Source organism: Campylobacter concisus, assembly GCF_002913765.1.
Classification (GTDB): Bacteria; Campylobacterota; Campylobacteria; order Campylobacterales; family Campylobacteraceae; genus Campylobacter_A; species Campylobacter_A concisus_BB.
In genome coordinates this window covers 1-57143 of the sequence record NZ_PPCH01000014.1, presented here as the reverse complement: position 1 = coordinate 57143, position 57143 = coordinate 1, and the positions used below count along the sequence as shown (strand labels likewise).

Sequence of the window (57143 nt, the reverse complement as noted above, 5' to 3'; positions counted from 1 at the left end):
GACTACCTCATCCCAACTGAATACAACGAAGCAAGGTTTAGCTGATGCAAAGCACGCTTGTCTCACTTGGAGTTGAAACCTTTAAGATCGCCCTTTATATCAGCCTTCCGATGCTGCTAAGCGGACTAATAGCTGGTCTTATCATCTCCATCTTTCAAGCGACCACGCAGATAAACGAAACCACGCTAAGCTTCGTGCCAAAAATTTTGCTAGTCGTCGTTGTCATCATATTTTTGATGCCTTGGATGATCTCGATGATGGTTGAATTTACCACTCGTATGCTTGATTTTATACCGGAATTTATCCAGTGACGAGGCTTGTTGATTTTTCTAAATTTACCTCGGTTAGGATAGGCGGCGTGCATGAAATTTTCGAGGTTGATAGCCTTGAAGATCTAAGCTCACCTCACTTTTTAGGCGCTGTGATGATAGGCGGGGGCAACAACCTTCTTATCTCGCCAAATCCCCCAAAAATGGCGATACTTGGCAAGAGCTTCGACTATATAAATTTAGAACGCTTAGGCGATAAAATTTGCCTTGAAATAGGTGCTGCGACAAAATCAGCTAAAATTTATAACTTCTGCAAACAAAATAACATCGCGAACCTTGAGTTTTTAAAAAATATCCCAGGCACGCTTGGCGGACTTATAAAAATGAACGCTGGACTGCTTAAATTTAGCATAAGTGACAACCTCACACACGTGCGTCTGGCTCGTGGCTGGGTGAGCAAAGATGAGATAAACTTTAGCTACCGACACAGTGGCATAGATGAGGCTATTTTGGGGGCTAAATTTAAGCTTTCTAGTGGCTTTGATGCGAGCATATCTGATGCTATAAGCGCAAAAAGGGCAAATCAGCCAAAGGGAGCTAGCTTTGGCAGCTGCTTTGTAAATCCAGAAGGGCACTTTGCAGGGGCATTGCTAGAGGCAGTTGGACTAAAGGGGTACGCTACCGGCGGAGCGAAATTTAGCGAAGAGCACGCAAATTTTTTGATAAATTTTAACCACGCAAGCTTTGAAGACGCCACTAGCCTTATAAATTTGGCTAGAGCTAGAGTTTTAGAGAAATTTGGCGTAGAGCTTAAGACTGAAGTTTGCATTTTATAAGGATGATGATGAGTGAGTTTTTGAGCGAAGTTTTTACCCTTTCACTTTTGTTTATAGCTATCGGATTTTACGCCATTTATAGGGCTAAAAAGGCGCAAAGCGAGCATGAGAAAAATGTGGCTAGTTATGATAAAAACTTGCTAAATTTTGCCAAAATTTTAGGCGTAAAAGATCACATTGACCTAGTTAAATTTGATGAAATTTTGGCTGAGGCCTTAAAAGAAAAATTAATTTTTAAATTTAATAAATCTACCACTCAAGAGGAATTTCTCTCTTTTATAAAAGATGAAAATTTCAAAACCAAACCCCAAATTTCGCAAAATCATATCAATGAAGCTTTTTTAAACCTTTGCGCAAGCTCGCTTGTGGAGCCATTTAAGCTAGCGATACTAAAAAACGAAGATCAAATTTATGGATTTTTGTTTGAAAAAGAGCAGCTTTTTGCTCTTATTGATAGCGCTGCGCTGCTTGGCGAAAATATTATAATTTGCGAGTAAATCAAGTAAAATTCATCTCTTTTTAGATAAAATCAAGCCAAATTTCAACTATAAGGTAAAAAATGGCAAAAGAAAAAGATAGTGACAAAAAGATAGCTATCCCAGAGAGCGAAGCGGACAAGAAAAAGGCGCTTGAGCTTGCGCTAAAGCAGATCGATAAAGCTTTTGGCAAAGGCACGCTTTTAAGACTTGGCGACAAAGAGGTTGAGGCTATCGAGTCGATACCGACTGGCTCGCTAGGGCTTGATCTGGCTCTTGGCATAGGCGGCGTTCCAAAAGGCAGGATCATCGAGATCTACGGACCAGAGAGCTCTGGTAAGACCACGCTCACACTTCACATCATCGCTGAAGCGCAAAAAGCTGGCGGAATTTGTGCATTTGTCGATGCAGAGCACGCACTAGACGTAAAATACGCCTCAAATTTAGGTGTAAATACCGACAACCTTTACGTCTCTCAGCCAGACTTTGGCGAGCAGGCACTTGAGATCGTTGAGACGCTTGCAAGAAGTGGTGCGATCGATCTTATCGTAGTTGATAGCGTCGCAGCTCTTACTCCAAAGAGCGAGATAGACGGCGATATGGGCGATCAGCACGTTGGCTTGCAAGCAAGGCTTATGAGTCAGGCGCTTAGAAAGCTAACTGGAATTTTAAGCAAGATGAAGACGACTGTTATCTTCATTAACCAAATTCGTATGAAGATCGGTATGATGGGATATGGCACGCCAGAGACCACGACTGGCGGTAATGCGCTTAAATTTTACTCATCTGTAAGAATAGACGTTAGAAAGATAGCCACACTTAAACAAAATGACGAGCCTATCGGCAACCGCACAAAGGCAAAAGTGGTTAAAAACAAGGTAGCGCCTCCATTTAAAGTGGCTGAATTTGACATCATGTTTGGCGAGGGTGTGAGTAAAGAGGGCGAGATCATCGACTATGGCGTAAAGCTCGACATCATCGACAAATCAGGCGCGTGGTTTAGCTACAAGGCTGAAAAACTAGGTCAAGGCAGAGAAAATGCCAAAGCCTACCTAAAAGAGCACCCAGAAATTTCTGATGAGATAGTAGCGGCGATCAAAGGCTCAATGGGTATAGATCACCTAATAAGCAGCGGCGCAAAAGACGAAGACGACGACACAAACGAAGCAGGAGATGAATAATGGTATTTATTGAAGATGTAGAAGCTCACGAGGTTTTAGACAGCAGAGGCAACCCAACAGTTCGTGCGACAGTTAGACTAAGCGACGGAACCGAGGCAAGCGCGATCGTACCAAGCGGCGCAAGCACTGGCAAGCGTGAGGCACTAGAGCTTCGCGACAAAGACGAGAGATACGCTGGCAAAGGCGTTTTAAAGGCTGTTTCAAACGTAAATGAAAAGATCGCAGAAGCAGTGATAGGCCTTGATGCTTACAATCAAAAAGCAGTCGATGCGGAGATGCTCGAGCTTGATGGCACGCACAACTACTCAAATTTAGGCGCAAACGCAGTCCTTGGCGTATCTATGGCGGTAGCTCGCGCAGCTGCAAAGAGTCTAAATATCCCGCTTTATCGCTACCTTGGCGGTGCAAATGCTAGCATATTACCAGTGCCGATGTTTAACATCATAAATGGCGGCGCACACGCAAACAATAGCGTTGATTTTCAAGAATTTATGATCATGCCATTTGGCTTTAGCACATTTAGCGAGGCACTAAGAGCTGCAACTGAAATTTACCACAAGCTAAAATCTATCCTAAACGCAGCTGGCCACAGCACAGCTGTCGGTGACGAGGGCGGTTTTGCTCCAAATTTAAAAGACAACGAAGAGCCACTAAAGCTTATCTCTCAGGCTGTAAAAGAGGCTGGATATGAGCTAGGCAGCCAGATAAAACTTGCCCTTGACGTCGCTTCAAGTGAGCTTTATAAAGACGGCAAATACGAGCTTGAGGGCAAGAAATTTAGCAGTGACGAGCTCATTAGCTACTATGAAAAACTTTGCGAAAAATATCCGATATTCTCTATCGAAGATGGCCTTAGCGAGGATGACTGGAGCGGCTGGGCTGAGCTTACAAAAAGGCTTGGCAGCAAGGTGCAGCTAGTTGGCGACGACCTTTTTGTCACAAATGAGAAAATTTTACGCGAAGGCATCGAGAAAAATATCGCAAATGCGATTCTCATCAAGCCAAATCAAATAGGCTCAGTCACGCAAACTATGCAAACTGTCCGCCTTGCTCAAAGAAACGGCTACCGCTGCATAATGAGCCACAGAAGCGGCGAGAGCGAAGATGCGTTTATCGCTGACTTTGCGGTCGCACTAAACACTGGCGAGATAAAGACAGGTGCAACTTCAAGAAGCGAGCGCAACGCGAAATACAACCGCTTGCTCGAGATCGAGCTTGAGGCGGGTGAGTTTTTAGGGGATAATATTTGAGCGAAATTTTAGATGAATATGGCAAAGAAGATGGCATATTTCATAAAATCATAAAATTTGTTCGGCCGACATTACGCTACGTCATAGCCACCATTTGCGTGGCTATGTTTGCCTTTTACGTGGGCAACATGATGTTTGGCAAACGCTCACTTGACGTGATGCTAAGCCTTCAGAGCAAAAAAGAGAGGCTTAGCGAAGACGTGGAAATTTTAAAAAAGATGAATGCACGTCTGCAAAAAGACTATTTTGAACTACAAGGCCTTGAGCCAGACTCTAATAAAAAGTAGGAACGATGAAGAAAATTTGGTTAGTTTTATCTATCTTGACTGCGAGCTTATGCGCCAGAGAAAACCCATTTATGCCTATTAGCGAGCTAAACACAAGTGTTATGACGACAAACGTCGTCGAAAAATATGACAGCTTCAACTCGCTCTCGTTTAAATTTCCAAGCGATGCTATGCTACTACTTGATGTCACCATAAGATACAGAGCAAATGACGGCAGCATAAAAGAAAAAAGACTAACTGATATAAACAAAACTATCGACTGGAACGATGAATTTGCCATAAGCAAGATGAAAAATCCTGAACCAGTCGCAGCTAAAAAGTTAGACGTTTCTGTCACGATGGCGGAGGTGCCAGCTCAAAAGGTTAGCACGCCAGTGATAATAGAAAAAAATGAGACTAAAATTTCAAACAAAGATAGAAATAAAACCTCAGACGTACCAACTCCAAACGTCGTGGTGATCGACCTTGGCACAAAAAAAGCAAAAGAGCCAGCTAAGCCTGAGCAAAAGGTAGTCGAAGTAAAGATCGAGCCAGCCTCAAAGCCTATTCAAGAGATAAAAAGCAGCGAAAAAGAGATTAAATTCTTAGGATTTGTGAGCTTTTTAACACATGAAAAAGAGCTAAATATCGTCACAAAAGCTAAAAATTTAAAGCACTTTGCTTACGAGAAAAACAAGATCGTGCTTGACTTTGCAAAACCTCCAAGAAGCTTTAAAACTAGAAATTTAAAGCTTGAAAACGAGACATTTAAAAACGTCATAATCGGCTGGCATGATAAGTATTTCAGAGTGGTTTTAGAGCTTGACAAGATGCATAAATATAAGCTTGAAACCGCTGAAAATGGATATGTGCTTAAGCTTTTATAGTTTTTGATATTTGTAATTTAAGCCTGCTATTTTAAATTTCTCTTGGTTGCAACCAAAAAAGGCTTAAACTAGCTCAAGAAGCTTTTAGGCACACTAGCTTAAATACCTCGTGAATTTACACGCACTTTGATAGTGACAAGCTAAAACTAGCCACAAAAGTGGCTGAGGATCTGGCGAATGAGTAAATTTAAATTAAAAATTTATTCATTAATAGCGAGAAAAATGCAAATTTATCATTTTACCACCGCAAAGCAAGCTACCAAAGGACTTTGCCTTGCTAAAAATGCTAAAAAATAAACTCGGCACACTTGATGAGAAAAGGCTTGATGAGCTGGCATAAAAGTTAGCGATCTTAAATTTAAAATCGCTTGTCCTTATCCTTCTTTTGGGCGAGAAACTTTATCCTTGCCACTTGGCATAAATCGCTTTATAAAAATGGGCAAATTTGGCAAGCAAATTTTACTCTGCTCGCCAAATTTATATCAAACTAGCCTATCTTTCTTATCTTTGCAGAGAACGTTTGCCCAGCGCAAGTACCAACCAACCAGTCATTTAGGCTAAATTCGCCATTTCTTCTAAGGGGTTTTATTTTTGCAAAATGTATTAAATTTTGAGAATTTTTGTAGCACTTTGTGAGTAAAATTTGAAGTTAAATTTAGGGAGAAAAAGATAGAAATTTAGCTTCTATCTTTTTTAAATTTATGCTTTGCGGTTTAGCATATAAAGGCGGATGACTTGTTCAGCAGTCATCTTTAAATTTCTAATGGCATTATCTTTTCGCATAGCTTCTTCAAGGCTCATTGGCTCATTTAGTATGCAAAAATAGGCATCAATGCCGTGTTTATGGCAGTCTTTGGCGCACCTTTGCACGCTTCCAGCAAGTGCGATGACTGGCTTATGATGCCTCTTAGCTAGCTTTGCCACGCCTGTTGGGGTCTTGCCCATGGTGCTTTGAAAGTCCATGCGGCCCTCACCAGTGATGACAAGATCAGCCTTTTTGATCTCATCTTCAAGTGCGATTGTCTGCGTGATGATCTCGATACCAGGCTTAAGCTTTGCGCCCAAAAATGCCACAAAAGCAAAGCCAAGTCCGCCAGCTGCTCCAGCGCCCTTTTGCGTGTGAAATTTGGTGCCATTTTTCTCTTTTACAAGGCTTGCAAAGTGCTTTAGCCCGTCATCTAGCTGCTTTACCATGCGGCCATTTGCACCCTTTTGTGGGGCATAGACGTAGGCTGCGCCCTTTTGTCCGTAAAGTGGGTTATCCACGTCACAGGCGATTAAAAATTCGCACTCCTTTAGCTCTTTTAGTGCCTCATCGTCTGAAAACTCACAAATTTGAGCTAGATCCTCGCCTTTGCCATCAAGCAAAGCACCATTTTTATCATAAAATTTAAATCCAAGAGCGCTTAGCATACCTATGCCAGCGTCATTTGTCGCACTTCCGCCGATGCCTATGATAAATTTCCTAGCTCCCTTACTAATGGCATCTTTTATCATCTGACCAAAACCAAATGTGCTAGTTTTCATAGGATTTCTCTCATCAGGATTTATGAGAGTAAGTCCTGAAGCGCTTGACATCTCAAGTATGGCGAGGTCGTATTTTAGGGCATATCTAGCTAAAATTTCAGTCCCAAGCGGGTTTTTGACGATGGTATCTATAAATTTCGCATCAAGCGCGTCAGCCATAGCCTCCACGCTGCCCTCGCCGCCGTCAGCCACTGGCTTTACGACGACGTCGCAAAACTCTTCAAGGGCTTCTTTTATAGCAAGGCCCGCCTCAAGTGAGCTTAGCGAGCCTTTTAATGAATCTATCGCAACCAAAATTCTCATAAAAGCACCAAAGATAGTATATAAACGCTGATCATTCCAACAATACCCATGATAAATGTCATCGCTGTTTGTGTGCGGTAACCTTGATCTGCGGTCATTTTACTAAAGTTTGTCACGACCCAGAAGTAGCTGTCGTTTGCGTGAGATACACACATCGCACCTGATGCTATCGCCATGACACAAAGTGCCGCTGAAATTTCGCTCGTAAAGCCAAGTGTGTGCATGAGCGAGTTGTCAGCGCTAAATGCGCCCATGATAGAGGCTGTCGTGATGATAGCCACAGTCGAGCTTCCTTGAGCGGTTTTTAGCACGGCTGAGATGATGAATGGGAAGAAAATTCCTATCGCTTTTATAGTTGAGGCATTTTCTTTTATGAAATTTACAAAGCCAGCCTCAGTGATGACGTTGCCCAAAACGCCGCCAGCTGCGGTGATAAAGAGTATAGGACCTGCGATCTTTAATGATTCGTTTGTTATATGGTCAAATTCTCTCATCTTTTTAGTTTCAGCTAGTAAAAATACGCAAAAGATCACGCCGATAGCTAGAGCTATGATAGGGTTACCTAAAAATAAAAATATCTTTGGCAAGAGCGCAGCTTTATCAAGCATGCTTTGCTTTGCCAAAACGTCGATCACAGAGCCAACCGCCATGAAGATGATAGGCATGATGATAGGTGCGATGCTTAAAAATCCGCTAGGCAATTTGCCAAATTTATTTAAAAGCTCCTCGTAGCTAGCTGTGATAGTAGCGTCAGCCTCTTTGTCGCTGATAGTTACGCTTTTAGCGATGCTTTTTGAAAAGAAATAAACAGCTACCAAAACCGGCACCGAAACTACTGTACCCATAATGATGACAAGAAGTAAATTCCCTCCAAGGCCAAGTGTGCCAGCAGCAGCTATCGGGCCAGGAGTAGGCGGTATGAAGACGTGAGAAGCGTATAGACCGCCACTAAGAGCTACTGACATCGCGACTGGGCTTGCTGCGATCTTTTTATAAAGTGCTTCGCGGATAGAGTTTAAGACGACAAAACCGCTATCGCAAAATACTGGTATGCCAACAACCCAGCCCATTATAAGCATGGCAAGCTCAGGGCGTCTTTGTCCGACTAGCTTTACGACCATGTCCGCTAGCTTTAGCGCGGCTCCTGTTTTTTCAAGCACTGTACCGATGATCGTTCCAAAGATGATGACGATGCCGATGCTCTTAAATGTGCCACTAAAACCAACGCCTATCATCGCTGGGATCTTGGATAGATCGATACCTGCGACTATTGCTAGCACTAAAGATATACTCATAAGTGCCAAAAATGGATGCACCTTGAACTTTGAGATCATAAGGATCATAAGGATGATTGCTATAACAAAACAGACAATCAAAGCTATACCGCTCATGAAAACTCCTTTATTGTGAGATTTTGCTAGTGATTTTAGCAAAATTTGCTTATATTTTTTCTAATATTTTTAAGTTTTTCTATTAGTTAAATTTTTTTCGTTATTTATCTAAAATTTACTTCATCTGCCCAAATTTAGCCACTTTATAAGATTAAATTTTTAAGGCTATTTTAAAATAACAAAGCCAAGACCAACCTTGTCAGTGTGCCTATCATAGTCAATCAAACTCTCGCCATATCCTGTAAAATACTGCAAATAGCCATAAACGCCACTTGAAAATATCGGAAACATATATGAAATTTCAGCTGCACCTTTATTTGTTTTATCAAAATGTAAGTTATTTCTTAGCATTAGGCTAAAAATTTGGTCATTTAGCTTGTAACTAAGCCTTAGATCTCCGTGTCCGATGTAGTTTAAAATTTCTTTATTGTCGTTCTTTTCGCCGATCACGCTCCAAACTCTTGGTGAAATGGTGAAATCTCCATAGACGAGATCGCCCTGCACGTAGGCTCTGTTCCAGCTTCTTGAGTTGCTGCCATCTCGTCCGTTTGACTCATGCAAGAGTCCAAATTTTAGGTTTTTCACGCCTATTTGCTCTAGGTATTTTGGAGAGGCGAAATTTAAGAAAATTTCAGGCTGATAGTTTGTCTCTCGAAATGGAGCTGAAGTTTTTGTTATCTGCCACCAAGAGGTTTGCGTATATGCCGCCACAAGGCTCTCTCTAAGACCAAAAACGTCGTAAAATAGCGGCTTTGCTAGGCTTATTTGAAACTTCGTCTCAACGCTCTTTCGCCCATCATCTGGGACAGTTTTAGCGTAAGTTACTGGCAAAAGGTAGTTAAATTTATAAAGCTCGATGCCAAGTGCATTTTGTAAATTTTTATCGCTTTTATCTCTTAAAAGATCAGCCTGCTTTAGCTTCGCATCACTTGGTGCTGGCTCGCTTGCTTGCGCATTTTGCACCGCTTCTTGCTCACCTAAAGAGCTTTTGGCTAGCTCTTTATAAATTTGCATTGCACCCTTTATATCGCCACTTTGCTCAAGCTCTTGCGCCCTTTTAAAGTCATCCGTCCTGCCTGCCATCAAAAATGTAAGGCCTAGGCTTAAAAGCAATGTAAATTTACTCATTTTTCATCTTTTCATTTGCTATTTTGTACTCGTCTGGGAAATTTACGTTAAAAAACTGCTCTTTATCCTCAAAATTTACTATCTTGCACTTGCAGTTTTTTCGCAAAAGTCCGATTTTATGCTCATTTTTTTGGTAAAGCTCATGTGCAAGTGGGGCTAAACTTGGGCTAAAAAAGCCACAAAGCGAGTGGATATGCTCATCATCACCTGCCACAACCATCTCAAATTCATCTTTAAATTTAGCCAGCTCGCCAAGACTTACAAGATCAAAAAATGGCATATCAGCTGGGATGATAAAGACGCTATGATCAAAGCTTTTTAGCACGCAGTAGAGCGCTAACATCGGCGAATAATCCTCACTACTCTCATCTTTTATGAGCTTTAGTGGCGGGTTAAATTTCTCAAATTTAGAGCTTACAAAAACCTCACCAAAGACTTTGCTAAATTTAGCAACCTGATAGTGTGTGAGCGTTTCAAATCCCCCAAATGGTAGCAAGGTCTTATCCTGACCCATGCGTGAGCTCTTTCCACCTGCTAAAATGACGCAAGTTTGCATCTTTTATCCTTTTAAATTTCAAAAATTACAAAAGTATAACCAAATTTTCTAACTCATCTTGTTTTAAATTTATTATCACTTAATAAAAGCTTTGCCTTAAATTTGTAAAAAAGCATTTTGCTAAAGCAAGGGTTGCTTTCTAGCAGATAAAATAATTTTTACCTCGCTAATCATAAAACTAGAAAATAACAAGCTTGCTTTTAAAGGAGATCACGTGAGTGAAAGAAATTTACAAATTTTAGGTTGGATAGGTACGTGTTTATCGGTTGTTATGTACTTTTCATATATCCCACAAATAATGGGCAACCTTGATGGCAACAAAACGCCTTTTATCCAGCCACTAGCGGCTGCGATAAACTGCACGATCTAGACAAGTTACGGCTTGCTAAAAGCTAAAAAAGACTATCCACTTTCTGCTGCAAACTTCCCAGGCATAATCTTTGGACTTTTGGCAACTATAACAGCGTTTTAATGCGCTAAAAACCGGTAAATTTGCAAAAATAGCTGGATTTGTCGGTTAAATTTATTTTATACAAACTCTTCAAATTTCTTTGATATTTCACAAATAAAATTAGATGCTAAATAAAAAATAGTCAAATTTTGTCAAAACGTAAGGCAAAGTATCGTGAGATGAGTTTAAAATTTTTAGAAATTTCCTCTCAATATTAATGTAAGAATATGTCGATTACTAGGTCGAATTTTATTTTAAAATTTAGCGGCAAGATTTTAAGATAGATTTGGATGTTGTGACGAAATTTTCACACAAGATAAAACAACGTAGTTTATCGAAGTGTGAAAATTTCTAACTCATTCAAAGATACTTAAAAGCTAACGCCTATAAGTCCCTTGGATCGGCGATTTTACCAGCTATCGCTGAAGCCGCCACAACAGCCGAGTTAGCTAGATAAATTTCACTCGTTCTATCGCCCATACGGCCGACGAAATTTCTATTTGTCGTTGAGATACAGCGTTCATTTGCACCCAAAATTCCCATATATCCGCCAAGACAAGCACCACATGTTGGGTTGCTCACAACTGCGCCAGCTTCTATGAAAATGTCGATTAGCCCCTCTTTTTCAGCAGCTCTTGCGATCTTTTGCGTCGCTGGAGTGATGATGAGCCTTGTTTTGCGAGCTACTTTTTTGCCTTTTAGGATCTGCGCTGCTATGCGAAGGTCGCTTAGACGGCCATTTGTGCATGAGCCGATAAATGCCTGATCGATAGCTAGATCGTCGCGAACCGCCTGCCTTACGCTCTTGCCGTTGCTTGGCAAAAATGGATATGCGATGACTGGATCAAGGTTTGTGACATCTATCTCTAAAATTTTGTCGTATTTTGCGCCCTCGTCTGAGTAGAAAAATTTTGGCTTATCGCGTAAATTTTTATCTTTTAAAAACTCTTTTGTTATCTCATCAACCGCGATGATACCGCTCTTTGCGCCAGCTTCGATCGCCATATTGCACATTGAAAATCTATCATCCATGCTAAGGCCATCTATCACCTCGCCGCTAAACTCAAGCGCCTTGTAAAGTGCGCCATCAACGCCTATTTGACGGATGATCTCAAGGATGAGATCCTTGCCATAGACGTGTTTATCAAGTTTGCCTTTAAAGACGACTTTGATGCTCTCAGGCACTTTAAACCAGTTTTTGCCAGTGATCATCGCGTAAGCTAGGTCGGTGCTGCCCATGCCGGTGCTAAACGCCCCAAGAGCGCCGTGCGTACAGGTGTGGCTGTCTGCGCCGATGATGACGTCGCCTGGGATGACTAGCCCTTTTTCAGGCAAAATCGCGTGCTCGATGCCCATATCTTTTTCGTCAAAATAGTTTTTAAGGTCGTGTTTGTAGGCAAATTCGCGTGAAATTTTGGCTTGATTTGCGCTTAGGATGTCCTTTGTCGGGATGTAGTGGTCCATCACGATGGCAAAGCCGTCTGGGTTAGCTAGCTTTTTTGCGCCACTTCGCTCAAACTGCTTGATCGAGATAGGCGTCGTGATGTCGTTACCTATGATCATATCGATCTTGCTCTCGATGATCTCTCCTGCGCTTACCTCTTTGCCAACGTGATCTGAAAATATTTTCTCGGTGATAGTTTGTTTCATAAATTTCCTTTAAATTTTGGGGCGATTTTAACGAAATTTGTATAAAAAGATATTTAGCCAGCGCTTTACGTCACCATAAATTTGACAAAAAATTTATGCTAAAAATTTGGACAGATAAGATTTGCAAGATAGCATTTTCTTTTTATATATTTTAAAATTATAATTTAAGCAACTAAAATAAATTCAATGTCAAATTTAGCCTTAAATTTCATTATAAGTCCCTAAAATACTCTATTTATTACTTTGGATAATTAAATTAATAAAATTTAGCAAAATTTATCATAACAAGCGTTTTTTAGCTACTTTTTGCTATTTTTTCTTAAAAATAAAAATTAAGAGATATTATTTAACTTTTATTATAAAATACGCCGAAAATTTTAAAAGGATTTAAGATGAAAAAACTCTTTTCTAGCTTGTCTAACAAGATAGCCTTTTTGCTGACAGCTTGGATGCTAATAGGCATAGGCATATTTTTTAGCATAAACTACTCAAATTCCAAGTCGGAAAAAATTCAGTCGTACAACAACGTGCGAAAAACAGGGCTTAAATCGACGATGTACTTTGTCGATGAGTTTTTAAAGTCAAGACTTCACATGGTGCAAAACTTTGCAAAAGAGCTTGAGGATAAAAAGCTCTATACCAGCAGGGACGACATAGCTGAGGCACTAAAGGGTGCGCTTATCATTTCGCCATTTGACGCGCTATTTGTGGGATATGCAGATAACGGCAATGTCATCAAGACTGATCTTTTGAAAAATAACCAGCCATTTTTGATACCAAATTTTGATGGTCGCACAAGGGCTTGGTTTCAGGGTGCTAGCAGCAGTGGCAAGCCTGGATTTTCAGAGCCATACGTAGATGTCACGACAAAGAATTTAACCATCACAGCCTACGCTCCTATTTTTAATGACAAACACCAGCTAGTAGCGGTAATTGGCGCAAATATCTTCTTAAACGGCCTTAGCGAAGAGCTTTTAGAGATAAAAACAACTAAAACCTCAAACATCATGATCGCCGATGATAACGGCAAAGTGATAGTTCATCCTGATATAAATTTAGTATCAAAAGAAGATGAAACCTACAAAAACCTCATCAAAGAAAATATGAAAAACAGCATAGAAGGTGACAAGGTTTCGCTATTTTTCTATAACGGCATGAGAAACGTCATCTACTGCCAAAAACAAAAGCTAACAGGCTGGAACGTCTGTATAGTGGCTGACGCTGATGAGTTTGTGGCTGAAATAAAAAGCGCTTCAAATAAGCAAATTTTGATGTTTAGTCTGTTTTTGATCTCAGTCATCATCGCCATCATCGTGGTCGTTAGATACTTCTTAAGGCCAGTTTTAACGATACAAAACGGGCTAATCGAAGTCTTTAAATTTATAAACAACAAAACTTCAAATGTCGATCCTATCAAGCTAAAAAGTAGCGACGAGCTAGGCGTTATGGCTAGTATCATCAACGAAAACATCGAGACCACAAAAGAAAATTTAAATAACGAGCGCGAGTTTTTAGCCAAAACGCAAGAATTTGTAAGCAAGATAAAAGGTGGCGACTTTAGAGCGACGCTTGAAGCGACGACAAATAGCCAAGCTCTGTTAAAGCTAAAAGAGGCATTTGGCGATCTACGTGACTCACTAAAGACAAATATCGCTTCAAATGAGCACGATATCTTGAAAGCGCTAGAAATTTACTTTAAAAATGACTTTACCGCTAGGATAAACGACGAAGGCGTCATCGCAAAAGGCATCGACGCACTTGGCGACAAGATCGCGCAGATGCTAAAAAATAATGAAGATGTCGCAAAACTGCTAGAAGACCGCGCAAAGGCGCTAAAAGGCTACATGCAAGAGCTAACGACTAAAGCAAACAAGAGTGCCACATCGCTCTCTGAGGGTGCGGCTGCGGTTGAGCAAATGAGCGCATCTATGAGGCAGGTAAATGCAAGATCTGATGATGTCAAAAGGCAGTCTGAGGAGATAAAAAATATCATCACCATCATCCACGACATCGCCGATCAGACAAATTTACTAGCCCTTAACGCTGCCATTGAAGCAGCACGTGCAGGCGAGCATGGCAGAGGCTTTGCGGTGGTGGCCGATGAGGTTAGAAATTTAGCCGAGCGCACTCAAAAAAGCCTTGGTGAGATCGAGGCAAATGCAAATATCCTAACTCAAAACATCGACGATATGAGTGCAGCGATAAATGAGCAAACCATAGCGATCGCCCAGATAAACACGCTAGTTGCCGACATCGACAACCTAACAAAAGAAAATCTTGAAGTGGCAAACCAAACAAACAAAGCCACAAACGAGGTCGATGAGATAGCTGATCAGATCGTAAAAGAGGTCGCTAAAAACAAATTTTAACTTTTGTCCTAGCAAGCCAGCTAGGACTCTTTGTTAAAACATTTTTGCTACATTTCTGATATAATCCCCGCATGAAGTACGCACATTTAGTTCAAATAGCAAGTTATCTATCGAAATTTAAAAAGATAAGCCAGGCAAAGCGCGTAAGCGACATGGCTATACTTATCGAATTTAGCGGCGAAAAGATCATTTTTGACCTAAACAAGTCAAACTCAGCGATCTATAAAGATGATGAGCTAAAAGAGGCGAAAATTTATCAAGCGCCCTTTGATAATGTCCTAAAAAAACGCTTTAACGCCTCACATATAAAAAGCGTCGAGTGTCTAAAAGACAATAGAATTTTAAAATTTACCTGCACGCAAAGTGGTTCATATAAAAGTGAAAATTTCATCCTTTATCTTGAATTTACTGGCCGCTTTACAAACGCCGTGATAACTGATGAAAATGACGTGATCATCGAGGCACTAAGGCATATCGACAATAGCTACCGCAAGATAGAAACTGGCGAGGTTTTAAAAGAGCTGCCAGCCATCGCTATAAAAGAAAAGCCGTGCGAGCCGATAACTGACTTTGAGGCATTTTTTAAAAGTGAAGCAGCCAGGATAAATGAGGCTAGGATAGCTAGCTTGAAAGAAGCAAAGCTTGCTAGCGTGCAAAAAAAGATAGATAGCATGAGTGAAATTTTAAACTCGCTTGAAGATAAAGATGAGCTTATGAAAAAGAGCGAGGAGTTTGCAAACTACGGCACGCTCTTGCTTGCAAATTTGGCAAATTTTAAAGGCTATGAGAGAGAAATTTGCCTGAAAGATTTTGACGGCAACGAGATAAAACTAACTCTTAGCGATACACCCAAAAATAGCGCAAATGAATTTTACTCAAGATCAAAAAAACTTCGCGCAAAAGCCCTTGGTGTGGAGATAGAAAAGAGAAATTTAAGTGAAAAGATCGAGTTTTTAGAGGGGCTAAAGTCGCTTTTAAAAGAGGCAAAAAGTGCTTACGAGCTTGAAATTTTAAGCCCAAAAAACAAGGCAAAACAAAGAGAGAGACAGATAAAAGATGTGAGCGAAAATGCTGAAATTTTCTATATTAGAGAGTTTAAAATTTTAGTTGGCAGAAATGAAAAAGGCAATATAAATTTGCTCGATCTTGCTAAAAAAGACGACATCTGGCTTCATCTAAAAGACGCCCCAAGCGCTCACGTCATCATAAAAACGAACAAGAGCAAAGTGCCAGAGGACGTGCTAGAAATGGCTGCTAAATTTTGCGTGGAATTTAGCGTAAAAGGGGCTGGCAGATACGAGGTGGACTACACCAAACGTGAAAATTTAAGGCGCGAAAATGGCGCAAACGTCACTTACACAAACTACAAAACGATCATCATAAATAAAGGCTAAAAATGGCGGTAACACCTTTAGGAAACAGCAACTTCATCAACCAAAACGCCCCAGTCGTCTCGCAGGTGCATGCAAACCAGCAAGCACGCTTTGACATGCAAGCGCTAATGGCATCTGAGCTAGCCACCCAGCAAAATGAGGAGATCAAAGAGGTGCGTCCAATGGAGGAGTCATACAAAATAGACCCTGAAAAAGAGCACGAGCGTCAAAAAAGCGAAGAAGAGGCGAGCGAGTTTGAGAACGAAGAGCAAAACGCAAAAACTAAAGATGAAGAGGTCTTTGAAGACGAGCTTGATAGCGAAGAAGAGAGCGAAGAACCGCACGTTTTGGATATAAAAATTTAAAATTTAAATTTAAGATGGTTGTTTAAATCACACCATTATTTTTAAAATTTACTAGCTAGCTACGCCTAAAATCATAAAAACAAATCATTTAAAAAGTAGAAATTAAAAGAAGTAAAAGTGGCGAGAGGATGAGAGAATCGAACTCCCCACCAGACGGTCAACCGCCCAGTCATCGGGTTTGAAGCCCGTGAGCATCACCAGATTACTTTATCCTCCGTGTGCGTTATTTTAGCAGATTTAGATAAATTTTAGCCCATTTTCTATAAACTTTTTGAAATTACAAAAGGATTTATGATTTCTAAATTTAGCGTTTTTGCATTTTTGGTCTTATTTTTTTGCTCTTGCTCCTCAGTCCTCACCCCAGCAACAGCGCCGCTAAATGTATATGACGCATACTCCATTTCTCGTGATAAACGCGGTATCTACTCGATCTCACGTGATAAATTTATCCAAAGCAAGCTACAAAGCAAAATTTTGTTTTCAAAAGGACTTAGTAACATCGACATCGAGATAGAGGTCTTTTACGGCGATGCCTATCTTATAGGGCTTGTTGATAGCAAAGAGCTTGAAAGTAAGCTAGTTGAGCTTGCCAAAAGCACGGACGGAGTGCGAAAAATTTACACCTATCTTAGGGTAAAAAAGAGCGAGTATCCGTGCGATAGCCTAAGCATTCTTGCAAATTTAAAGCAAAATCTCTTCAAAGATAGCGTCGTTGAGGGCACAAATGTGCGTGTTAGCATCGTTGGCTGTGACGTTGTTTTTAGCGGTGTAGTAGATAGCATCGAGCAAGAAAAGCACGCCATTTGGTACGCTAAGCACATTGATGGCGTGGCGGACGTCTATTCGTTTATCAAAGTTATCAAATAAATTTATACCTCGCGCTTTTTCACAAAACTTGCTATCAAACTTGGCAAGATGATGAGCGCACCAAGCAGCATAAAGACCATAACAAGATCAGTTAGCAAGCCAAAATAAATAGTCGGTATAAAGTTGCTCGTTATCATCACGCTAAATCCAAGAAAAATGGTAAATGAGGTGTAATACATCGCATATCCGATGCTAGCGTGTGCAGCCTTGATGCTCTCAAAAACGTCCTTTGTAAGCAGCTCCTCTTTAAAGCGGTGGATGTAGTGGATGATATCATCAACGCCGATACCTATACTAATGGCCGCTATCGTAATGCTCATCACATCAAGCGGTATGCCAAAAAATCCCATCACGCCAAAGAGCGTGCAAAGCGGGATCAAATTTGAAACTATCGCGATGGTTGCTAGCTTGATACTTCTAAAAACAAAGCAAAATATGACAAAAAGTATCGCGACCGTTAGTCCAAATGTATCAACCTGCGAGCTAAGTAAATTTTGAAGCATATTGTTATAAAGCACCATCATACCGACAACTTCGATGCTTACGTTGTCATTTTTAGTAAGCTCTAAAAGCCCTTCTCTAAGCTCTTTTAGAAATAAATTTCGTCTAAGTTTTGGATCACTATCAACGATCCTTAAGCTAAATCTAAGCTCGTCGTTTTCGACGCTCACGTAAGGACTTAACAAGATCTTTTTATACTCAAGTGGTAGTTTTTCATACATCGCAGCTAGCAAAAAATCATCACTAACGCCGTTATTTAGCTCTTTTATCGCCTTTATAAGCGTTGCAAGAGAGCTTACGTTGCCTACAAAATTTTGCTCTTTTAGATAGTCATGAACCTTTTCTGCAACTCTTGTGTGGTAGCTGTTAAACCAGTATTTTGCGCTCTTTGCGTCGTTTTCAAACTCACTTTCAAAGTCATCTTTCTCATCACTTTTTTCTTGTTTTGGCTCACTCTCTTTAAATTTCACTATCACATCAACTGGGATCGTGCCACCAAGCTTTGTGTCTATGACCTGCATGCCTTGGCGGATCTGCGTGCTCTCTTTAAAGTAGCCAATGAAGCTGTTTTCGACCTTTATCTTACTGATGCCATAAACGCCAAAGCAGACAACAAGCACGCAAACTGCGTAGATGATCTTTCTTGAGTTTAGCGCCAAATTTGCGCAGTATTTTGTAAATTTAAAGCTATTTTCAAATGTCCTAACAGGAGCAAGCTTCTTTAAATTTACATTTACCGAGCCAAATAGCAAAAATGCAAGCACAAGTGAAACGCTGATACCTGCACTCATCATAATGCCAAGCATGATAACTGGCTTTATATCGGCACTCATTAGTGAGCTAAAGCCAATAACAGTTGTAAATATCGCCCAAAAAGATGGAGAAAATTTGTCACGAAGTGTCAAATAGATGAGCTGATTTTGGCTGTATTTTGGATGCCTTGCGTAAAATTCCCTGTAGCTTACGACTAGGTGGATGACAGTTGAAATGGTGATAATTAGCTGAAGTGCGATGTAGTTTGAGCTAATGACCGTCACCTCCCAGCCAAACATACCAAAAATCCCAGTCGTAAAAATGGCACTTACCGCGCAGATAAACATCGGCAAGACGATCCATCTAACCTGCCTGAAAAATAGCCACAAACTAAAGCTAAGAAGCGCTAAAACGCTTAGGCCGTAAACCAAAAGATCGCTCTTTATAAAGCCTATCATATCATCAGCGATCATATTTGCGCCACCCAAAAACAGCTCGTCATTTGCGTTAAATTTAGCGATGGCTGCCTTTATGGCTTCAAGGTTTTTGTGATCGCTCTTTCTAAGCTCATCTCGGTAGGCTTTAAACTCCGCTAAAAGCGCTTTAAATTTCTCTTTTTCAGCCTGCGTGATAGTGCCGTTTGACTCTTTTTGGCTAAGTAAATTTCGCTCATTTAAAAGCTCGTTAAATTTCTCATCTTGCTTTAAATTTAGTGCGATCGCTGTGGTTTTTAGATCTTTGCTTATCAAATTTCCGCTATAAATGAGGCTTTTTGCAAACTCAAGCTTTGCTTTTGAGATATTTATATCTTTATCACTTAGCGTTGGCGTGTGATCCAAGATGCCTGTCACGCCACCTTTTACGCTATTTAAAAGTGGCACGTTTAAGATAGAGATGACGCTGCTAACCATATCGTTTTTGGCTAACTCATCGCTTAAATTTTTAATAAGCTCTAAATTTTTAGGTGAAAAAAGATCATCTTTTGGGGTGAAAGCGACCACTAAAAGCCCTGGCGAGTCGTAGCGCTTTGCTATCTGCCTATAAGCTTTTAGATCTGGGTCATGCTCAAGCAGCAAGGTCTCAGCCGAAGCATCGATGCTAAGCTTTGTGCTAAGGTAGCCAAAAACTACGCTTAGAACTAGCACAAGCGAGATAACAAGCTTGTTTTTGGCAATGATAAATTTAAAAATTTGTCGCATTAAGGATTAGTTTTGTTTTGATCAGGCAAAACCGCTTCGTTTAGTTTTTGTAAAAGCGTATTAAAATCGCCATTGTTTAGCACGTCGCCAAACTGACTTCTATAAGTTTGAATGATGCTCACACCAACGATATCAAGGTCATAAATGAGCCAGCCACGCTCTTTTGCATCGTAAAATTTATAGATAAATTCATAGTTTTTGCCGTCATTTAGAAGCTCTGATGTGAGCCAGTATCTATTTTTCTGAGGCTCACTCTCTCCAGTGATGTGTATCTGTTGGTCTTTGTAGCCTAAAAGTTTGTCGATATATGAGCTTTTTAGCTTTTGCTCAAATGCAGCGTCAAATTTAGCTTGCTCGTCAGCACTTAGGCTGTTGTAGCGTTTGCCAAGGCTAATCTTTGCCATCTGTTTATAGTCAAATAGTGGATCAAGCAGAGCAAAAATTTCTTTTGTCTTTGCTTTATCATCTAAATTTGCATTTTTTAAAACCTCGATCACTTTAACAGTTTTTGCCTCTATATCAGGCTTTATCTGCTCTTTTGAGAGAGCAAAAAGGCTAGTTGCTAAAAGTAAAATCGCCGCTATAATTTTAAAAATTTTCATACTTACTCCTTGATAAGTTTATCGCGTCTTTGCTCGTAAGCATCGCGTAAAAATGGATATAGATCGATCGCGTCTTTTCTTAGTTTTTCATACGCTGTTGGGTCTTGTGCAAAGCTATTAAACGTCCTATAAGACTCAATACCAACCGATAAAAGCATAGGATCAACGTAGCTAATAGGATCGGCAAAATAGTCGCCAACTAGGCCTCCAGTATCTCTTAAATTTGATGGTCCGATAAGTGGCCAAACGATGTGAAAGCCGCTTCCAAGCCCCCAGTAGCCAAGGGTTTGTCTAAAGTCCTCGTTGTGAGCCTTTAGATCATAGTATTTTGCTCCGTCTGTTAGCCCTCCAAAGCCAATTATCGTATTTGCCAAAAATCGCAAAGTCTCTTCGCCAGCGTTTTGAAATTTAAACTGAAGCAAGTTATTTACAAAACGCACTGGGAAAAGGAGGTTGTCAAAGAAATTTGCAACCATTGTCCTAGCTGTGGATGGCACGACATAAGCGTAGCCTTTTGCCACTGGAGTTAGCATATTTATGTAGATAAAGTCATTTACATTTGTCATCACTCTGTTATAGCCACTAAGCGGGTCAAAAACATCTTTCTTTGCTTCAAATTCAACGTCAAAATCATCTTTTTCACTGTTTGCGTTCAGGTCAGCGCTGGCACAGGCTAAAAGCAGGCTACAAAAGATAGCTAGCAAAAATTTCATCATAAAACCTTAAAATTTATTTACAAAATACAGCTTGATTTTATCCTCTTGAAACTTTACAAAAAGTTAAAGAAAATTTGTAATTTTAAGCTTTTGTATTAATATAATTAGATATACTTTGCAAATTATTATTATATATTTAGAGGTTAAAAATTTGAAAGCAGATATAAATTTAGAGCTATTTCTAGGCGAAGATACGCAGGTTTTAGCAAAGCATATAGCGCTACTTAAAGCGATAAAAGAGACAAAAAGTATCACAAAAGCAGCTGAGGTTGTCGGCATATCATACAAAAACGCTTGGGACTGCTTAGATACGATAAATAACAAAAGTAGCAAGCCTCTCATCATAAGAGCTGATGGCAACAAGAAAAATAGCGGTTCAGAGCTTAGTCCATACGCCAAAAAACTGATAAAAATTTACGACGCTATCCTCGAGACGCAAAAGGACTTTTTGCAAAAAATTTGTCAAAAGGTTGATTTTGAGGATGTTGATATCATAAATTTACAAAGGATGAGTATGAATTTAAGCGCCAGAAACCAGCTCTCATGCGAGATCGTTAGCATAAACAGAGGTGCTGTAAATTCTGAGATAGTTGCAAAACTAAGCAATGGCAACACGCTTGAAGCCACTATAACAGTTGAGAGTGAGAAAAATTTAGGCCTAAAAGTGGGTCAAAAGGTAGTTTTCATCTTTAAAGCGCCCTCTGTCATCCTTGCAAAAGATCTTGATATAAAAATAAGCACCAGCAACCAGCTAAAAGGTGAGGTCATCGAGGCAAAGATAGGCGCTGTAAATGCTGAGGTCACGCTAAAACTAAGTGATGAGCAAACTTTAACTGCTATCATCACAAAAGATAGCGCGATGGATATGCAAATAGGCGTTGGTGACACGCTTTTGGCCATAGTAAAATCATCTCAAATCATAATAGGAGTATAAATGAAAAAGGTTTTTAAATTTCTATGTGTGGCAGCTCTGCTTGCCATAAACGCACTTGGCGCAGAGGTAAATGTCTATGCCGCAGCAAACACGACTTACGCGTTTCCAGAGCTTATAAAAGAGTTTAACAAGCTTCACCCAGACACTAAGATCAACCTAACTCTTGGCGCAAGCGGCGGCCTTGTCACGCAGATACAAAACTCGGCTCCAGCTGATATCTTCATGGCTGCTGATATGGGCTTTGCGCAAAAAGCTTACGACACAGGCTTTGCAGTGGCTGCTCCAAAAGTTTATGCACAAGGCGCTGTAGCGATCTTTTCTATAAGAGATGTGGACTTTAAAAAGGGCATCGAAGTGGTTCGTGGCTTAAAAGCGATCTCAATAGCAAACCCAGAAACCGCACCTTACGGCAAGGCAAGCATCGAAGCTCTTAAAAATGCAAAACTTTATGACGAAGTAGAGAAAAACATCGTCTACGCTCAAAAAATTTCTGAGACACTTTCTCAGGCACTAAGTGCTTCAGATGTTGGATTTATCGCTGCTAGCGCGCTTTTTAGCGATAAAATGGCAAAATACAAAGAGGGCACTAACTATATCTTCGTGCCTCAAGAGCTCTACACTCCGATCGATCAAGGCATCGTGCTCTTAAAACATGGTGATAATAACGCTGATGCAAAGGCATTTTATGAGTTTATCTTGGGCGAAAAGGCAAGAGAAATTTTCAAGAAATTTGGCTACAACGTCCCAGCTAAATGATAAAAGCAAAGATCGTTCAAATTTCATCCAAAGATGGCGTCAGTTTTTTTGAGCTTGAGTGCCTAAATTTAGGGACAAATTTATATATGCTAGCCTTAAATGAGGCTAGCAAATTTACTCTAAATGATGAGGTGAGCTTAAATTTCAAAAGCTCAGACGTCATCTTATCAAGGCTTAGACTTGAGGCTAGTTCGCTTGAAAATGAGCTAAAATGCGAAGTCGCGGGCATAACTCGCGGCGAAATTTTAAGCATCGTTAGCCTAAAGTGTGAGCAGCTTTGCTTTGAGGCTATCATCTCAGATCACGCTCTAAAAGGGCTAAATTTAGTGACAGGCGAGCAGGTTTTTGCCTACGTTAAATCAACAAGTATCCACGTAAGCGCTTAAAAATGATAGAAATTTCTTGCAAAAAAGAGCTAAATGGCGGCGGCGGTAAATTTATGCTTGAGGCCGAGCTTGCCTTTGAAAGTGGCGAGTTTGTCGCACTTTATGGAGCAAGTGGCGGAGGTAAAACGACGATTTTAAGGCTTATCGCTGGCTTTGAAACCCCGCAAAGTGGCGTGATAAAGGTAGGGGATAAGATCTTTTTTGACGAAAAGACAAATTTAGCCCCGCAAAAGCGAAATATCGGCTTTTTGTTTCAAGACTACGCCCTTTTTGAAAATATGAATGTCTTTAAAAATTTGCTTTTTGCAAATAATGATGAAAATTTAGCAAACAAACTACTTGAAATTTGCGAGCTAAAGAGCCTAAAAAACGCGAAAATTAGCACCCTTTCAGGTGGTCAAAAGCAGCGCGTGGCACTCGCTCGTGCAGTGATGAGAAAGCCAGAAATTTTACTACTTGATGAGCCACTAAGCGCCCTAGATAACGCCATGCGCGAGAAGCTGCAAGACTATTTACTAGCACTTCACGATGAGTTTAAGATGAGTGTTATCTTAGTAAGTCACGACATAGCTGAAATTTACAAGCTTTGCAGCAAGGTTTTTGTCCTTGAAAATGGCAAAATTTCAAGGTCTGGCAGTGCGAGCGAGATATTTTTAAAAAGTGCAGGATCGCAAAAATTTGCGTTTAACGCTAAGGTTTTGGAGATCAAAAAGTGTGATGCCATTTTTGTAGCAAGCGTGCTAATAAACCGCCAAATTTGTGAAGTCGTGCTAAGTAGCGCAGAGGCTAGTGGTCTAAGATCTGGCGATACGGTTGTAGTTAGCACAAAAGCCTTTGGTGTAAATTTGGTAAAAGCATGATGAACGAGCTAGCAAATATTGATTACGAGCCGTTTTGGTTATCACTAAAACTCTCTTTTATCACGACATTTATACTATTTTTCTTCTGCGTAGGACTTGCTTACTTTATCTCGCAAAAGAAATTCTTTGGCAAGGCATTTTTAGAGTCCATCATCTCGCTACCTTTGGTGCTGCCGCCAAGCGTTCTTGGCTTTTATCTGCTCATTTTTCTCTCGCCTTACTCATTTTTTGGCAAATTTATAGAAGAGCTCTTTGGCGTGAGGCTGGTTTTTAACTTCACGGGCCTTGTCGTAGCAAGCTGCATCTACTCGCTGCCATTTATGTTTGGACCCATTTACGCTGGGTTAAATAGCCTAAAAAAGAGCCTTTTTGAGGCGAGCTACAGCCTTGGCAAAAGCAAGCTTACAACCATTTTTAGGGTCATCTTGCCAAACATCAGATCAAACTTACTAACTGCGATCGTCGTTAGCTTCGCTCATACAATGGGTGAGTTTGGCGTGGTTTTGATGATAGGTGGCAGCGTGGCTGGCGAGAGCAAGGTCGCTAGTATCGCGATATTTGAGGCGGTTGAGATGCTTGACTATACCAAGGCTCACATCTACGCACTTTTGATGCTAATAATCAGCTTTTTCGTCCTTTTTATCGTCTATTTTTTAAATTCAAAAAAAGCTTAAAGATATATAATAGATAAAATTTTTAAAGGACAAAACATGATAAAAGTGCCTACAAGCATCTATCTAAGGACTTTAGACGGTAAAGAATTTGACTTTTCAGCCTTTGCAAGAACCCATGACTGTGTGGTTTTCATATACCCAAAGATAGGCGAGGACTTCGAGCTTTTAAGCGAACAGCTACAAAAGACTGCTGGCATGAAAGGCTGCACGAAGCAAGCGATAAACTACAAAAAACTTCTTAAAGAATTTAACGATCTTGGCTTTATGGTAGTTGCTATTAGCTCCCAAGATATCGCGGCTCAGAAGAAATTTGAAGAAGAGACCGCAACTGGCGTAATGTTTTTAAATGATAGCGAGTTTATGCTAGAGCGCGCGCTTGAACTACCTGTATTTGCAGCTTCAAATGGGCATAAATTTTACTTTCGTCAAACACTTATCATAAAAGGTGGCAATATAAGACGCGCGTATATCGTTGATGAACCTGAAAACGACGCTAAAAATATGCTGGAGAAGATAAAAAACGAAGACTACTAAGGATAGAAAATGGACAAAAATAGCAAGATCGAAAAGTCTTATGACGAGCTAACATATAAATCAGCAGCATTTGCGCAGTCATCGCCCTATAAACTAGAGGCTTGCGCCACACTTCTTGGCATCAATCCACCGCCTTGCAAAAACGCAAAAGTGCTTGAGATAGGATGCAGTTTTGGTGGAAATTTGATCCCATTTGCCGTAAACAACGAGAACGCAAGAGTAGTTGGTATCGACCTTAGCGGCGAGCAAATAAGGCGCGGTAAAGAGATCGTAAAAGAGATAGGTCTAAGCAATTTAGAGCTAATTCACGGCGATATCTGTAAATTTAAAAGCGATGAGAAATTTGACTACATCATCGCTCACGGCGTCTTTAGCTGGGTGCCTGACTTTGTAAAAGATGCTATTTTAAGGGTCGTAAGAGAAAATTTAAGCCAAAACGGAGTGGCGTTTATCTCTTATAACACATACCCAGGCTGGAAGATAAAAGATGTCGTGCGTGATCTTATGCTGCTTGCTGCAAAAGATAAAGATAGCACTGAAGAGCGGCTAAAGGCTGCTAAGGAGGCACTTTTAGTCTATAAAGAGGTCTTGCTAACAAAGCTTGGAGAAAATTATGAAGATAAAATCCCTGCAAAGTTGCTGCTTCACTGGATAGATAACGTGCTTGAAAAGGATGATTTTTATATAGCTCATGAGTTTTTAGAAGAGATAAACGATCCATTTTACTTTAAAGACTTTAACGCCATGCTAGCTAAAAACAATCTTGCCTATCTTTGTGAATGCGGACTTGAAGATATTTTTGTGCCAGATCTTGGCATAGAGCATTTAGATAACTATAAAGATAAGAAATTTAAAGACAGGATCGATCTAGAGCAGTTTATAGATATAGTTAACAACAAGGTCTTTAGGCAAAGTCTCATCGTGCATGCTAAGGCTTACGAGAGCGTGGCTAATAAACAAATAGGACCAAGCGATGTAAATAAAATTCATGTAGTGGCTGACTTTATAAAAAAAGATGATGGCTGGCATGATAAATCTACTCTTATGCCTCAAGATATATCTTGGCTTTGTGAGGTCTTTTATAGGATGTATCCAGCAAGCATAAATCTCTCTCAAATTTTAGAGATTTTGCCAGAAGATAAGCTCATGGTTTATAGCGCTTTTGTAAGACTTTTAACTAACTCATCAAGCGCAATGATCGTAAAAGATGAGCTAAAAGATATAGAGTACGCTCCAAATTACTCAAGACTAAAGGCAAATTTAACTGGCTATATAAAGTACTTTTTAAATCATAAAGATAATGCTGACATCATATTTGCAAACAAATTTGGTCTTAGAGAACGTCTTGACAGACTTGATTACTATATATTTTTACTACTTGATGGTAAAAATAATTTAGAAGAAATAGCTGCTAAGAGTTTAAAATTTATAAAAGAAAACAGAATAAAAATATCTGATAAAAATGGCAAAGAACTTAAAAATGACAAACTAGTCACTCACTTAAAGGGCTACATCGTAGGCACAGCAAAGATAGCTAGCATGCTCTATTTACTTGAGGAAATTTAAAATGAAAAAAATTCTTGCTCTTATATTTTGTATATTTCTGGCAGGTTGTGCTAGCAAGCCAAGTGTGAAAAATTTAAATCTTAAAAGCAGCCTGAACTACGGTGGCGAAGAGCTTGCAAAGATACTTAAGCAAGATGATGCAGTGGCATTTAGCAGTAACTTGCGTGAGGGAGTTTTTATCTACATAAGTAACGCTAAAGTCGCAAACTATCTTGGCGTAGTAAGAGCTGAGAGGCACGCTAAATTTAGCGTAAAAGAGCTAGGCAAAAACGATCTTTTGATAAAAAGCGTAAATGATCTAACGCAAAGCTTTGATGCCAGTTTAGAGCGAGCTAGAGAGCTAAAATGTGGCACTTTAGTGATCAGACTAAAAGATAAATTTCAAGATTTAGAAGCGGCAAATAAATTTTTAGAGCAAAACGAAAGCGCATTTTTAAAGATGAGTGGCGAGATAAGGTGCAAGTAGCCTTATCTGCCCTGCTTTATCAGCTTAAAAACTTCATCCTCTAAGCTCAAAGCATTTTTGCCAAAAGCTACGTAAAATGGGCTTTTTAGATCCACTAGCTTGTAGCTTGGCTCGCATCTGTCACTAGCATTTAAGACCTTGCCACCGCTAAATTTCACTACCGCCTCGCCTGCAGCATTATCCCAAAGATAGCTTGGGCTAAATCTCACATATATCCCGCCAAGCTCGGCTAAACGGCAAAATTTAATGGCAGATCCGATGCATTTTTGCTCTAAATTTAAACTATCTCTTATAAGCGTGGCCCTCTTTGTCTCGCCTCTTCTGCTTGAAAAGATGAAGTTATTTAAGCTTTTAGCTTTTTCATTTAGATCTTGTTTTTCTACGACCTCATCATTTGCGCCTAAAATTTCTTTAAAAGCGCCGTTTTCATCAGCGTAAAAAAGCTCTTTGCTAACTGGGACAAAAATGACACCAAGCACCGGCCTAGCCTCTTTTATAAGCGCTATACAAACGCAAAATTCGCCGTTTCTAGCTAAAAATTCTTTCGTGCCATCAAGGGGATCTACTAGCCAAAACTCGTCTTTGTCGCTATCTTGCAAGATGCTCTCTTCAGAGCAAATTTTTATCCCGCTTTTGCTTAGCTCTTTTAGTATCACCTCATTTGCCGCTAGATCAGCGCTAGTTAGCGGCGAGCTGTCATCTTTTAGGCAGACTTTAAGCGCCTGGCTATTAGATGAGTAAAATTTCATTATCTCACCCCCAGCGCCGATGGCTGCCTTGATGGCTAAATTTAAAAGCTCGCTCATTTTGGTGTTCTGTTTGTCTCTCCGACGTAGAGCTGTCTTGGGCGGACGATCTTTATGCTCTCTTGCTCTTTTAGCTCGATCCACTGGCTGATCCAGCCTGGCGTCCTGCCGATGACAAAAATAACGGCAAACATATTGTTTGGTATGCCAAGCGCTTTTAAGATGAGCCCTGAGTGAAAATCAACGTTTGGATATAAATTTCTACTTACAAAGTAGTCGTCATTTAGCGCGATCTCCTCGATGCGGTTGGCGATCTTTATAAGCTCTGAGCTAATGCCGATCTCATCCATCAGCTGATCTCTCATCTTTTTAAGCACCTTTGCGCGAGGGTCAAAGTTTTTATAGACCCTGTGACCAAAGCCCATTAGCCTAAATGGATCGTTCTTATCCTTTGCTCTAGCGATGTATTTATCGACGTTTGCGACCGAGCCGATCTCTTCAAGCTGGCGGATGACGCCCTCGTTTGCCCCACCGTGAGCCCAGCCCCAAAGAGCGCCGATGCCTGCACTTATACATGCGTATGGGTGCGCGTGCGTAGAGCCAACAGTCCTAACAGTCGTAGTTGAAGCATTTTGCTCGTGGTCGGCATGCAGCATAAAGACCGTATCAAGCGCCTTTATCTCGATAGGCTTAAGATCGACGTGCTCGTATGGATAGCCCCTCATCATGTAGAGGAAATTTTCAGTAAAGCCACGATCCAAATTTGGATATATAATAGGAAGGCCGCGTGAGTAGCGGTAGCTAAAGGCCGCTATCGTTGGGATCTTGGCGATGATACGCATAGCCATCTCATGGTACTCTTCAGGCTTGTCCATGTTTAGGTGGTCTGAGTAAAAGGCACTTAGCGCTGAGACTGCCGCTTGCAAGATCGCCATAGGGTGCGCCTTGTCTGGAAATGCGTCAAATAGCTTCATCATGCCCTCGTGTATGAAGCTCCTTTTTTTAAGCTCATCTTTAAAACTTGCATATTGCTCGTTAGTTGGTAGCTCTTTGTTTAAAAGTAGGTAGGCAACGTCTAAAAATGTCTTATTTTCAGCCAGATAGGCGATGTCGTAGCCCCTATACATGAGCTCGCCCTTTAGGCCGTCGATGTATGTTATGGCTGAGCGGCACATCGCAGTTGAGGTGTAGCCTCTGTCAAATGTAAACATCCCAGTATCGCTAAAAAAGGTCGATATGTCGATGACGTCTGGCCCCATCGTGCCTTTTAGGATAGGAAATTCATAGCTCTTGCCAGTTCGATTGTCGATTAGTGTGGCTGTGTTTGATGACATTTTTACTCCTTGCTTTTTGATTGCATTAAAATTTTGATGATTATAGCTCCTATTATAGCTTGTGCGAGGCTCGCTAGGATGAAAGATGAGTAAGAATAGTCACTTATCTCGCCTGATTTGTGTGCGATAGTAGCAACTGCGATCAAAAGAGTGAGCGGCATAGACTGCGAAACTGAAAATAAAAATATCCCTCTAAAGCCAAGCTTGCCCAAAAAGAGCAAACTAGATACAACTCTCGTGCCAAGCATCGCTAAAAATATAAAAATAGCATCCTTTATCACTTCGCTAGATCCTAGGCTTGAAAGCTTAAAAGTAGAGCCTATGTGGATGAAAAATATCGGCACCAAAAAGCCAAATCCAAAGCTTGAAAGCTTGTGTGGCAGGTCCTTTTTGTGATCAAAAAATGTCGTGATAAACATACCTGCGATAAACGCGCCAAAGGCGACTTCTAAATTTAGATAGAGCATCAAGGCTATCATCGTGAAAAATACCGCGATGCAAAGCCTGATGTCCTTCTCGTCCTTGTCGTAGTGCGGCATGAGCACCACTTTAAGCCCCGGATACCACCAAAAAAGCACGTCCAAAATTTTAAAGCTAAGCACGCTAATAGCCAAAAATAGGATCAAATAGCCAATCGTTAGCCACAAATTTATGCTCGCTCCAAACTGCAAGTAAGCAGCGGTAAAGGTTAGAAGTGTGATGCTTAAAAGCTCGCCGATAGTTGCGATTAGCATGCTTAAATTTAGCCACTCTTGCTGCTTGCCATACTCCTTAAATAGCGTAAATATCATGCCAACGGCCATTATCGGGATGATGATGATGTAAAGCAGGCTAAGCTCAAGTCCTAGCGTCAAAGCTGTGGCTAGAGAGTAGATGAGCGCTAGGTAGATGAGCCCAAGGCGCAAAATTTTACGGTCGATGTTTATGAGCATCCTAAGGTCGATCTCCATACCAGCTAAAAACATCAAAAAGAAAAAGCCAACTTCGCTGATGAGCTTAAACATCTCGTTTTCGCCGACAACTCCGATGTAGCCAGCAACCGCCCCAAGTAGTATCTCAGCAGGCGCGACTGGGATGCGTAAAATTTTAGAAATATAAGGCGAAGCAAAGACGATAAATGCCAAAACGACAAGGATGCTAAGCTCGCTTGCTTGGTGTAACTGCAAAAAGATCCTTAAAATAAAAATGCCTGATTGTATAAAAAGCTTTGTTATTTTTTGATTAAGCTAAGCGAAATTTAGGCAAAATGGTGGCTATTTTTAGAAATTTGGAGTGAAATTTTATGAGTAAATTTAGCCTTTTTGTTTTGCTGTTTTTTGGTCTCTTTTCTTTGGCAGATGAGCTAAGATTGGTTGAGAGTTTTAGGTTTGATGGGAGCACATTTTATAAAAAGCAAGTGGTTAAAAATGAGAGCTTTTACTTTTTAAAAAATGAAAACATGGACGAGCACTTTGCCTCGTTTAAGGTAAAGTTTGACAAAGACGTCAAGACAAAAAGCGAGCTAGAAGAGCTAAAAAAGGCTCTTAAGCAAGATAAAAATGTGCTTTTTAGCGAAGAAAATGATCAAATTTTAGCTCTTATAAAAGATGAAACTAAGAGCAAAAATATAGAAATAATCCACTTTTTACTTAAAAAAGATGGAGTTTTGATGCTTTCGTATGAGAGAATTTACGACCCACAAACATCAGCAGATGCGCTTAAGCCGGTGCTTTTAAGCGAAGCTAGAAATTTTATGCTGCAGATGCCAAAGGTAGAAGCTAGGTAGAGAGATGTATGTGGCGAAGCTTCGCACTACATGCGTTTGTATATCGGTAAGCCTCAGTAAATTTTAAAATTTCATGAACGAGTAATTTCGGCTCTAAAATTTGAGCTAAGCGGTTAGCGAAGCCAGATTTTAGTAGTCAATTCTTGCGAGTGAATGAGATTTTAAAATTTGCAGAATAGTTTTTTAAAAATTTAAAGTTTTGTTTCTTTGTTAAGGGGGAAGAGGCTTGAATTACGTTCTGCTTGCAGTTGCGAGCTTGCGAAGCAAAGAAGCTCCCTTCCCCCTTAACAATCCCCTGTCTGCTTGCAGTTACGAGACGAAGTCGAAGTAAAGCCCGACGACGTTAGAAGTGGCATGCGATAGCACTATCGTGCCGCATGTGTTTTATGCCAAAGGAGTTTATAGCAAATTTTAAAATTTATGAGCGAGCATATCACGGCTCTAAATTTAGTGCTAAACGAAGTGCAGCCTAAATTTAGTAGTCTGCTAAGGCGAGTGAGTAAAGTTTTAAAATTTGCCTAAAGATGCAAATTTGAGCTAAGCGGTAAGCGAAGCCAAATTTTAGTAGTCAATTCTTGCGAGTGAGTGAAAATTTAAAATTTACAAAATGGCATAAATAAAGCTATTTTTATTACACACATTAAAAACCTCATAAATTTTTACCAAGCAAAATGCCAAGATAGCTTGCAAGCAGGCAAAGACTAAGGTTTAAGAATATATTTAAAAAGCCTTTTATGAGTTCGCCTTCTAGTAGCAATTTCACGCTATCAAGGCTAAAGCTTGAAAACGTGGTAAAGCCACCAAGTATGCCAACGACTAAGAAAACCCTCACGCTTTGGCTTAAATTTAGGCAAAATAAAACGCCGATAATGAAGCTGCCAAGCACGTTTACGCCAAGTGTGGCTAGGGGAAAGTGGCTAAATTTTAGCAGCTCTCCAGCTAAAAACCTGCACCCAGCCCCGATAAAGCCTCCAAGCCCCGCAAAAAGCAAATTTACAAGCATTAGTGGCAGATGCTTGCGAAGCTAAAACCGCGCTTTGTAAGCTCCTCGATATCCTTGCTCGCCTTCTCGCCCTTTGCGGTGAGGTAGTCGCCTATCACGATCGCGTCTGCGCCATTTTCAAAGATCTCGTACTGTCTCTCACCCAATATCTTCTCCCTGCCGCCAGCTATCATGACCCTAGTTTCTGGCAGAGCGCTTTTGGTCTCACGCACGATTTTTAGGGCTTCGTCCGCGCTAAGAGGTGGCTGATCAAGCCTTAATGCGTCACTTTTTATGAAAAAATTTATAGGCGATGAAAATGGCTCAAGCTCTTTTAGGCTAGCTCTAAAGCTCACCCTGTCGGCCTCGCTCTCGCCAACGCCGTAAATGCCGCCAGTGCAAAGCATGAGCCCAGCCCTTTTTGCGTCTAAATTTGTCTGATATCTCTCGTCCCAAGAGTGCGTTGTGCAGATTTTGTGGAAAAACTCACGGCTAGTTTCTAGGTTATGGTTGTAGCTAAAAACGCCAGCATTTTTGAGCTCACAAAGCTGCTCATAAGTCGCCATGCCGTTACATGCGATGAGCATCAAATTTGGCACTTCTTTATGCACGGCTCTTGCCAAAGATACGATGTAGTCGGTCTTTTTGTCGTTTAGTCTGGCGCCACTTGTGACTAAACAAAAGCCAAGAGCGTGGTTTTTATATGCCATTTTGGCCTCATCCACCACCTGCTGCACGCTTTTTTCTTTAAATTTCGTGATATCAGCGCCAGCTTTGGCACTTTGCGTGCAATAAGCGCAGTCCTCAGCGCAGTTTCCCTGCGTGACAGAGCATATCGCACAAAGCATAATTGTTTTCATTTTTTATCCTTTTTTGGGGAGCATTATAGCTTTGGTAGGTTTAAAATTTAAGTATGATCGTCTTGAATTTACGAGAAAACGGATAAATTTTAAAATTAGAGCTGGCATATCACGGCTCTAAATTTAGTGCTAAACGTAGTGCAGCCTAAATTTAGTAGTCTGCTAAGGCGAACGAGTAAGATTTTAAAATTTGTAAATTTGCTTTATTAAAACAGGTAAGTGTCAAGTAAATTTTAAAATTTCATGAACGAGTAATTTCGGCTCTAAAATTTGAGCTAAGCGATAAGCGAAGTCAAATTTTAGTAGTCAACTCTTGCGAGTGAGTGGAATTTTAAAATTTGCCCTTAGAAATAAAACTATGCAAAAACTTAAATTTACAGCATCACTTTTTCTTATAAATTTCCGCTCGCTCTTTTAAAAGACCTGTTTTTAAATTTGGCAAAGCGCTAAGCTCGTCAAAAAGTCCAAAAAGTGCGTGCTGTGGCGGCAGGCTAAGGTGAGTGAGGGATTTTAGAGATAAGATAGGCGAGTAGTCCTTGCTTTTTAGCCTAGCCACCAAGATCACAAGACTGGTTAGTCCAGGCATCTGGCGCAAAAACTCTAAGCTTTCTATATGGATAAATTTAGGCGAAAGTCCGTCTCCGCTGATCTCTAGGCTCTTTAAATTTTGCAAATTTGAAAGCGCAGAGTAGTCACTTATCTTTTGAAAATTCTCCACCGCAAGGCTTTCAAGCCCAGTAAGCGTCGCGATCGGCGCTATGCTTTTTACGCTGGCACCAGAACCTACAAAAAGGCTCTTTAGGCTAGAAAGATTTGCCAGCGCGTCAAGGCTCTCGTACGAGCCCCATTTTATGTGAAGGCTCTTTAAATTTCTTTGGCAGCACGCTGCGTCAAAGAGCTCTTGAGGCATTTTGGTGCAAAAGTTAAGCTCATCAAATGCCTCCTGCTCGCTTCTTAAAAAGTCGCACCACTCATCAAGCACCGCTCTTTTTTGCTTGGCGGTTTTATACTGCGGCGTGAAGCTGTCCCCTAGCTGCGTGCAGTTTATCACGAGGCTCTTTTGCCCTTTATACTGGCTAACTTCTACGATAGTTTCAGGCATTTAAAGTCCAAATTTATAAGCCAAATTTAGGCTCAAGGGCTAAAATTTGGCTAGAAATTTTAATTTTCAGAGATAAGTGTCTTTTTCTTACACTTTGTGCACTCTATAAAAGTGCCTTTTTTAAGCTCTTTTTTGATCATATCGCCGCCACACTCATCGCATTTTTGAGCGACTGGCTCGTAGTTTGAGATGAAGTCGCATTTTGGATAGTTGGCACATCCATAAAATTTACCACGCCTGCTAAATCTCTCGACGATCTCGCCGCCACATTTTGGACATGGCACGTCAAGTTTTTTAAGCTCGCGTTTTGGCTTAGCTGCCGTTGCAGAGCCAGTTTCTGCGCTCTTTTCATTATCTTTTGCGACATTTCTTGAGTATTTGCATTTTGGGAAATTTGAGCAAGCGATAAATTCGCCATATCTGCCCTTTCTAAGCACTAGCTCGCTTCCGCACTCTGGGCACTTCTCGCCGATCGGAGTGGCTGTTTTTAGGCTTTTTATGCCGGTTTTGCCGGCGTTTATTTTTTCCATAAATGGATAGTAAAAGTCGCTTAGCACCTTTTGCCAGTCAGCCTTGTCAAGTGCGATCTCATCGAGCTTTTCTTCAAGATGTGATGTAAATTCGCTATCGACGATGTTGCTAAAATGCTCCTCCAAAACGCCTATCATGCTAAATGCGATCTCGTTTGGTATGAGCTGCTTTTTCTCGATCCTCACGTAGTCTCTTGATGTTAGTAGCGAGATGGTCGGTGCGTAGGTGCTTGGGCGGCCGATGCCTAGGCTTTCTAGCTTTTTAACAAGGCCAGCTTCAGAGTACCTAGCTGGTGGCTCGGTGAAATTTTGCGTGCTTTTTATGCTTTGCAAACTCATCTCGTCGCCCTTTTTTAAATTTGGCAAAATTTTATCCTTATCAAGCTCGCCATAAACCTTGTAAAAGCCGTCAAATAGCACCTTTCTGCCACTTATCTTAAACTCGCCTTTTTCGCTTGCGACATAGACGTTTTGCGTTTGGCTCACACATGCGCTCATTTGGCAGGCTAAAAATCTATTGTAGATGAGCGTGTAGAGTTTGAGCGCATCTTTTTCTAGAAATTTAGCCGCGATTTGCGGTGTGAAGTTTAAATTTGTAGGGCGGATCGCCTCGTGGGCTTCCTGCGCGCCTTTTGAGCTTGTCGTGTAGCTTATCGCTTTGGCTGGCAGATACTCTTTGCCGTAGTTTTGCAGGATATGCTCTCTAGCGGCAGCGACGGCCTCTTTGGCTAAATTTAAGCTGTCCGTTCTCATATATGTGATCGCACCCATGAAGCCCTCGTTTGTTTGCACGCCCTCATAGAGGCTTTGCGCGATCATCATCGTCTTTTTAGGGCTAAAACCAAGGCGGTTGCTCGCACTTTGCTGAAGGGTTGAAGTCATAAATGGCGGGCTTGGCTGGATCTTTCTATCCTTGCTCTCGATCTCACGGACACTAAATTTCTCATTTTGTAAATTTTCGATGATGTATTTTGCGCGGTCTGGGTTTTGGATGGTGAGCTTTTCGATCTTTTGATTTTCAAATTTAACTAGCTCAGCGTCTAGATCTTTTTTAAAAACGGTGTCGATGGTGTAGTATTCAACTGGTTTAAATGCCTGAATTTCACGCTCGCGATCGACTATTATCTTTAGCGCTGCACTTTGCACACGGCCAGCGCTTAGTCCTTTTTGTATCTTTAAATTTAAAAGCGGGCTTAGTTTGTAGCCCACGATGCGGTCTAGCAAGCGCCTTGTTTGCTGGGCATTTACGCTATTCATATCGACACGTCTTGGACTTTTTAGAGCGTTTTGTATGGCACTTTTGGTGATCTCGTGAAAGACGATGCGAGGCAGGCTGGTTGGCTCCTTGCCTATGGCATTTGCGATGTGAAACGCGATCGCCTCACCCTCTCTATCCTCATCGGTCGCGAGGTAAATTTCATCTGCACCCTTTGCAAGCTCTTTTATCTCTTTTACAATGGCAGAGTGATCGCTGCTGATGCGATACTCTGGGGTAAATTTATCATCCTCTATCTTGATGCCAAAGCTTGTTTTTGGCAGGTCTCTGATGTGACCTTTTGAGGCGATGACGTTGTAGCTTTTGTCTAAGAAATTTTTGATAGTCTTTGCTTTTGCGGGAGATTCCACGATGATTAAGCTTTTCATTTATATATAGCCTTTGAATTTTTTGGCGTAATTGTAGCAGAAATAATTTTTTAGAGTGCAACGTGAAAAAAATTTTTAGGTGGAGCGCGATTTTTGTTTTTTATAAAAAATTTTATGCATAGCTCTAAACTTTTTTAAAAACCGATCGATATAGTTTTCGTGCGACATGAAGTCGTAACTTAAAACATAAAAGGATTTACAATGAGTTTTCGTATTAACACAAACGTAAACGCACTTAACACACACGCTAACGCAGTTAGCAACAACGTTGACCTATCTAAGTCACTTAACAAACTTAGTTCTGGTCTTAGAATTCAAACAGCTGCAGATGACGCTTCAGGTCTATCTATCGCAGATAGCTTAAGAAGCCAAGCTTCAGCTCTAGGTCAAGCTATTGCAAATGGTAATGATGCTATTGGTATCATTCAAGTTGCCGACAAAGCTATGGACGAGCAGTTAAAAGTTCTTGATACTATCAAGACTAAAGCTACTCAATCAGCTCAAGACGGCCAAACAACTCAATCACGCCAAGCATTGCAAGCTGATATCGTTCGTCTAATGGAAGAGCTTGACAATATCGGTAACACTACTTCATTTAACGGTCAGCAACTACTAAACGGAACATTCTCTAACAAAGAGTTCCAAATAGGTGCTTACTCAAACCAAACTGTTAAAGCAAGTATTGGTGCGACTACATCTGATAAGATCGGTCTTACACGTTTTGAGAGTTCAAAACTTATGACTAAGATGGAAAACGTCACATTGACATTTAAAAATGTTGATGGCGTAAATGACATTAAAGTTGCAGCTGCTAAGATAGGAACAGGTCTTGGTGAAGGTATTGGTGCGCTAGCAGAAAATATCAACAAAGTTGCTGATAAAACTGGCGTTAGAGCTACATTTGACGTAACTAGAGTAATGTCTGTTGCAATAGCAAAAATAGACATTAAAGACTTTGAAATCAATGGCGTTAAAATTGGCGACCTTGAAGTAAAAGAAAATGATAGCAACGGCGCACTAGTAAACGCTATCAATGCTGTTAAAGATCAAACAGGTGTTGAGGCTTCAGTAAATACTGAAGGTAGAATGGTTCTAACAAGCCGTGATGGCCGTGCGATGGAATTCAAAGGTAAAGACATCTCAAAAGCTATTGGCGCCAAAACTGGTTCAAGCTTCATAGGTAGACTAAACTTAGTACGCCTTGATGGCCGTGACATCAAACTTGAGACAAAAGGTGCAAACAAGTTTTCTCAAGCATTTAGCGATGATGGCAATGGTGGTGGTGGTGCCCAAGTATCTGTATCTTTAAGAGACATTAAAGGTCAAATAGATAAGACCGTAGCTGCTGCTATGGGCTTCCAAAGAATGAGCAAATCAGCTATGACATCAAATCAATCTGCAGGTGTTATGACACTTCGCGGTGCGATGGCTGTTATGAGTATCGCTGAGTCAGCTCAAAAAACACTTGATCAAGTTCGTTCAGACCTTGGTTCAGTTCAAAACCAACTTCAAGCTACAGTTAACAACATAACCGTAACTCAAGTTAACGTAAAATCAGCAGAATCACAAATCAGGGACGTAGATTTTGCTAGCGAGTCTGCTAACTTCTCAAAACATAACATCCTAGCTCAATCAGGTGCTTATGCTATGAGTCAAGCAAACAGCGTTCAACAAAACGTAATGAAACTTCTACAATAACGTAGCTAGTTAAATTAAGTTTTAAATAGGGCTTTGTTGCAGTAGCAAAGCCTTAATGTGTTAATGCTTTTACAATACGCAAACCCCCAGCCCCAAAGCTAGTCTTTGGGGTTTTATATCTACAAAAAACAAAATAATAATAGTTAATGTATAAGCTGCACCTTTTTTAGCTAGTATGGTTAAAGGGGTTGCATTTTAAATTCAGGTATCGTAAAATTTAAAAGCTAGCACGCAAGATAAATAAAATTTGCAAGTAAAATTTCTTTTACTTGCAAGCTAGTTTATATGCTTAGCGTAAAATTCTCTTTTACACTTCCTATCTCATTTTTAGTTATTAACTTTCTCTTTTTAAGCTCAGCCACAAGTGCTTTTGAAGCTTTTTTAGTAACCTCGATGTCAGCGTTTATGCCACCAGCCGCAGAGAACATCCAGTATTTATGCATCTCGACCCATTCAAGTAGTTTATTTACTTTTTGTATTATAGTATCACTCGGGGCTACTGAGATTTTAGCGAGCTCAAGCTCTTGAAAATATATAGACATTTGCAGAATATTATCTATATATAACTTATGTTTTTTTGCACTTAGATACGTTTTTAATCTATCTATCTTTGAAGTGATCTTAGCAAGTTTTGAAAACATCTTTTCACTAACTTCACCTGCCTCTTTTTTTGCTATTAGTTCATCTATTTGTGGTACTAACTCCAAAAATACCTCTTCTATCTTTTTCTTGGCCTCTTTTTGAGTTTTAACCTTTTTGGCTATATAAGTGTAAGCTTTTAGCAAGTCTTTACTTCTTTGTTTTTCTGAAATTTTAGAGATATTTGGCTCTTTTTTAGGAATTTTATCCTTACAAAGCTCATTCATAGTCTCCAAAAATGGCTTTTCAACACTTCCTTCTATCCTAGCGCCACCTTCTGTGCAGTTATATGTAACATAGCCTTCTTTGGAAGACTGCTCTATATCTTTTTCGTACTGATTTTTAAATTTATCCCAGATATAGGTAGTTCTAACTTCGCCCTCCCCTCCATAAGCCTTTACATACAGATACTCATCTGCTTGAGCAAAAGCATGTCCTGTGGCATGACTCTTTCCATCTGGCGCAAAGGCTAGGTCTTGTCCTATTAAAACTATGTTTTTATGGCCTAGAGCATAAGCTAGCTGAAATGCTTGATTGGCAGTTGAGTGGCCGATGCCCAAGTACCCATACTTTTTCATATTAAAAGCGATCTCACTTTGTTGTGGTCTCATGGTAAGAACAAGGCGTCTTGGTAAGATATTTTTTATAGTTTGAGGGTGTGTTAGAGAGGCTACTATGAAATAAATATTTTCATCAAATTTTTTATCACGAGTACTAAAAAATGATGATGTGGCCTCAACTCTCTCGATAGACGTCACATAATCAGGCACAATGCCATGCTTTTTTAAAATAGGATATGAAGCATCAAGACTTATTATCGTAGAGTAAGGTGCAAATTTCTTAAGTGTATCAAGCTGCTTATCCAGACTTGGACCAGTTGCAACAATTATGGCCGTTTTGTTTAAGTTATATCGCTTTAAAACAAGCTGCCTATAACAATAATTTTCAAGCATAACTGGGATATTTTGAACATGATGTTTTACACCTATAAGCATATCATCAATGCTATTGCCATGGGCTATGACCATTTGCGAGATAGCCTTTGTAAAGCCTGAGTTTATCCTTAAGATATCGTCAACATAACTCTCGTAAAATGGCGAGTGAACGTGAAGATCGTAAGTTTTTGCGTAAGATGTAAATTCTGGCGCAGTTATTAAAAAGTAAAACTGCGCATAGCTTGCAAATTCAGAATAAAACAAAACAAGCCTTTGGCTAAGTAGCTCACTACTTAGATCTACTACGTTAAGTGTCGCGTATATGATATCTATCTCTGGCTCGATAACTGCTATCTTTTTGTGGGTTTCATTTTTTAAAAGGGCCTTATATAGCACACCATTTCCAAGACCATAAAAGAACATTATCGGATATCTTTTATACTCTTTTTCTAAGCTTTCAAGTGAGTTTAGAGTGTCATTGACTGGGTTTTCATATACATATTTTAGTGTTTTGTTATTTATCAAATTTATATCTATCGGATCTTTCCCCACAAAGACGTCAAATTCTTTTGTCTCATCAATACTCCAAAGTTTAGCGGCCAAAATTTCATCTTGCTGAAAGAGTGCTTGGAGATTTTTTTGAAAGATAGGATTTTGTATATTTGTCATCTTACTTTCAAGTAATTTTTTCTTTGCCTCATCTATCTTTTTGCGTTTTTTGTTTTTAGATACCTCAAGGTCATCTAGCTTATAAACTTTATCCTTATCACTCATATCAGATCCTCCTTTATTATTCTCTCACTAAATTTTATATCTCTTTTTGCTTTTTTGCCGACTAGCTCTTTTAGAAATTTAGGGTGCAAGCCATATCCTGGGCGCACGCTCCTTACATTTTGCTCGCTAAAAATTTCACCTTTTTTAATATTCGCGCTTGCATAAAGTGAGCGAGAAAATCTCCTGTTTAAAACCGCTTTTTCATCTAGCTCGTAGCTTACTTTACCCAAAAGCTCCTCGGCCTCTCTAACACACTTTGTCATAAGAGCAAATTCGCTCTCATCAAGGCTAAATGCGCTATCAACGCTTTTTACGCTTTTATCAAGTATAAAATGTTTTTCAACTATCCTAGCACCCAAACTAACAGCAACAACTGGGGCTGTCACGCCTAAAGTGTGATCTGAAAAGCCCACTTCAACGCCAAATTTCTCTCTCATATTAGCTATCGTTTGTAAATTCATGCCATTTAGCGGCGCTGGGTAGCTTGAAGTGCATTTTAAAAGGGCGATGTCGTTATTACCCACATTTTTGCAAATTTGCACCACCTCTCTTATCTCTTCTTCGTAGGCTATGCCAGTTGAGATGATGATGGGCCTACCTTTTTTAGCTACAAACTCTACAAAATCATAATCCGTCACTTCAAAGCTTGCGATCTTATAAGCTGGGGGGTTAAACTGCTCTAAAAAATTCGCATCGTCCTTACAAAAAGGGCTTGAAAAACAAACAAGTCCCTCCTCTTTTGCCACTTTAAAAAGCTCAGCATGCCACTCTCTTGGCGTTAGCGCCTCTTGGTAAAGCTCGTAAAAATTTCGCCCGTCCCAAAGTCCGCCCTTTATAACAAAGTCGTCTAGGCGCGAATTTAGAGTCAAACTATCAGGTGTATATGTCTGAAGCTTTATTGCGTCGGCTCCAGCGCGCTTAGCCGCCTTTATCGTATCTACCGCCGTTTTTAGGCTACCGCTGTGATTAGCAGAGAGCTCTGCTATTATAAAGACCTTTTTGTCTGTATCAAAATTTCCTATTTTCATCCGCTAGTCCGTTTCATTTTTAAGCTCAAGATAGCTAAATTCATCATCTTTTGCGTAGATCTTAAAGCCAAAATTTTCATAAAGTGCGAGCGCTTTTTCGTTGTTATTATAAGCTTTTGCCTTTAGCGAGCCAACTTTTAATGTAAAAAACGCGTACTCTTTTATGAGATCAAGCAGCTTTTTACCCACTCCTTTTAGCTCTGGGTTTTTATAAACGCCAAATTCGCAGCTTTCTTTCGTTATATCAACGAAGCTCACCGCTCCGATAAATTCACCCTCATCTTTTACTAAAAAATAGATCTTATCTTGAATGCTCTTTAATCTCTCTAAAAAAGCAAAATGCTCCTCTTTGCCAACGCTTTTATTTTTCATAAATTTGGCTATACGCTCGTCGTTTCGCCACTTTAAGACCATCAGTTTTTGCTCGCCACTAAGCGAGGTAAAATTTATAAGCTCAAGCAAATTTCATCTCCCCAGTAAGCTTCATATCCATTTTCTTTTAGCCAAGCAAAGATCTCTTTTTGATTGTCTGCTACGCAAATGGCTTTAAATTTAGCTCCTAAAACATAAGCTTCATTTACAAGCGAGCTTGCTGTTATGATGAGCATTTTGGCTTCATTCATCAGCCTTGCTACGTTTTTACTATCTACAAAAAGGCTAAAATTTTCACTCTTGCTTGATAGCTCTTTTAGGGCGCTTAAATTTTTATTTCCGCTAGTTGTTATGACGGCTGTTTTTAGCCCTTTTAAGAGTAGTTTTTCTGAAATTTTAGCGCTAAGGCCTGAGATATCAGTGCCTCCAAGAATGATAGCGTAGTCGTAAATTTTCTCCCTTTTTACCTGCGCTTCTTCATAAAACTCATCTCTAACTAGCAAAAACTCGCTTCCGCAAAAAACTTCGCTATCTTTTTCTACCAGCTCCTCATATCTTGCCTTTTGCGCATATAAATTTACATTTAAAATATAGTCTGCAAAATGTTTTTCGTAAGTGTCGTCAAACGATAAAATTTTAACGCCAGTTTTCTCTTTTATAGCTCTTTCGTCTTCAAAGCTAAAGCCGTAGTGATCGATGATGAGAAGCTCAAATTTATTATCTTTTATAAGTTCGCAAAGCTCATCTATCTCGCCACTTCTTAGGCTAAATTTAGGGTAGTTTATCTCATCAAAAATGTCACCTTCAAGCCTTAAAGATGCAAATGAGATGTCATTAAATTTTTTAGCAAGCAAAAGGTCTCTCCTGATGTGCCCATGCCCTATCTTACTGCTACTATCAGCGCGCACGAGCGTTTTTAGCAGGGGGAGTCCTTTAAATTCTTTCAATCAGATCTTTCCATTATTTATCAAATAAAGTTTTTTAGCAAACTCAAAATCCTCTAGCGTATCGATGTCGCAGACTAAATTTCTTGGCAGCAAATATGCCTTTGAGTGTGGCGCAAATAAAGCACTGCACTCCAGCCAAGCCTCTTTTTTGCCAAAATAAAATGCCCCAGCGTCATGAAACGCAGGCTCAAGATCTTGCGAGCGTGTCTTTTCAAACTGCGGATAAAACATACTAACTCTAGCGTTTTCGTCAAGTTTTATCGCCCTTTGTATAGGGAAATCAAACGCAGTCGCTGAAAATAAAAATTTACACTCCTGCTTTTTAAACTCTCCTGCGGCCTCTTTTAAAATTTCAGCCCTTATAAGCGGTGCTGTCGCGTAAAGGCAGCAGACGTCAAAGTCAGAATTTACGCGCCTTATCGCGTCTTTTATCACGTCAGTGCTTGTCGCGTAGTCATCGCTTAGGCTCGCATCTCTAAAAAATGGCACGCTAGCTCCAAATTCTCTAGCCACATTTGCGATCATTTCGTCATCGGTGCTTACTATTACTTCGCTAAAAACTTTAGAATTTAGCGCAGCCTCGATGCTATATGCGATTAAAGGCTTGCCTAAAAAGTCTTTGATATTTTTGCCAGGTATCCTCTTGCTACCGCCTCTTGCTGGTATGATGCAGATCATTTTTTACTCGCTAAAGCTTTTTAGCACATCAAAAAACGTGCTTGCAACAAATTTAGCATCATCCACGCTCATACCATGGTGGCATGGGATACTAAGCTCGGCGCTATAAAATTTCTCCGCATTTGGTAGTGAAATTTCGCCAAGCAGCGCTTTATAAAAGCTAAATTTATATGTTGGCTTATAATGCACCTGCACACCAACGCCCTTTTGCAAGAGTGCTTCAAAAATTTGCTCTTTTTTATCCCAAAATTTCTCATCCAAAAGCACTGGATATAGGTGCCTTGAGCTAGTTGTATTTGCTGGGATCTTTATAGTTTTAAAGTATTCACACCCGCTAAATTTCTCATCATAAAATTTAGCTATCTCATTTCTTTTGGCGATAAAGCCATCCAGCCTTTTTAGCTGGCTAAGCCCCAAAGCGCAGGCTACGTCTGTGATCCTGTAGTTGTATCCAAGTAGGCTCATGTCGCTATCCCAAAGCTTTGTTTTAGCGATGCCGTGGCTTCTATATAGCCTTGCAAGCCTTGCTAGTTCATCGTCGTTTGTAGCAAGCGCACCGCCTTCAAGTGTGGTGATAGGCTTTACAGGATGAAAGCTAAATATGCTAATATCAGCCTTAACGCCCACTTTTACGCCATTTTGCACGCTACCAAGGGCATGAGAGGCGTCGTCTATCACTTTTATGCCGTGTTTTTTGGCTAAATTTATGATCTTATCTAGCTCCACTGGATTGCCACCGTAATCAACTGCGGTTATAACCTTTGTTTTTGGTGTGATAAGAGCTGGAATTTTCTCTTCATCGATATTGCCATTTGCTTTTACGTCGCAAAATTTGACCTGCGCTCCTGCCATCAAAGCTGCATTTGCAGTGGCTGCGAAGGTGATAGGCGTCGTGATCACTTCATCACCAGCCTTTACACCAAGGCTAAGATAGGCTACGTGAAGGGCCGAAGTGGCTGAGTTCATAGCTATCACGTGCTTTACGCCAACATACTTTGCCAGCTCCTCTTCAAATTTACTGACCTTTTGGCCACCTGTTAAGATGTCGTCTCTTAGCGCATCTGCTACTACTTTGATATCTTCTTCTGTGATCTGCTGACGGCTGTAAGGTATCATTTAGCATCTCCTATCATCTCAAGAAGGCCTGCTCTATCGAGCCAAATTTTATTTTTATTTGAGCTATATTCAAAGTCCTCACTAACTGGTTTGCCCTTTTGATGAAGAGCATTTGTCGAGAAGTCTTGCGCTGTTAAAAACTGGATAGATGGACTAATAACGTAGTAATCATCAAATTCGTATGTAAGATGCGCGTCGTCTCTTGAGATCATCATCTCATGCATCTTTTCTCCTGGGCGAATGCCTATGATCTTGACGCCAAGGTCTGGTGCAAGGGCTTTTGCGAGATCTACCATCGTCATTGATGGGATCTTTGGTATGAAAATTTCGCCGCCTTTCATCCTCTCAAAGTTTTTAAGGACGAAATTTACACCTTGTTCAAGCGTGATCCAAAACCTAGTCATCTTCTCATGCGTAATAGGAAGTTCTTTTTCTCCTTGTGCGATCAGCTTTTTAAAAAGCGGCACGACTGATCCACGAGAGCCAACAACGTTTCCATATCTTACGACGCTAAATCTTGTTTTTTTGTCTCCAACAATGTTATTCGCAGCGACAAAGAGCTTGTCACTGGCTAGCTTTGTAGCTCCATATAAATTTACAGGGTTGCACGCTTTGTCAGTTGAGAGTGCGATGACCTTACTAACGCCACACTCCAAAGAGGCGTCGATGACGTTTTGAGCGCCATCTATGTTTGTTTTGATGCACTCCATTGGGTTGTATTCGGCGATTGGTACGTGTTTCATTGCTGCTGCGTGGATGACATAGTCTATGCCGTTCATAGCAGTTCTTAAGCGCTTATAGTCTCTCACGTCGCCGATGAAAAAGCGCATGGCCTTGTCTTTAAACATTTGGGCCATTTCGTATTGCTTTAGCTCGTCGCGTGAGTAGATGACTAGCCTTTTTGGCTTATATTTTTTTAACAAAATTTCGGTGTACTTTTTACCAAAACTTCCTGTTCCGCCGGTGATCAATATCGATTTGTTGTTAAACATTTATTTTCCTTAAAATAAAATCTTGAAATCTTATTATAAATTTAATATTTTTAGTAACTCCTGTGTAAACTCTCTACTTCTTATGGCTTCTTTTTGATGCATTGCGGTATTTTTTAATGCTGTATCCAAGATGTTCTCTGCGTCTTTTATATAGGGGGTTAGATTTTTAAGACTTGCGTTCTTTAGAATTAGGTCTTCATAAGATAAATTATTTTTTATTTCCTGCTTTATTTTTCTAAAAATAACTAAAGCTAAGTGATATTTAAAGTACTTATAATATTTAATATTACTTTTTTTATAAAATTTATCTAACCTATTTATAATTAAAGCCGAAAAATAATAGTCTTCAAAACCAGTTTTGTCTACAAAAATTTTGTCATGATTACTATTTAGAAGCTCTCCAAAATATCTATGCGTACTTTGTGGTTGGGCAAAAACCGTTGAAACATATGATTTGATTTGTCCAGACAAAGAGATAATCTGATAAGGCCTAACTTTTGGGTCGCCTATAAATTCTTTGGATCTTCTTTCGTAGTATATGGGGTGATCAACTTTATTTGCCATTGCTCTATAATATTCTTGTAGACCTCTGTGAAATGGTTTTATTGATTCAAAGGATTCTTCTTTTACTTCTGTTTGCCTATTTGTAGCCCTTATTATTTTATTTATAATTTCTTGGTCATTGGTTTCTATAATTTTTAAAACTATACTTGTTTCTGGTAATATTTCGTTCCTATTATTAAATAAAACATAGCTTGTTTGGCATCCATTAATGATTTGAAAATCAGTTAACTTTATTTTATTCCCAACCCTATCTATCTTTCTTGATATTATAGTTATTCCATTATTGAGTAATAGCAATAAAGATTGTTCATTTTCTGAATTCAGTGTATTTTTGATCTCTAAATTAACCCTGTTGTTTCCTTGGTAATCTCTTACATTGTCATAAAATAAGCCTTTGGATAAGTTGTTGTCACTATCGGATATAAGTTTTACATAGTCTATAGCTGATGCGCAGCCTAAAAATGACTGCTTAACACCCTCTTGATTGCTAATTTCTGGCAGAGCTACTTGTGTGGGAATACTAATTTCCTTTACTATTTTTCTGTTTATTTCCCTATATGTAGTTTTAAGCCTTTCAGCATCATAAAAATCAATCGTTACATCCTCGGAAAATAGCCTTTTATCATTCAGCTCCTTTAATTCTCTTTTTGCTCTATTTTTTATATGTTCAGAATCTTCCCATTTGCCAGCATTGGCAAAGTATAGTTTTAAGGTGGGATTGAATGTAAAGTTTATCGACTTGCTATATATGGCATTTTTTATTTCTCTGGCTGTTTTAATTTTTTCATTTTCTTTTATTGATGGAGAATCGTCAAATAATGACTTTACCCCAAAAATAAAAGTTCCAATCCAATCCGATTTGGTTTTAGACGATTTTTTTGACTGTATTAATACAAAAGTTGTTTCTATAGAATTATCACTCTCAATTAGACCATCAATTTCTTCTGGACTATTAATAATATTACCATTTACTATAATTGCTATACCATCAATACCAGCGTCATTTTCTCCGCCCGCCGATAGATCCTCAATATCAAAACTACGAGGGTAGAACTTTGAAACTATATTATAATTTACAAATAGTTCAAATTTTTTACTATCATCTAAATCTTCAAAACCATATTCATTGGAAAAAGTATCTATAAAACTATTAAGAATAGTGTCATTTACCATAAATTATACCTTTCTACTTCAAAATTCTAGGCAGCGTGATGCCTTCTTGGGCTTGGTATTTGCCGTTTTTATCAGCATAAGTCACCTCGCAAGGCTCGTCGCCCTCGATAAATAGCACCTGTGCGATGCCCTCGTTTGCGTAGATTTTTGCAGGAAGTGGCGTCGTGTTTGAGATCTCTATCGTGATATGCCCCTTAAATCCCGGCTCAAAAGGTGTCACATTTACGATGATACCGCATCTTGCGTATGTGCTCTTGCCAAGGCAGATCGCTAGCACGTTATCAGGCATGTTAAAGTACTCGACCGTGCGTGCCAAAGCAAAAGAATTTGGCGGCACTATGCAGACATCGCCCTTAAAATCAACCACATTTTTCTCATCAAAATTCTTTGGATCAACGACGGTTCCGCCGATGTTTGTGAAAATTTTAAACTCATCGCCCACGCGTATATCATAGCCATAGCTAGAAACGCCGTAGCTAACGACGCCACGCCCCACTTGCTCCTCGGCAAATGGCACGATCATCTTCTTTTCAACCGACATTTTCCTTATCCAAGAGTCTGCTTTTAAACCCATTTTTTCTCCTTTTTTGGGCGATTATAACGCTTTGCGTCTTTAAAGTAAATTTAATGGCACTTTGCAGTAAAACTAGTATAATTTTGAGAGTGAAATTTCATAAAGGACAAAAATGCAAGAGAGAAATGCCGAAACTTTTACAGGAGAACGCGCGATGTTTGGGGCAAAAGGGCTAAATTTTACTAACTGCATCTTTGAAGACGGCGAGTCGCCGCTAAAGCACAGTTCAAATTTAAAGCTAAATGAGTGCGTTTTTGCCTACAAGTACCCACTTTGGTACGCAAGCGATATCACGCTAAATGGCGGCTACCTCGAGCCTTTAGCAAGAGCTGGCATGTGGTACAGTACAAATTTAAGCTTTAAAGACGTGCTCATAAACGCTCCAAAAAGCTTTAGAAAAAGCTCGCAAATTTTGCTAGAAAATGTAAATTTCTCAGACGCTAGCGAGACACTTTGGGGATGTTTGGACGTAAAGCTTAAAAATGTCTTTGCAAGAGGGGATTACTTCGCGGCAAATAGCGAAAATTTAGAAGTTGATGGGCTAAATTTAGACGGCAACTACTGCTTTGATGGCTGCAAAAACCTTCGTATCACAAACTCAAAGCTCATCTCAAAAGATGCCTTTTGGAACTGCGAAAACGTGGTCGCACAAAACTGCCTTATCTCAGGCGAATATCTAGCATGGAATGCAAAAAATGTGACGCTCGTAAACTGCAAGGTAAAGAGCTTGCAAGCGCTTTGCTACGTAGAAAATTTGGTCGTAAAAGATTGCATTTTTATGGATACAAGCCTTGCTTTTGAGTATTCAAGCCTCGATGTTAGCACAAAAAGCACGATAAAAAGCGTGAAAAATCCAAAAAGCGGCATCATAAGAGCTGGCAAGATAGAGGAGATCATCATAGATGGCAGCTTGGTTGATGCAAGCAAGATAGAGATCATCACGGATGAAATTTAATTTATTTTTGAAAAATCATTTGCTACACAACTCAAATTTTTAAAATCAAAATAGCTCGCGGACAAAAAATCTTATAAATTTCGTAAAATTTAATAACTTTTATCCTAAGAAGTAGTAAAATAGTTACATTTTTTTGATCGGAAATGATATGAAATTTAAAGATTTTAAAGAAAAAAACAGTAGTAATTATGACTTTTTCACAGCTGATGAGATGAGCTATAAAGAATTTGTACAACTAAGCTTTAAAGAGTTTTTAACTAGCGGTAGTGGCTCAAACTGGCAGCTTGACATAGATGATAAAAGGTTTAACTCATTTCCAAATTTCACCCAAAAACATCAAATTTGCATATCGAATTTAGACTATGAAGATAATGTTTTTCAGTTTAGAATTTGCTCTGAAAACAACGTATCAAGCCTTGGCTACCGCATGTTTACGAGCTTTGATAGCGCACATAAAGACTTTGTCACAGACGATATCAAGCACTCTGATGAAGTTATGATGAGCCTAAAGCTTGGCGAGCTTAAAGAGTTTCCTTGCATATCAAAATGCGGCTGGTAGATCAAAGATATCTGGCGAGACATGTATCCTATCTTGGACGAGACTAGCAGCGAGGACTTTGTGGCTGGCATTATAAAAAGCGAATTTACCAAAAAGATGACCGAGATAAATGAGTGCCTAAAAAATGCTCAAAATAGCGGCAAGCTTGACGAAGTGATCGCCAAACTAAAAGCTAAAATCAACTGAATTTAGAAATTTCCACCCACCGCACAAGAGCTAGCTGGGTATGAAGTAAGTCCGTAGTCAGCTGACTCAACGTTATAAAAGTCTAAATTTGCACTTCGTGAGATGATATACTCAAAGCCTTTTTGATTTAGTTCGATCAAAATTTCAAGCTCCGTATCTCTTTTACAAACTATGCTTTCAAAAAAGTGAGAGAAGAAAGAAATTTTGGCATTTTCTTTTTGCATTGAGTGATTTAGCATAAGCTCCATGTTACTAAAAATTTTAAAGATAGTTTGATTTGTCTCAAATTTACCAAACCTTGCGTAATAATTTTGCAAATTTGCATCATTTAGTACGATGTTTTTAATGCAATTTTTTGTGATCTGTTCATATATAAGACCAAAGAGCTCAATAGAGGCATTTTGATTATCCATCACTCTATTTTCGTGATTTGTGACTACTACAAAGCCATCTTTTATCTCGTATTTTTCATTTTTATAATAAAAGCTAACATTTGCCACCTCTTGCTCAAAGCGCTTTTTATAAGCAAAAGACAAATAGTTTAAAACACCCATTTTATCGATAATGGCTGAGCTTCTTACGCCACCATCTAGCTCGTGCTGCATGAAGTATCTTATGAAGCTGCCTTGCTCTATGTCAAAGCTGTTTAAATACTCGATCTTATCAAGGTATATGCAGCGGTAAAGCTTTACAAATTCTGGGTTTAGCCTAACATTTATCTCATCTTGTAGCTCGCCATATTTATCAGTTTGCTCTGCGTCTATAAATTCGATGATATTCATCTGCTTTTCGATCTTATCTTTTACAAAGATCGAAATTTTCACATCTTGCATTTCGTAAAAGCACTTTATCGTATCTGTGGCACTTTTGGTGATATCTGTTTTAAATTTTTTAGCAAGCTCTGCTTTTTTAAGGGTGAGCGAAAAGTCACCATTTTTTAGTTTGTTTTGCGAGTACAAAAGATAGAGTAGCTGCTCATAGACCATGAGATGTGAGTAGGTTAAAAATGTATTATCCACCACGATAACGTAGTAGCAACGCGTTATAGAGTACCTTTTGTTATTTTGCAAAAATTCATCATAAATTTTTAATTTGCTTGGGGATTTACATACCTTAAAAACATCATATGATTCTAGAAATATATTTTCCATTACTACCCCTTTTTACCTTTGCAAAAATATTACATAACTATTCTTTAAGCTAATTTGAATTTATAAGCTAGCTAATAAAAATAATTTTATAAAAACTAATATTAATTTAATTAAATATAGCTTAATTATATAAAATATTTTTATATAAATATATTTTTATTTACAAAATTTTATTTTATAAATTAAAACTTAGCTATAAAAATATATTTTTTAAACTAAATTTAATAAATATAGTTATATTATTTTTCTCAGATAAGCATGCTTGTAGTTGAAAATTTACAAATTGGGAGCTCAAAATGGAATTTCTAATTTTGACGCTATTTCTGATTAGTGGGCTTATCTTATACATAAAGCCACAAATGAAGAAAATAGCAACGTCCTGTATGGCTTTGGGGTGCGTAATACTAGTTGCACTAGAATTTTACGTAAATTTATGGGTAGTCTTGCCAATAGGCAACTTTTAGGAGGGCAAGATGCAAACAAAACAAAACGAAATCCCGGCAAACGAACAAGGCTTTTTCAACCTTATGTCACTGGCCATCACCGCTCTTGTGGCACTTCCAGTTGGTATCGCCTGCTTGGTGCTTGGCTTTGGACTAGGTGATAACCCTTGCGTAATGTGCTGGGCCGAGAGGATCACGATGATAGCTATTAGCCTAATAGCGCTTTTTATCATCAGGTACGGACTAAAGCCTGGCTATCTAGCAGCACTTTTACTAATGGCTTGCTGGGGCATATTTAATGGCTTTATCCATTACAGCCTAGATGGAACATTTGGCGGCTATCTTGACATCAAACAAGGTTTTGGTCTTGAAATTTTAGGTGCCCACACTCAGTTTTGGGTTATGGTTGTTGATTTTTGTGTGATCATATTTTTGGCTTTTATATTTTTGTTTAGCAAAAATTTGGGCCTTATAATGCAAAAAAGCTCAAATGGCGAATATGGCAACTTTCTAAGCTACTTGCCGCTTGGCAAATTTGCAAATTTGGTCTTTATCGTGATCATACTTGCAAACTGCGTTCAAGCCTTTATAGCTTCTGGTCCACCACCGTATCTAGGATCTAGCACACCACCAAGAATGAGCATCGATCCTTCAAAATGGTTCTGGGAGAAAGACCACTGGGATAGCTCGCTTGATTTTAGATTTGACTGGAACCCTGAGCTTCCAGACCTAGCAAAGTAAGGAGTAAAAGATGAAAAAGCTAATATTTTTTGTCGCATTGGCAAGCCTTGCTTTTGGGTTTAACTTTGACATGGATAGTAAAAATGGAGCGATCCAAAACACAAAAGAGCTAGGTCTTAAAGATACGCTCACTCTAAATTTGCAAAATGATAATGCAATAACTGGAGCCGACTACGATGAGAGCAAAAAGTACTTTGCCATTGTCTCAAACGACAATGAATTTTACATCGCAGATGAAAATTTAAAGCCACTAAGTTATGCCAAGCACGACCGTCATTTTATAATGGAGATGGAGGCAACAGTTGGAGCTACTTGGTATAAAAAAGAGCTTGGCATGATAAGTTATAACAAAACTTTTGTCTTTTATGAGCCAGCTAGCAATCTTAGCAAAGATGAACAAAATAGCCAGTGGAGGCACCTATTGGCTGGATATGACGCATGGAAGCTAAACGACCTTGGTAACAAGGGCAGATTTTCTACCATTAGATCAAAACAGCAATACATCTTAGGCTGGGACTATCTAGAAAGTGAGAATAAATTTTTCACAGCTAGCGTACCAAATGACGTTAGAGACTACTGGAGTGTGGCTATATTTGATGGTGATGACAAGATGATCTTAGAAGAATTTATGCCAAAAGCTGGAGCAAATTTGCAGCTAAAAGAGGGTAGAAATTTAAACAACTACTACATTACTGGTGTTGATGTGGAGCCTGATGCGCTCTATCTTTTAAGCAAAAATTTCTCAACTATTTTAAAGTTAAATTTAACCACCAAAGAAATAGACGAGGCATTTAGTTTTAGTGGGGTAAATAACCCAAGAGCATTAGCAATCAAAGATAATAAATTTTACATCTTCTCACGAGAAGGCAAAGAGAATAAAGTTTTTATCTTTGAGGTGAAATAGCTATCAAATTTAAGGAGAAAACATGCAAAGACGTTCTTTCCTAAAAGGCACCGGAGCAGCTCTAGCAGCAGCTGGGACAGCTCCTAGCCTATTTGGTATGGAGCAATTTGAGGTGGATTTTAACCCAAAATCCTATAAGAACGAGGAAAATGTAGAGTACCACTACCTAACCTGTCCTAGAAACTGCCGCGATGCCTGTTCGATGATCGCTGAGATCAAGGACGGCAAAATGGTAAGCATAAAAGGAGATCCAAAGCACCCGCTAACGCAAGGCACAGTCTGCGTCAAGGGTCACACCTATGCCATGCACCTATATAACGCTGACCGCATCATGCACCCTATGAAAAGAGTCGGTAAAAAAGGCGAGGGAAAATGGGAGAAGATAAGCTGGGATCAAGCCTTAAAAGAGATAGCTGCGAAGCTAACTGAGATAAAAGAGAAATTTGGTGGCGAAGCCTTGACCGAGTTTGTCTACTCTGGCAACGAGGGACATATCTCAAAAACTATCGCACCAGGAAATTTCTTTGAAAAATATGGAGCCACAAGACTTGTTAGAAACCCTTGTGACTGGCCAAGATACGCGGGTACTCCTAGCGTTATAGGTACTGACTTCTCAAAAGATGCACTTGAGATCGATGAGAGCGATATGTATATCAGCTGGGGATCAAACGAAGCTTATACAGCCGTACACTGGATAAGATTTGCTCACCGTGTTAAAAAAAGAGGCGGAAAGATCATCGTTATAAATACAATAAGAATTCCTCTAGCAAACCAAGCAGATATGTTTATCCAGCTAAAACCATCTAGTGACCCTGCATTTTGTCTAGCGGTCTGTAAATTTTTGATAGAAGAAGATCTATATGATCATGAATTTGTGGAAAAATACACAACAGGCTTTGAAGATCTAGTGCACGAGTGCTCACTCTATACCTATGGCGAGCTATCTGAGATGTGCGGAGCAAGTGTGGATCAGATCAAAGTTTTTGCTAGAGAGTACGCCCACGCAAAAGCACCAGCTATCATGCACGGCGACGGCGGACAAAGACACTTTAACGGAGCAAGACTTGTTCGTGCGGTTACATTTTTACCAGTTTTAACTGGCGCCTTGACAAAGCTTGGTGGCGGACTATTTTGGGCATATGTGCATGTAAAAGGCTGCTTTAATTTCGACAACTGCATGCCAGATCTATCTCCTAAAGATAAAGATGGCAAAAAGATAGAAAGGCAGCAAGTAAGCTATATAGAATTTGGTAAAGGCATACAAAAAGAAAATCCAACATATCTTGACAAGCCTATAAACACAGTCATTAGAGCATGCATCAACTACAACTCAAATTTAATGGTAACCGCACCAAATACAAATTTGATCAAAAAGCGTGTAATGGACGATGACTTCTTTTTGGTTGTAATTGATCCTTACGAAACAGATACCTGTGACTATGCTGACTATGTTCTACCTGGTGTTACATTTATGGAGAGTGAGGATATCCAAAACGACCAAATTTCTGGATACGTCTGCTACAACGCTCAAAGCGTAAAACCTCTTGGCGAAGCTAAGACAAATTTAGAGTTCTTCAACGCTCTTGCAAAAGCGATGGGCTATACAGAAGAGTGCTTTAACTGGGATAGTGAAACGGTTTGCAGACGCTTTTTGGATACAGAATTTGCCAAAAAGCAAAACATCACCTATGAAAAACTAAAATCAGTCGGCTGGATCAAACCATTTAGAACGCCTGAAACGATGAAAGATCAGTTCCCATACTACCCTTATGCGCCAAAAGACAAACTAGTCTTTGGTACAAAGAGTGGAAAATGCGAGCTTTACTCACAAACCTTTAAAGACGCAGGATATCATCCAGTAATAGACCTTGAAACTGACTGGGACTACTATGAAAAGAGCAATAAATTTGGAAAAGACTATCTTAAGAAATATCCGCTTTATTTCATGACGCCAGGTACTCAGCTCCAAGACAACTCAAACTGGGGCAATATGCCTTATATCTTAAAAAGAGTTATCGTTAAGGGCAATGCTGAGCTATTTATGACACGTGAAGATATGGAAGCACGCGGTATAAAAAATGGAGATACAGTTGAGGCAACAAACGAAAAAGGTACAGCCGTCTTTACAGCAGTCGAGACAAATCAAATGAACCCAGGCATAGCCTATGCGTGGAACAACATCTGGGTAAAAGTGACAAAATCAAGAACTGGAGCAAACATACTTTGCTCTGACGGCGTTAGCGATCTAGGAAATGGCTCAACTTATACAGCTAGCTTTTGTGAAGTAAAAAAAGCAGCTAAACAAGAGATGTAAAGGAGTCTAAGATGAAAAGAAAACAAGGTTTTTTATTTGATTATAACTTTTGTATAGGCTGCAAGGCTTGTGAAATTTCATGTCAGGTCTATCACAACCAAGATCCAGATATAAACTGGAGACATGTTGATGGCCTTATGATACATGAAGATGGTATAGAAAAAGAGATCTTTATAACTCACTCTTGCCATCACTGTGACGAGCCAGCCTGTATGGATGTCTGCCCAGTTGGGGCTTATATCAAGCTAGAAAATGGTGTCGTACAGCCACTTCATGATAAGTGCATAGGCTGCGGATACTGCTTGATGGCTTGCCCTTATGGCTCTATCACAAAAGGTAAAGACGGTAAAGCTCAAAAGTGCAATCTCTGCGCTGAAAAACTTGAGCGTGGCGAAGAGCCAGCTTGCGTAGCAGGCTGTCCGTGTGGAGTACTAAAACTAGTTGATAGCAACGTTAGTGACAGCGCTGGTATGCAAAAAGAGATGCCAGGCTTTAAACACTTCTTTACCAAGCCAAACATCCGCTTTTATCCAAGAATGAAGCGAAACGAATTCATACACTAAAGAGTAAAAGATGGATAAGGTCAAAGAAAAGCTTAGCGTTAGCCTTAGTGTTGAAGACTTTTTAAGGCGATTTTTCTTAGTAGAGCTTAGGGAGCAAAATTTAGATGAGCTCATAAGCCTAAGCCTTAATTTTAGTGATAAATTTAAAAATCACGACTTCATACTTTGGCTAAATAAGTGCAAAGATGATCTAAATTTGCTAGACGAGCTAAGATATGAATTTAATAGGCTATTTGTAGGGCCAAGACACCCAAAAGCTGAGCCATACGAGTCGGTTTATTTTGATTATAAAACGATGTTTGGCGAAAAGACTATGCAGGTGCGTGGCTTTTATAAAAGCTCTGGTCTAAAGCTTAGTAAAGAGCAGTTTGATAAATTTCCAGATGATTTCATCGGATACGAGCTGCAATACCTTTACTTTCTAAGTTTCAATGCCTTACAAGCAGACGAAAAAGAGAAAATGGATGAAATTTTATATAAAAAATATGACTTCATTCGCACTCATCCGTTTGAGTGGTTTTATAAATTTAGCTCTCGCTGTAAGGAGGCTACAAATTTAGAAGCCTATGTGAGCTTTGCTGATTTTTTAAATTTATATCTTGAAAACGAGATAGAGCAGTCAAGAGCTCTTCTAACTTTTAAGAGTTAAAGGATAGATAATGGAACAAACAACTTGGGGATGGCTCATAGTCATATATCTGTTTTTGGGTGGTTTAGGTGCTGGGGCGTTTTTGTGCTCGGCTTTAGCCTATAAAGGCTTTTTGGGCAAACTAGATGAGAAATTTTACAAATTTGGATTTTTGCTAGCGCCAATAGCGGTCATAGTTGGAACTGTACTTTTGCTATTTGACCTAGCACCAAGTGCGGCGATCAATCCAGCTAAGATCATAGGCCTTTACACAAGACCAGTTTCTATAATGAGTATCGGCACATATCTTCTAACATTTTTCATAATAGTTAGCGTGCTCGTGCTTTTACAAGTTAAAAAAGGTGGCAAAATTTGCGATATGATGCTTAGTTTTGGCTCGCTACTAGCCATTGGAGTGATGGGTTATACTGGACTACTTTTATATGTTGTTAAAGCGATCCCACTATGGGCAAGTATATGGCTACCGATACTATTTACTATCTCAGCCATATCAACAGGCCTTAGCGCAAATGCTATATCTGTGCTAAGTGGTGGTGGCGTTTTAAGCCATGAGTCGCATAAATTTCACACTATTTTAGTGGCGCTTGAAATTTTTGCCCTCTTGATGCTATTTGCAAGCGTTAGAATCGAAGCTGCTGGCATGGCTAGCATAACCAAAATAGTATCAGGCTCTCTAGCACCGATGTTTTGGATAGGCTTTATAGTGCTTGGTCTTGCACTGCCATTAATTGGTGGCAGTAAATTTATGCTACAAAGATGTGGCGTAACAAAAGACGGAGCAGTATGCGGATGTAGCGAAGGCATCAAAAGCTGTGTATATAATGAATATGGTGTTTTAATCGGCGGTTTTTGCCTAAGAGCATTTATCGTTCTTGGAGCAATTTATATATTTTAATAAACTTTCTCCCTTTAAAACTAGGCCGGATAGGATCTGGCCTAGCTATCTAATTATTTCTCACCAAGTGGCCAGTAAACAACTGGTTTAGCTCCTAGTCTTGCCTCACCGTGATACATACCAAGTTTATCTTTAGTCCAAGCAAAGCCAGTCTTACCAAATTTATCGATAGAGATGATACCACCACTACCGCCTAGTGCTGCTACCTCTTTTACAGCCTCTTCGGCTGCTTTTTGCA

57 protein-coding genes, 1 tRNA gene and 3 pseudogenes (1 of these 61 running past the window's edge) are annotated in these 57143 nt (G+C 39.6%); 34 read left to right on the top strand and 27 right to left on the bottom strand.

Annotation, left to right across the window (positions count from 1 at the left end; all coding sequences use genetic code 11):
• From CYO89_RS04035 to CYO89_RS10555, 9 genes and pseudogenes are all read left to right on the top strand, one after another.
• On the top strand, window positions 1–45 hold the 3' portion of the coding sequence (locus tag CYO89_RS04035) for a menaquinone biosynthesis family protein (protein WP_430516208.1). 771 nt of this gene lie to the left of the window's left edge; the window shows 45 of its 816 coding nt (coding positions 772–816); its start codon lies beyond the left edge, outside the window; its stop codon occupies window positions 43–45.
• A complete protein-coding gene (gene fliQ, locus CYO89_RS04030; protein ID WP_223154231.1) occupies window positions 42–311 on the top strand; it encodes a flagellar biosynthesis protein FliQ in 270 nt (89 codons plus the stop codon). The genes CYO89_RS04035 and fliQ overlap by 4 nt, the downstream gene beginning before the upstream one ends.
• Entirely contained in the window at window positions 308–1105 is a 798-nt protein-coding gene (locus CYO89_RS04025; RefSeq protein ID WP_103597223.1) for a UDP-N-acetylmuramate dehydrogenase, read from the top strand. The genes fliQ and CYO89_RS04025 overlap by 4 nt, the downstream gene beginning before the upstream one ends.
• An 8-nt stretch (window positions 1106–1113) precedes the next feature.
• Window positions 1114–1602, top strand: coding sequence for an addiction module antitoxin (locus CYO89_RS04020; RefSeq protein ID WP_103597222.1), 489 nt, complete (start codon window positions 1114–1116; stop codon window positions 1600–1602).
• Between the two features lie 62 nt (window positions 1603–1664).
• A complete protein-coding gene (gene recA, locus CYO89_RS04015; protein WP_002940852.1) occupies window positions 1665–2762 on the top strand; it encodes a recombinase RecA in 1098 nt (365 codons plus the stop codon).
• On the top strand, window positions 2762–4012 hold the full coding sequence (eno, locus tag CYO89_RS04010; RefSeq protein WP_002940828.1) for a phosphopyruvate hydratase: 1251 nt from the start codon (window positions 2762–2764) through the stop codon (window positions 4010–4012). Before recA ends, eno begins: the two co-directional genes overlap by 1 nt.
• Window positions 4013–4116: 104 nt before the next feature.
• Entirely contained in the window at window positions 4117–4299 is a 183-nt protein-coding gene (locus CYO89_RS10655) for a hypothetical protein (RefSeq protein ID WP_178140078.1), read from the top strand.
• Between the two features lie 5 nt (window positions 4300–4304).
• Entirely contained in the window at window positions 4305–5165 is an 861-nt protein-coding gene (locus CYO89_RS04000; RefSeq protein WP_103597221.1) for an AMIN domain-containing protein, read from the top strand.
• A 53-nt stretch (window positions 5166–5218) separates the two neighbouring features.
• A pseudogene (locus CYO89_RS10555) lies at window positions 5219–5350 on the top strand (integrase); the annotation flags it as partial.
• A 514-nt stretch (window positions 5351–5864) separates the two neighbouring features.
• Here the strand turns inward: CYO89_RS10555 and CYO89_RS03990 are convergent.
• The 4 genes from CYO89_RS03990 to CYO89_RS03975 all read right to left on the bottom strand — a co-directional run bounded on the left by CYO89_RS03990 (window position 5865) and on the right by CYO89_RS03975 (window position 10070).
• A complete protein-coding gene (locus CYO89_RS03990) occupies window positions 5865–6995 on the bottom strand; it encodes a glycerate kinase family protein (protein ID WP_103597220.1) in 1131 nt (376 codons plus the stop codon).
• Window positions 6992–8386, bottom strand: a complete 1395-nt coding sequence (locus tag CYO89_RS03985) for a GntP family permease (protein WP_103597219.1) — start codon at window positions 8384–8386, stop codon at window positions 6992–6994. Before CYO89_RS03985 ends, CYO89_RS03990 begins: the two co-directional genes overlap by 4 nt.
• A gap of 165 nt (window positions 8387–8551) precedes the next feature.
• Window positions 8552–9514, bottom strand: coding sequence for a phospholipase A (locus CYO89_RS03980; protein ID WP_103597218.1), 963 nt, complete (start codon window positions 9512–9514; stop codon window positions 8552–8554).
• Complete coding sequence (locus CYO89_RS03975; RefSeq protein WP_103597217.1) at window positions 9507–10070, bottom strand: NTP transferase domain-containing protein; 564 nt, start codon at window positions 10068–10070, stop codon at window positions 9507–9509. The genes CYO89_RS03980 and CYO89_RS03975 overlap by 8 nt, the downstream gene beginning before the upstream one ends.
• A gap of 214 nt (window positions 10071–10284) precedes the next feature.
• Between CYO89_RS03975 and CYO89_RS10550 the strand changes: the two genes are divergently transcribed.
• A complete protein-coding gene (locus tag CYO89_RS10550; RefSeq protein WP_258032523.1) occupies window positions 10285–10440 on the top strand; it encodes a hypothetical protein in 156 nt (51 codons plus the stop codon).
• A gap of 465 nt (window positions 10441–10905) precedes the next feature.
• Here CYO89_RS10550 and leuC read toward each other — a convergent pair whose 3' ends face one another.
• Window positions 10906–12171: a 3-isopropylmalate dehydratase large subunit gene (leuC, locus tag CYO89_RS03965; RefSeq protein ID WP_012140464.1), complete on the bottom strand. Its 1266-nt coding sequence runs from the start codon at window positions 12169–12171 to the stop codon at window positions 10906–10908.
• A 392-nt stretch (window positions 12172–12563) separates the two neighbouring features.
• Between leuC and CYO89_RS10725 the strand changes: the two are divergent.
• The 4 genes and pseudogenes from CYO89_RS10725 to CYO89_RS03950 all read left to right on the top strand — a co-directional run.
• Window positions 12564–13358 (top strand): annotated as a pseudogene (locus CYO89_RS10725) (cache domain-containing protein); the annotation flags it as partial.
• 84 nt (window positions 13359–13442) lie between these two features.
• A complete protein-coding gene (locus tag CYO89_RS10720) occupies window positions 13443–14540 on the top strand; it encodes a methyl-accepting chemotaxis protein (protein WP_430516207.1) in 1098 nt (365 codons plus the stop codon).
• 71 nt (window positions 14541–14611) lie between these two features.
• Window positions 14612–15934 carry an NFACT RNA binding domain-containing protein gene (locus tag CYO89_RS03955; protein WP_103597215.1) on the top strand — a complete coding sequence of 441 codons (1323 nt, stop codon included), beginning with the start codon at window positions 14612–14614 and terminating at the stop codon, window positions 15932–15934.
• 2 nt (window positions 15935–15936) lie between these two features.
• A complete protein-coding gene (locus tag CYO89_RS03950) occupies window positions 15937–16278 on the top strand; it encodes a hypothetical protein (protein ID WP_012140468.1) in 342 nt (113 codons plus the stop codon).
• A 118-nt stretch (window positions 16279–16396) separates the two neighbouring features.
• On the opposite strand, the gene CYO89_RS10330 is transcribed toward CYO89_RS03950, so the two are convergent.
• Window positions 16397–16494 (bottom strand) — tRNA-Sec (locus CYO89_RS10330).
• A 75-nt stretch (window positions 16495–16569) separates the two neighbouring features.
• On the opposite strand from CYO89_RS10330, the gene CYO89_RS03945 reads away from it, so the two are divergent.
• Window positions 16570–17145, top strand: coding sequence for a BON domain-containing protein (locus CYO89_RS03945; RefSeq protein WP_103597214.1), 576 nt, complete (start codon window positions 16570–16572; stop codon window positions 17143–17145).
• Between the two features lie 2 nt (window positions 17146–17147).
• Here the strand turns inward: CYO89_RS03945 and CYO89_RS03940 are convergent, their stop codons facing one another.
• From CYO89_RS03940 to CYO89_RS03930, 3 genes are read right to left on the bottom strand one after another with little or no spacing between them, the layout of a single operon-like run.
• Window positions 17148–19598 carry an efflux RND transporter permease subunit gene (locus tag CYO89_RS03940; protein ID WP_103597213.1) on the bottom strand — a complete coding sequence of 817 codons (2451 nt, stop codon included), beginning with the start codon at window positions 19596–19598 and terminating at the stop codon, window positions 17148–17150.
• Window positions 19598–20200, bottom strand: a complete 603-nt coding sequence (locus tag CYO89_RS03935) for an ABC transporter substrate-binding protein (protein ID WP_012140471.1) — start codon at window positions 20198–20200, stop codon at window positions 19598–19600. Before CYO89_RS03935 ends, CYO89_RS03940 begins: the two co-directional genes overlap by 1 nt.
• 2 nt (window positions 20201–20202) lie before the next feature.
• Window positions 20203–20913: an MlaA family lipoprotein gene (locus tag CYO89_RS03930; protein ID WP_103597212.1), complete on the bottom strand. Its 711-nt coding sequence runs from the start codon at window positions 20911–20913 to the stop codon at window positions 20203–20205.
• A gap of 154 nt (window positions 20914–21067) precedes the next feature.
• Between CYO89_RS03930 and CYO89_RS03925 the strand changes: the two genes are divergently transcribed.
• The 8 genes from CYO89_RS03925 to CYO89_RS03890 are packed head-to-tail and all read left to right on the top strand — an operon-like array spanning window position 21068 to window position 27092.
• On the top strand, window positions 21068–21850 hold the full coding sequence (locus CYO89_RS03925; protein WP_103569294.1) for a TOBE domain-containing protein: 783 nt from the start codon (window positions 21068–21070) through the stop codon (window positions 21848–21850).
• Entirely contained in the window at window positions 21851–22606 is a 756-nt protein-coding gene (gene modA, locus CYO89_RS03920) for a molybdate ABC transporter substrate-binding protein (RefSeq protein WP_103597211.1), read from the top strand. It abuts the gene before it with no gap.
• Entirely contained in the window at window positions 22603–22992 is a 390-nt protein-coding gene (locus CYO89_RS03915) for a TOBE domain-containing protein (RefSeq protein ID WP_103597210.1), read from the top strand. The genes modA and CYO89_RS03915 overlap by 4 nt, the downstream gene beginning before the upstream one ends.
• A gap of 2 nt (window positions 22993–22994) precedes the next feature.
• Complete coding sequence (locus CYO89_RS03910) at window positions 22995–23852, top strand: sulfate/molybdate ABC transporter ATP-binding protein (RefSeq protein WP_103597209.1); 858 nt, start codon at window positions 22995–22997, stop codon at window positions 23850–23852.
• Entirely contained in the window at window positions 23852–24526 is a 675-nt protein-coding gene (gene modB, locus CYO89_RS03905) for a molybdate ABC transporter permease subunit (protein WP_103597208.1), read from the top strand. The genes CYO89_RS03910 and modB overlap by 1 nt, the downstream gene beginning before the upstream one ends.
• A 36-nt stretch (window positions 24527–24562) precedes the next feature.
• Window positions 24563–25060 carry a redoxin family protein gene (locus CYO89_RS03900; protein ID WP_103597207.1) on the top strand — a complete coding sequence of 166 codons (498 nt, stop codon included), beginning with the start codon at window positions 24563–24565 and terminating at the stop codon, window positions 25058–25060.
• A 9-nt stretch (window positions 25061–25069) separates the two neighbouring features.
• The gene (locus CYO89_RS03895) at window positions 25070–26626 is read left to right on the top strand and encodes a class I SAM-dependent methyltransferase (protein ID WP_103597206.1); all 1557 of its coding nucleotides are present in this window, start codon (window positions 25070–25072) and stop codon (window positions 26624–26626) included.
• A gap of 1 nt (window position 26627) precedes the next feature.
• Window positions 26628–27092 carry a damage-inducible protein gene (locus CYO89_RS03890; protein ID WP_103597205.1) on the top strand — a complete coding sequence of 155 codons (465 nt, stop codon included), beginning with the start codon at window positions 26628–26630 and terminating at the stop codon, window positions 27090–27092.
• Between the two features lie 2 nt (window positions 27093–27094).
• Here CYO89_RS03890 and CYO89_RS03885 read toward each other — a convergent pair whose 3' ends face one another.
• From CYO89_RS03885 to CYO89_RS03875, 3 genes are read right to left on the bottom strand one after another with little or no spacing between them, the layout of a single operon-like run.
• Entirely contained in the window at window positions 27095–27898 is an 804-nt protein-coding gene (locus CYO89_RS03885) for a 3'(2'),5'-bisphosphate nucleotidase CysQ family protein (protein ID WP_103597204.1), read from the bottom strand.
• Window positions 27895–29172, bottom strand: coding sequence for a citrate synthase (locus CYO89_RS03880; RefSeq protein WP_103597203.1), 1278 nt, complete (start codon window positions 29170–29172; stop codon window positions 27895–27897). The genes CYO89_RS03885 and CYO89_RS03880 overlap by 4 nt, the downstream gene beginning before the upstream one ends.
• Window positions 29173–29174: 2 nt before the next feature.
• Window positions 29175–30338, bottom strand: coding sequence for a cation:proton antiporter (locus tag CYO89_RS03875; RefSeq protein ID WP_103597202.1), 1164 nt, complete (start codon window positions 30336–30338; stop codon window positions 29175–29177).
• A 116-nt stretch (window positions 30339–30454) separates the two neighbouring features.
• Here CYO89_RS03875 and CYO89_RS03870 point away from each other — a divergent pair, with 116 nt between their 5' ends.
• Window positions 30455–30937, top strand: a complete 483-nt coding sequence (locus CYO89_RS03870; protein ID WP_103597201.1) for a hypothetical protein — start codon at window positions 30455–30457, stop codon at window positions 30935–30937.
• A 649-nt stretch (window positions 30938–31586) separates the two neighbouring features.
• Here CYO89_RS03870 and crcB read toward each other — a convergent pair.
• The 4 genes from crcB to topA all read right to left on the bottom strand — a co-directional run bounded on the left by crcB (window position 31587) and on the right by topA (window position 36055).
• Window positions 31587–31940, bottom strand: a complete 354-nt coding sequence (gene crcB / locus CYO89_RS03865) for a fluoride efflux transporter CrcB (RefSeq protein ID WP_103597200.1) — start codon at window positions 31938–31940, stop codon at window positions 31587–31589.
• Window positions 31940–32779 carry a biotin synthase gene (locus tag CYO89_RS03860; RefSeq protein ID WP_103597199.1) on the bottom strand — a complete coding sequence of 280 codons (840 nt, stop codon included), beginning with the start codon at window positions 32777–32779 and terminating at the stop codon, window positions 31940–31942. Before CYO89_RS03860 ends, crcB begins: the two co-directional genes overlap by 1 nt.
• A 382-nt stretch (window positions 32780–33161) precedes the next feature.
• Window positions 33162–33881, bottom strand: a complete 720-nt coding sequence (locus CYO89_RS03855; RefSeq protein WP_103597198.1) for a leucine-rich repeat domain-containing protein — start codon at window positions 33879–33881, stop codon at window positions 33162–33164.
• 59 nt (window positions 33882–33940) lie between these two features.
• Window positions 33941–36055 (bottom strand): type I DNA topoisomerase, encoded by a 2115-nt coding sequence (gene topA / locus CYO89_RS03850; protein ID WP_103597197.1) that lies wholly within the window; start codon window positions 36053–36055, stop codon window positions 33941–33943.
• A gap of 201 nt (window positions 36056–36256) precedes the next feature.
• On the opposite strand from topA, the gene CYO89_RS03845 reads away from it, so the two are divergent.
• Window positions 36257–37753 (top strand): flagellin B, encoded by a 1497-nt coding sequence (locus CYO89_RS03845; protein WP_103597196.1) that lies wholly within the window; start codon window positions 36257–36259, stop codon window positions 37751–37753.
• A gap of 281 nt (window positions 37754–38034) precedes the next feature.
• Here the strand turns inward: CYO89_RS03845 and CYO89_RS03840 are convergent, their stop codons facing one another.
• The 9 genes from CYO89_RS03840 to dcd are packed head-to-tail and all read right to left on the bottom strand — an operon-like array spanning window position 38035 to window position 47545.
• Window positions 38035–40101 carry a motility associated factor glycosyltransferase family protein gene (locus CYO89_RS03840; RefSeq protein ID WP_103597195.1) on the bottom strand — a complete coding sequence of 689 codons (2067 nt, stop codon included), beginning with the start codon at window positions 40099–40101 and terminating at the stop codon, window positions 38035–38037.
• Window positions 40098–41129, bottom strand: coding sequence for a pseudaminic acid synthase (gene pseI, locus CYO89_RS03835; RefSeq protein ID WP_103597194.1), 1032 nt, complete (start codon window positions 41127–41129; stop codon window positions 40098–40100). The genes CYO89_RS03840 and pseI overlap by 4 nt, the downstream gene beginning before the upstream one ends.
• A 3-nt stretch (window positions 41130–41132) precedes the next feature.
• Window positions 41133–41591, bottom strand: a complete 459-nt coding sequence (pseH, locus tag CYO89_RS03830) for a UDP-4-amino-4,6-dideoxy-N-acetyl-beta-L-altrosamine N-acetyltransferase (protein ID WP_103597193.1) — start codon at window positions 41589–41591, stop codon at window positions 41133–41135.
• Window positions 41576–42448 carry a UDP-2,4-diacetamido-2,4,6-trideoxy-beta-L-altropyranose hydrolase gene (pseG, locus tag CYO89_RS03825; protein WP_103597192.1) on the bottom strand — a complete coding sequence of 291 codons (873 nt, stop codon included), beginning with the start codon at window positions 42446–42448 and terminating at the stop codon, window positions 41576–41578. Before pseG ends, pseH begins: the two co-directional genes overlap by 16 nt.
• Window positions 42449–43126, bottom strand: a complete 678-nt coding sequence (gene pseF, locus CYO89_RS03820; RefSeq protein WP_103597191.1) for a pseudaminic acid cytidylyltransferase — start codon at window positions 43124–43126, stop codon at window positions 42449–42451.
• A gap of 3 nt (window positions 43127–43129) precedes the next feature.
• Window positions 43130–44242: a UDP-4-amino-4,6-dideoxy-N-acetyl-beta-L-altrosamine transaminase gene (gene pseC, locus CYO89_RS03815; RefSeq protein WP_103597190.1), complete on the bottom strand. Its 1113-nt coding sequence runs from the start codon at window positions 44240–44242 to the stop codon at window positions 43130–43132.
• Complete coding sequence (gene pseB / locus CYO89_RS03810) at window positions 44239–45234, bottom strand: UDP-N-acetylglucosamine 4,6-dehydratase (inverting) (RefSeq protein WP_087583572.1); 996 nt, start codon at window positions 45232–45234, stop codon at window positions 44239–44241. The genes pseC and pseB overlap by 4 nt, the downstream gene beginning before the upstream one ends.
• A 33-nt stretch (window positions 45235–45267) precedes the next feature.
• Window positions 45268–46971 (bottom strand): AIPR family protein, encoded by a 1704-nt coding sequence (locus tag CYO89_RS03805; RefSeq protein ID WP_103597189.1) that lies wholly within the window; start codon window positions 46969–46971, stop codon window positions 45268–45270.
• A 13-nt stretch (window positions 46972–46984) separates the two neighbouring features.
• Complete coding sequence (dcd, locus tag CYO89_RS03800; protein WP_021092836.1) at window positions 46985–47545, bottom strand: dCTP deaminase; 561 nt, start codon at window positions 47543–47545, stop codon at window positions 46985–46987.
• Between the two features lie 112 nt (window positions 47546–47657).
• On the opposite strand from dcd, the gene CYO89_RS03795 reads away from it, so the two are divergent.
• The 3 genes from CYO89_RS03795 to CYO89_RS10545 all read left to right on the top strand — a co-directional run bounded on the left by CYO89_RS03795 (window position 47658) and on the right by CYO89_RS10545 (window position 49245).
• Window positions 47658–48500, top strand: coding sequence for a DUF3737 family protein (locus tag CYO89_RS03795; protein ID WP_103597188.1), 843 nt, complete (start codon window positions 47658–47660; stop codon window positions 48498–48500).
• A gap of 148 nt (window positions 48501–48648) precedes the next feature.
• Window positions 48649–49059 carry a hypothetical protein gene (locus CYO89_RS03790; protein WP_258032521.1) on the top strand — a complete coding sequence of 137 codons (411 nt, stop codon included), beginning with the start codon at window positions 48649–48651 and terminating at the stop codon, window positions 49057–49059.
• A 21-nt stretch (window positions 49060–49080) separates the two neighbouring features.
• Window positions 49081–49245, top strand: coding sequence for a hypothetical protein (locus tag CYO89_RS10545; protein ID WP_258032520.1), 165 nt, complete (start codon window positions 49081–49083; stop codon window positions 49243–49245).
• A 2-nt stretch (window positions 49246–49247) separates the two neighbouring features.
• Here the strand turns inward: CYO89_RS10545 and CYO89_RS03785 are convergent, their stop codons facing one another.
• Window positions 49248–50396: a hypothetical protein gene (locus CYO89_RS03785; protein ID WP_103597187.1), complete on the bottom strand. Its 1149-nt coding sequence runs from the start codon at window positions 50394–50396 to the stop codon at window positions 49248–49250.
• Window positions 50397–50869: 473 nt separating this feature from the next.
• Here CYO89_RS03785 and CYO89_RS03780 point away from each other — a divergent pair, with 473 nt between their 5' ends.
• The 6 genes from CYO89_RS03780 to nrfD are packed head-to-tail and all read left to right on the top strand — an operon-like array spanning window position 50870 to window position 56905.
• Window positions 50870–51580 (top strand): disulfide bond formation protein B, encoded by a 711-nt coding sequence (locus CYO89_RS03780; RefSeq protein WP_087581439.1) that lies wholly within the window; start codon window positions 50870–50872, stop codon window positions 51578–51580.
• 10 nt (window positions 51581–51590) lie between these two features.
• The gene (locus CYO89_RS03775) at window positions 51591–52484 is read left to right on the top strand and encodes a hypothetical protein (protein ID WP_103597186.1); all 894 of its coding nucleotides are present in this window, start codon (window positions 51591–51593) and stop codon (window positions 52482–52484) included.
• Window positions 52485–52506: 22 nt separating this feature from the next.
• Window positions 52507–54798, top strand: a complete 2292-nt coding sequence (locus CYO89_RS03770) for a molybdopterin-containing oxidoreductase family protein (protein WP_103597185.1) — start codon at window positions 52507–52509, stop codon at window positions 54796–54798.
• An 11-nt stretch (window positions 54799–54809) separates the two neighbouring features.
• Window positions 54810–55361, top strand: a complete 552-nt coding sequence (locus CYO89_RS03765; RefSeq protein WP_012140509.1) for a 4Fe-4S dicluster domain-containing protein — start codon at window positions 54810–54812, stop codon at window positions 55359–55361.
• 10 nt (window positions 55362–55371) lie between these two features.
• Window positions 55372–56010: a TorD/DmsD family molecular chaperone gene (locus CYO89_RS03760; protein WP_103597184.1), complete on the top strand. Its 639-nt coding sequence runs from the start codon at window positions 55372–55374 to the stop codon at window positions 56008–56010.
• Between the two features lie 10 nt (window positions 56011–56020).
• Window positions 56021–56905 (top strand): NrfD/PsrC family molybdoenzyme membrane anchor subunit, encoded by an 885-nt coding sequence (gene nrfD / locus CYO89_RS03755; RefSeq protein ID WP_103597183.1) that lies wholly within the window; start codon window positions 56021–56023, stop codon window positions 56903–56905.
• Between the two features lie 53 nt (window positions 56906–56958).
• On the opposite strand, the pseudogene CYO89_RS03750 reads toward nrfD, so the two are convergent.
• Window positions 56959–57143, bottom strand: a pseudogene (locus tag CYO89_RS03750) (beta-aspartyl-peptidase); the annotation flags it as partial.

Bases quoted from the DNA above. Each gene is read 5' to 3' on its own strand.
- CYO89_RS04020 (WP_103597222.1), top strand. From the start codon at position 1,114: ATGAGTGAGTTTTTGAGCGAAGTTTTTACCCTTTCACTTTTGTTTATA.
- recA (WP_002940852.1), top strand. From the start codon at position 1,665: ATGGCAAAAGAAAAAGATAGTGACAAAAAGATAGCTATCCCAGAGAGC.
- eno (WP_002940828.1), top strand. From the start codon at position 2,762: ATGGTATTTATTGAAGATGTAGAAGCTCACGAGGTTTTAGACAGCAGA.
- CYO89_RS10655 (WP_178140078.1), top strand. From the start codon at position 4,117: ATGTTTGCCTTTTACGTGGGCAACATGATGTTTGGCAAACGCTCACTT.
- CYO89_RS04000 (WP_103597221.1), top strand. From the start codon at position 4,305: ATGAAGAAAATTTGGTTAGTTTTATCTATCTTGACTGCGAGCTTATGC.
- CYO89_RS03990 (WP_103597220.1), bottom strand. From the start codon at position 6,995: ATGAGAATTTTGGTTGCGATAGATTCATTAAAAGGCTCGCTAAGCTCA.
- CYO89_RS03985 (WP_103597219.1), bottom strand. From the start codon at position 8,386: ATGAGCGGTATAGCTTTGATTGTCTGTTTTGTTATAGCAATCATCCTT.
- CYO89_RS03980 (WP_103597218.1), bottom strand. From the start codon at position 9,514: ATGAGTAAATTTACATTGCTTTTAAGCCTAGGCCTTACATTTTTGATG.
- CYO89_RS03975 (WP_103597217.1), bottom strand. From the start codon at position 10,070: ATGCAAACTTGCGTCATTTTAGCAGGTGGAAAGAGCTCACGCATGGGT.
- leuC (WP_012140464.1), bottom strand. From the start codon at position 12,171: ATGAAACAAACTATCACCGAGAAAATATTTTCAGATCACGTTGGCAAA.
- CYO89_RS10720 (WP_430516207.1), top strand. From the start codon at position 13,443: ATGTTTAGTCTGTTTTTGATCTCAGTCATCATCGCCATCATCGTGGTC.
- CYO89_RS03955 (WP_103597215.1), top strand. From the start codon at position 14,612: ATGAAGTACGCACATTTAGTTCAAATAGCAAGTTATCTATCGAAATTT.
- CYO89_RS03950 (WP_012140468.1), top strand. From the start codon at position 15,937: ATGGCGGTAACACCTTTAGGAAACAGCAACTTCATCAACCAAAACGCC.
- CYO89_RS03945 (WP_103597214.1), top strand. From the start codon at position 16,570: ATGATTTCTAAATTTAGCGTTTTTGCATTTTTGGTCTTATTTTTTTGC.
- CYO89_RS03940 (WP_103597213.1), bottom strand. From the start codon at position 19,598: ATGCGACAAATTTTTAAATTTATCATTGCCAAAAACAAGCTTGTTATC.
- CYO89_RS03935 (WP_012140471.1), bottom strand. From the start codon at position 20,200: ATGAAAATTTTTAAAATTATAGCGGCGATTTTACTTTTAGCAACTAGC.
- CYO89_RS03930 (WP_103597212.1), bottom strand. From the start codon at position 20,913: ATGAAATTTTTGCTAGCTATCTTTTGTAGCCTGCTTTTAGCCTGTGCC.
- modA (WP_103597211.1), top strand. From the start codon at position 21,851: ATGAAAAAGGTTTTTAAATTTCTATGTGTGGCAGCTCTGCTTGCCATA.
- CYO89_RS03915 (WP_103597210.1), top strand. From the start codon at position 22,603: ATGATAAAAGCAAAGATCGTTCAAATTTCATCCAAAGATGGCGTCAGT.
- CYO89_RS03910 (WP_103597209.1), top strand. From the start codon at position 22,995: ATGATAGAAATTTCTTGCAAAAAAGAGCTAAATGGCGGCGGCGGTAAA.
- modB (WP_103597208.1), top strand. From the start codon at position 23,852: ATGAACGAGCTAGCAAATATTGATTACGAGCCGTTTTGGTTATCACTA.
- CYO89_RS03900 (WP_103597207.1), top strand. From the start codon at position 24,563: ATGATAAAAGTGCCTACAAGCATCTATCTAAGGACTTTAGACGGTAAA.
- CYO89_RS03895 (WP_103597206.1), top strand. From the start codon at position 25,070: ATGGACAAAAATAGCAAGATCGAAAAGTCTTATGACGAGCTAACATAT.
- CYO89_RS03890 (WP_103597205.1), top strand. From the start codon at position 26,628: ATGAAAAAAATTCTTGCTCTTATATTTTGTATATTTCTGGCAGGTTGT.
- CYO89_RS03885 (WP_103597204.1), bottom strand. From the start codon at position 27,898: ATGAGCGAGCTTTTAAATTTAGCCATCAAGGCAGCCATCGGCGCTGGG.
- CYO89_RS03880 (WP_103597203.1), bottom strand. From the start codon at position 29,172: ATGTCATCAAACACAGCCACACTAATCGACAATCGAACTGGCAAGAGC.
- CYO89_RS03870 (WP_103597201.1), top strand. From the start codon at position 30,455: ATGAGTAAATTTAGCCTTTTTGTTTTGCTGTTTTTTGGTCTCTTTTCT.
- crcB (WP_103597200.1), bottom strand. From the start codon at position 31,940: ATGCTTGTAAATTTGCTTTTTGCGGGGCTTGGAGGCTTTATCGGGGCT.
- CYO89_RS03860 (WP_103597199.1), bottom strand. From the start codon at position 32,779: ATGAAAACAATTATGCTTTGTGCGATATGCTCTGTCACGCAGGGAAAC.
- CYO89_RS03855 (WP_103597198.1), bottom strand. From the start codon at position 33,881: ATGCCTGAAACTATCGTAGAAGTTAGCCAGTATAAAGGGCAAAAGAGC.
- topA (WP_103597197.1), bottom strand. From the start codon at position 36,055: ATGAAAAGCTTAATCATCGTGGAATCTCCCGCAAAAGCAAAGACTATC.
- CYO89_RS03845 (WP_103597196.1), top strand. From the start codon at position 36,257: ATGAGTTTTCGTATTAACACAAACGTAAACGCACTTAACACACACGCT.
- CYO89_RS03840 (WP_103597195.1), bottom strand. From the start codon at position 40,101: ATGAGTGATAAGGATAAAGTTTATAAGCTAGATGACCTTGAGGTATCT.
- pseI (WP_103597194.1), bottom strand. From the start codon at position 41,129: ATGAAAATAGGAAATTTTGATACAGACAAAAAGGTCTTTATAATAGCA.
- pseF (WP_103597191.1), bottom strand. From the start codon at position 43,126: ATGATCTGCATCATACCAGCAAGAGGCGGTAGCAAGAGGATACCTGGC.
- pseC (WP_103597190.1), bottom strand. From the start codon at position 44,242: ATGATACCTTACAGCCGTCAGCAGATCACAGAAGAAGATATCAAAGTA.
- pseB (WP_087583572.1), bottom strand. From the start codon at position 45,234: ATGTTTAACAACAAATCGATATTGATCACCGGCGGAACAGGAAGTTTT.
- CYO89_RS03805 (WP_103597189.1), bottom strand. From the start codon at position 46,971: ATGGTAAATGACACTATTCTTAATAGTTTTATAGATACTTTTTCCAAT.
- dcd (WP_021092836.1), bottom strand. From the start codon at position 47,545: ATGGGTTTAAAAGCAGACTCTTGGATAAGGAAAATGTCGGTTGAAAAG.
- CYO89_RS03795 (WP_103597188.1), top strand. From the start codon at position 47,658: ATGCAAGAGAGAAATGCCGAAACTTTTACAGGAGAACGCGCGATGTTT.
- CYO89_RS03790 (WP_258032521.1), top strand. From the start codon at position 48,649: ATGAAATTTAAAGATTTTAAAGAAAAAAACAGTAGTAATTATGACTTT.
- CYO89_RS10545 (WP_258032520.1), top strand. From the start codon at position 49,081: ATGTATCCTATCTTGGACGAGACTAGCAGCGAGGACTTTGTGGCTGGC.
- CYO89_RS03785 (WP_103597187.1), bottom strand. From the start codon at position 50,396: ATGGAAAATATATTTCTAGAATCATATGATGTTTTTAAGGTATGTAAA.
- CYO89_RS03780 (WP_087581439.1), top strand. From the start codon at position 50,870: ATGCAAACAAAACAAAACGAAATCCCGGCAAACGAACAAGGCTTTTTC.
- CYO89_RS03775 (WP_103597186.1), top strand. From the start codon at position 51,591: ATGAAAAAGCTAATATTTTTTGTCGCATTGGCAAGCCTTGCTTTTGGG.
- CYO89_RS03770 (WP_103597185.1), top strand. From the start codon at position 52,507: ATGCAAAGACGTTCTTTCCTAAAAGGCACCGGAGCAGCTCTAGCAGCA.
- CYO89_RS03765 (WP_012140509.1), top strand. From the start codon at position 54,810: ATGAAAAGAAAACAAGGTTTTTTATTTGATTATAACTTTTGTATAGGC.
- CYO89_RS03760 (WP_103597184.1), top strand. From the start codon at position 55,372: ATGGATAAGGTCAAAGAAAAGCTTAGCGTTAGCCTTAGTGTTGAAGAC.
- nrfD (WP_103597183.1), top strand. From the start codon at position 56,021: ATGGAACAAACAACTTGGGGATGGCTCATAGTCATATATCTGTTTTTG.